We start from the raw sequence: 46,400 nt of genomic DNA, 5'->3' as shown, positions 1-46,400 counted from the left end.
GGTTTCTCCGGTGTTACTTTTGGTGCTTCCGGTTCAGACTTTGGTTTTTCTGGCGTTACTTTTGGCGCTTCCGGCTCGGACTTCGGTTTCTCCGGTGTTACTTTTGGTGCTTCCGGTTCAGACTTTGGTTTTTCTGGCGTTACTTTTGGCGCTTCCGGCTCGGACTTCGGTTTCTCCGGTGTTGGTACTGGTGGAGTTGGCTCTGTTTCAGCTAATTCCACAACAGGAGATAGGATGATTGATTGTTTGATAACAGTATCTTCACTAACTGGATTGTTTTGCTCATCAACCCAGCCCGTTACTTTGTAGCCTTTTTGAAGAACGAGGTCCCCTTGTTGCGGTTTCAAACCGGGAAGAGCAGTCTTTATGGTAGGGAGAATATTTTTTAGAGGAGTTCCAGGATTAATCATTTTTATAATCTGTCCACCATAAATATAATGAGTAAAGGTGCCTGGATTAGTTCCTCCGCCCTTTCCTTCTATAAAAGTTACTTGGATTTGCTCAGTTGGATTTTCCTTTGGAACTTGGGGTTTCAAAGGGGATATCGTTATGCCACCAGTTTTGGGAGGAGTTGGTGTTTCTGGCGCTGGTTTTGGAAACAACGGTTTGAGAATGATTTTGGGATCCACTTCAAAAGTTGTTGCAGCAAGGGCAGTAGATTCAGTAGGCGCAATATATTTATAGCGTTTCATGACGGCCACAAATGGGAAGGATTGGACTGCATCATCTGGCAATGTGGCTGTTATAGTGAAAGTGACAGGACCCTTGTCTGTTCTCTCATTAAGAACAAAGACTTTGGAGAAGAGTCCTTGGTTTTTCCATTCGTCCAATCTCGGGTCTCGGTAGTAAATGTTTCCGACTGACCAACCCCATTGTTTGGTAAGGCCCTCATCTGGGTCTGTCTCATCGTAAGCTTTATAAAGGCCTTTTGTTGAGAAATGTTGGATGAGTTCCTGATTCTTTTCATGGTCTACGATACTAGTAATCTTGGCATTTTTTGGCGTGAAGAAGTAGAATGCTCCGACACTGCTAGGAGAGAGTCCCCAGTTTGTTGGGTCAAAGGTTACGGTCCATTTAACGGTGTTTGAACTTGTTTGTTCTCTGGTAATAGAAACAGAATTTTCCCCAACATTTGAATGTTGGATTTCTTCTGTTTTAGTGTCGGTTACTGGACTTATTTCTTGAGCTGATGTCGCTGGTGTCTCTGTTTGAGGGGGAGTTGTTGTAGGTATCTCTGTTTGTTGTGTTGCAGTAGTAGGTTTCACTGATTCAGTCGTTGTGATTGTTGTTTCTGCCGTACTTGTCTGTTCTAGAGTAACTGGCGGAGTATCCTCGGTTAATGAACTTCCTGCTTCGTCTGCTATAGGCGTCTCTGTTTTGTTCTCTTCAATTTCTGAGGAAGAAGATACCTCTGCTGCAAGCGGCGAAGGTGTAGCAGTGGTCACTTGGTTTTCAGGAGGTAGATCCTGATTTACTGGTTTTTCTGCACCTAGTACTTGCTCAGAAAGTGTTTCGTCAGTAGTTTTTACGACTTCGGTATTGGAAACAATAGATGGATTGATTTCTAGGGAAGAAGGGTTTGCTTCAGAGATTGTATCTGCCTGGACGGTTGGGAGCTGATAGATCAGCATAGTGCCCAAGACGGCTGTGCTGACGAGTAGGTGGTTAAGAATATTTTGCTTTCTCATAGGTTCCTCCTTTAATGAGTTGGTGTAAATGATTAATATCCGACTGTCTATAGAAATTAGATTCTACCATTGGGAATGATGATTTCTTGCAACAATTTATTTTCTTCCCGAATACGTCTGTAAAGTAAAAAGAGATATGGCGGGAAAAGTAAACTGAAGCTAACGGGTGCATGACATAAGAGTGCTAGTCCGATTAATTCTGGAAGGATATTCAAAAAATAATTGGGATGTTTTATTGTCTGAAATAGCCAGTGGTCAACAAAGTGATGGTTTTTGACCAGCATGAGTTTTACTGTCCAAATAGGACCTAACAGCTGGATAACCCAGTAGAGCATGGCCATTGCGAAAACTAACAGGGCTAATCCAATGGCACTGACTGCATCGAATGATACTTTTTTTACAATAGCTTCTGTCAAACAAGCTGTATAAAATAGGATGTGGCACACAGTCAATAGTTTAGTGTTTGCTACACCATACTCTTTGCCACCATCCGCCAAAATTCGCTTCTCATTTTTGATTGAGATTTTTAAAAAGGAGAGTCTCAATAAAAATAAGGTGATCATCAACGTAACAATCAAAAGTAACCTCCAAATTCGTTTTAAGCTTTCCTTCTACAGAAAGGTCTCTAGACTATTAGAGTGCCACTCAATAAGATGAGGAATAGCTAGTATTTTTATTTGACATCCTCATTATAATAGAGAGTTCTACAGTAGTTCTGTCCTTCTTCTGTTATTTCTCTGTTTTTTCTTATTCTTATGAAAAAAGCTTATGACCGTTTGAGATGGACATAGGCTCCTACTGGAATTATCTGTTTTGCAATGATATACTTGTAAAACAAAAAAAGAAAACAGATTGGAAGACAATCTGTTTTAGTCGAGTTACCGCACTGGCTGCATGGCATTGCGAATGTTGTATTTCTTTTTTAAGAGGTATCGAATACCAAAAGCTACCCCAGCAATCAAAATGTTGGCAATAGGAGATAGCCCAGGGTTGATACTGGCTGGAATCAAGCTGGCTAGGAAGAAGATAGCCGACCAAGCCACGGTTGCAAGTAAAAGGGCCAAGATAGCTTTCCAGATTTTAGGGCGTTTTTTCCCTTCTCCCATGTGGCGATAGACAAAATGGTACATGAAGTAGATGCCAGCTCCAACACCGAAACCAACAACGATGAAGGTTATTAGGCCATATTGGGAGCCTTGTCCGAATAGGTTCATAGCCCCGTTAACAAATCCTAGGAGGGCCAGCATCAAGAGACTGGAATCCAGCCACATGAGCCAAGGATTGTCGTTTTCAGGGAGACTGCCCTTGTCTTCTGAGGTTTGTGTTTTGCTAGTAGCCCATTCAGTTGGGGCACCGTAGAGGCTACGGGCTGTAATGCCTTTTTTCTGGGCATCATGGATGCTGGGAAGAATCTCTTCCAGAAGGCTTTTAATCTCTTCATCGCTTTTTCCGTCTTTGATGAGTTGGTTTGTAGCGATGTGGATAAATTCTTGGTTTTTCTTTGTAAGGTTTTTGAGTTGCATGGGGAATAATCTCCTAGGATAGTCAGTTGAAAATGAAATTTAGAACCATTTTTTCCGGATGAAATAAATGGTCAAAAAGAGGCTGATAGCGAAGGCGACGAGGATGATAATTTCAAAGGCATGTGGGAGATCATTGAAGGGGATATTATTTCCTTTAAAGTTCATTCCATAAGCTGAGAATATCATAGTTGGAATAGACAGGACGATGGTAGCCAGAGCCAGAGTCTTCATGATGGTATTCTGGTTATTGGAAATGATGGAAGCATAGGCCTGGGTCATGGAGTTCAAGATATTGCCATAGATATCGGCCATTTCGATGGCCTGTTGGTTTTCAATCAGAGTATCCTCTAGTAAATCCTCGTCTTCTTCATACTTGCGAAGAAGACTAGAAGAGCCGGCCAGTTTCTTGACAATCCGCTCATTCATTTTGAGGGAGGCCTTGAAATAGACAATAGTTTTTTCCAGCTCCATGAGGTCAATCAATTCTTCATTCCGTGTCGCCTCATGCAATCTTTTTTCAATATCTTCACTCTTGCGGTCAATAATCCGCAAGGCGCTCAAGTAAAGCTGGGCATTGCGATAGAGAATTTGAAAGACGAAGCGAGACCGCATGAAGGTGTAGAAGTTGCGCAGGCGGTTATTGCGAAAGAGTTCAAAGAGAGATAATTCTTCTAAGCAGGTAGTGATAATGGTGTTTTCTGTCAAGATAATGCCGAGCGGGATGGTAACATAATAGGCCTGGTTGTTTCGATCTTCCAGGATTGGGACGTCCACAATGATGAGCTTATAGTCGTCTTCCACCACAATACGGGAAGATTCTTCCGCATCGAGCGGGGCCCGCAAGTCTGTAATATCGATATTAAAATATTCCGCCACTTCCATGGATTCGCTCTGGGAAGGGTTGACCAAGTTTATCCAGCTTCCTGGTTCAAATGTGTGGATTTCTTCCAAGTCAGTCAGTGTAGAAAGAAAAATCTGTTTCATACCAACCCCTCCTTCGTTTGATTTTTATGCTTTTAGGCGTACCTCTTATTATACCAAAAAGGGCCCTAAAGGAAAAGTTTTTTTTGAAGTATGGTATAATGGAGGATATGAAAAGAGTTGGGATAAATATGGTTTTGAAGCGCAAAAAGGTTTCAAATAATCGCACTCGGAAAGGATTTGAACTCGGCCTAAAGGCTGTGTCAAAAAGATAGGGATTTCCTTATTTCTACCCATTGTGAGTATCAACGTCGTAGCCGTCTGAACTTTCTTCGGCTTGCCTGTGAAAGTTCTAGTCAGCCTGACGGGGGTGCGTCTGCAAAATCGTAGATTTTGGGCTGACCGCCTATTTTGACTGTGCCTTTTACGGCCTTAGTATCAATGAAAGGAACTGAACACGAGCTAAGAACGGGGCAAAAAAGACTCATTTCTTGGTGCGCAAGCCCACTGCAGAAATGATCTGTTTTTGCTTTGTTCTTTACGCTCTTTGTATCTTAAAATTATGCAAGATAAGATTATCATTCATGGGGCTAGGGCCCATAATTTAAAAAATATTGATGTGACCATCCCAAGGGATAAGCTGGTGGTGGTGACGGGTTTGTCAGGGTCAGGAAAGTCTTCCTTGGCCTTTGATACCCTCTATGCTGAAGGCCAACGCCGTTATGTGGAGAGTTTGTCAGCCTATGCAAGGCAGTTTTTAGGCAATATGGAAAAACCGGATGTCGACTCCATTGAGGGCTTGAGTCCGGCTATTTCCATTGACCAAAAAACCACTTCCAAAAACCCCCGCTCGACGGTTGGTACGGTGACAGAAATCAATGACTACCTTCGTCTCTTATATGCCCGTGTCGGCACGCCCTACTGTATCAATGGTCATGGGGCCATTATGGCCTCATCCGTAGAACAGATTGTCAATCAGGTTTTGGAATTGCCTGAGCGGACGCGGATGCAGGTTTTGGCTCCCATTATCCGTCGGAAAAAAGGCCAGCACAAGACCATTTTTGAAAAGGTGCAAAAGGATGGTTATGTCCGAGTTCGGGTCGATGGGGACATCTACGAAGTCTCAGAAGTTCCAGAACTGGAAAAGAATAAGATGCACAACATCGAGATTGTAGTCGACCGTCTCATCAATAAAGAAGGGATTCGGTCCCGTCTCTTTGATTCGGTGGAGGCGGCCCTGCGCCTGGCAGATGGCTATGTGGTCATCGATACCATGGATGGCAATGAACTGCTCTTCTCCGAACACTATTCCTGCCCAGTCTGTGGTTTTACCGTTCCTGAGTTAGAACCTCGTCTCTTTTCTTTCAATGCTCCCTTTGGATCTTGCAGTGACTGTGATGGTTTGGGAATGAAATTGGAGGTTGACCTGGACTTGGTGGTGCCGGATGCCAGCAAGAGCCTGAGTGAAGGGGCCCTGACACCTTGGAATCCCATTTCTTCCAATTATTATCCCCAGATGCTGGAGCAGGCCATGACCCAGTTTGGGATTGATATGGACAAGCCTTTTGAAGATTTTTCAGAAGAAGAAAAAGACCTGGTCCTCTATGGCTCCAAGGGGGAAGAGTTTCACTTCCACTATGAGAATGAATTTGGTGGTGTGCGGGACATTGATATTCCCTTTGAGGGTATTGTCAACAATATCCATCGCCGTTATAAGGAAACTGCCAGCGACTATACCCGCAATGTTATGCAGGCATACATGAATGAGTTGACCTGCCAAAGCTGCCATGGCTACCGTCTCAATGACCAGGCCCTGTCTGTCCGAGTGGGTGGTGAGAAGGGGCTACATATCGGCCAGGTTTCGGATTTGTCCATAGCGGACCATCTGGAACTCTTGGGTCAGCTGACCCTATCGGCCAATGAAAACATCATTGCCAAGCCCATTCTCAAGGAAATCGGAGACCGCCTCTCCTTCCTTAACAATGTAGGCCTTAACTACCTAACCCTTTCGCGGGCATCAGGTACCCTATCAGGGGGAGAAAGCCAGCGGATCCGTCTGGCAACCCAGATTGGCTCCAACTTGTCAGGGGTTCTCTACATTCTGGATGAGCCTTCAATCGGACTTCACCAGCGGGACAATGATCGCCTGATTGCCAGTCTCAAGAAGATGCGGGATTTGGGCAATACTCTGATTGTGGTGGAACACGATGAGGACACCATGCGGGAGGCGGATTATCTGATTGATATGGGGCCTGGTGCGGGGCATTTTGGTGGTCAAGTGGTGGCTGCTGGGACTCCAAGTCAGGTTGCCAAAAATAAAAAATCCATCACGGGTCAGTATCTCTCTGGTAAGCGGGAGATTCCGGTTCCGCTGGAACGGCGTCTGGGGACAGGTCGATTTATCGAGGTGGTTGGAGCTAAGGAGCACAATCTTCAGGATTTGACCGTTCGTTTTCCTTTGGGCAAATTCATCGCCGTGACCGGTGTTTCAGGCTCTGGTAAGTCCACCCTAGTCAATGCTATTTTGAAAAAAGCCATTGCTCAAAAGCTCAACCGCAATTCGGAAAAACCTGGGAAATTCAAGGAAATACGCGGCATCGAGCATCTGGACCGCTTGATTGATATCGACCAAAGCCCAATCGGGCGGACACCCCGTTCTAATCCAGCTACCTATACAGGGGTCTTCGATGATATCCGCGACCTCTTTTCCAAGACCAATGAAGCCAAGATTCGGGGCTATAAGAAGGGGCGTTTCTCCTTTAATGTCAAGGGCGGCCGCTGTGAGGCATGTAGCGGTGATGGCATCATCAAGATCGAGATGCACTTCCTGCCGGATGTCTATGTTCCCTGCGAGATTTGCCATGGCACCCGCTATAACAGTGAAACCCTGGAAGTCCACTACAAGGAGAAAAATATTGCTCAAGTCCTGGACATGACGGTCAATGATGCGGTAGAATTTTTCAAACACATTCCCAAAATTGAGCGCAAACTTCAAACCATCAAGGATGTGGGTCTGGGCTATGTGACCTTGGGGCAGCCAGCCACCACGCTTTCTGGCGGGGAGGCCCAGCGGATGAAATTGGCCTCTGAGCTCCACAAACGCTCGACAGGCAAGTCCCTCTACATCTTAGATGAGCCAACAACCGGCCTCCATACGGAGGATATTGCCCAGCTCCTCAAGGTCCTGGCCCGCTTTGCCGATGATGGCAATACGGTTCTGGTCATTGAGCACAACTTAGATGTCATCAAGACGGCAGACCATATTATTGACCTGGGACCTGAAGGCGGTGTCGGTGGCGGTACCATCGTAGCCACTGGCACGCCCGAGGAAGTAGCGACCAATCCAGCCAGCTATACAGGCCAGTATTTGAAGAAGAAGTTGTCATAAACACAGAGGAAGTCTGATTTCATCAGGCTTTTTCTGACCTGATAAGGCAAAAGAAAACCTAGCAATTCTCCTGGAATCATGCTACAATGTTTCTAGTGAATGAAGGAGAAAATTATGACAAACTATTTGCAAGAACGCTTAGTAAAATTTGAAGCAGCCCTCGATGAGGCAGGTGTGGATGGGATTTTGGTCACCAACCTGACCAATGTCTATTATTTGACTGGTTTTTCAGGAACCAGCGCCACCCTTTTTATCAGCAAAAAACGCCGTATTTTCGTGACGGATGCTCGTTATACCTTGATTGCCAAGAGTGTGGTCAAGGGCTTTGATATCTTGGACAACAGAGATGCTTTAGGTGAGATTGCCAAGGTCATTGCAGACGACAAACTGACCAGCATTGGTTTTGACAGCCAAGTGACCTATGGTTTTTATCAGCAATTAAGCCAGGTCTTTGAAGGTTACGAACTCAAGTCTCTGACCGATTTCGTGGAAAAAATCCGCATGATTAAGGATGCCCAGGAAGTGGCGACTATCCGCCAGGCTTGTTCGATTTCTGATAGGGCCTTTGTGGATGTCTTGGACTTTATCAAACCGGGCCAAACAACAGAGTTACAGGTGGCCAACTTCCTTGATTTTCGCATGAGAGAATATGGGGCATCCGGTGTCTCCTTTGAAAGCATCGTTGCCTCCGGTTACCGTTCGGCCATGCCGCACGGAGTGGCCAGCGACAAGGTCATCGAGACGGGCGAAAGCCTAACCCTGGACTTCGGTTGTTACTACAACCACTATGTGTCTGACATGACTCGGACTATCCATATCGGCCAGGTGAGTGACCAGGAACGGGAAATTTATGATGTGGTCCTGCGGGCCAACCAAGCCCTGATTGACCAAGCTAAGGCAGGCCTTTCCTTTGCAGACTTTGATGGCATTCCTCGGGCGGTCATTGCAGAGGCCGGCTACGGGGCCAACTTTACTCACAGCATTGGCCATGGTATCGGCTTGGACATTCATGAAATTCCTTACTTTGGTGCCGCCAGCAAGGGCCAATTGGCACCAGGAATGGTAGTGACTGACGAGCCAGGCATCTACTTAGACGGCCAGTATGGTCTGCGCATCGAGGATGATCTCTTGATTACAGAAAATGGCTGTGAAGTTTTGACCCTAGCGCCCAAAGAATTGATTGTCATCTCCTAAGCGATGATTTGAGAATTTTAGGCATTTGTGGTAAAATAAAACGAATAAATTTTATACGAGGTAGTTAAAAAAATGATTGAAGCAAGTAAACTGAGAGCTGGTATGACCTTTGAAGCCGATGGCAAATTGATCAAGGTTTTGGATGCCAGCCACCACAAACCAGGTAAGGGAAATACCATCATGCGAATGAAATTGCGAGATGTTCGTACAGGTTCTACCTTTGATACAACCTACCGTCCAGATGAAAAATTTGAGCAAGCCATCATCGAGACGGTTCCAGCTCAATATCTATACCAAATGGATGACACAGCCTATTTCATGAACACGGAGACCTACGACCAGTATGAGATTCCAGTGGCAACCATCCAGGAAGAATTGCTCTATATCTTGGAAAACTCCGATGTGAAAATCCAGTTCTACGGTTCAGAGGTGATCGGTGTCACAGTTCCAACCACTGTTGAATTGACTGTCACAGAAACTCAGCCATCCATCAAGGGGGCTACTGTTACAGGTTCAGGCAAACCAGCAACTCTGGAAACTGGTTTGGTCGTGAACGTGCCAGACTTTATCGAAGCCGGCCAAAAACTGGTCATCAATACAGCAGAAGGCACTTACGTATCCCGTGCGTAAGTCATCCTAGAAAGGACAAGTTATGTCAGTAGAAAATCTTGGCGAAATCGTCATTGCTCCCCATGTGCTAGAAGTTATCACAGGGATTGCCTCAGCAAAGGTGGAGGGTGTTCACTCTCTTCACAACAAACGCTTTTCGGATGGATTGTCAAAAACCTCACTCAATCGTGGTGTTTATTTGGAATCTGATGAAGAAGGCAACCTGACTGCAGACATCTATGTTTATTTGGAATACGGTGTGTCTGTACCAGCTGTTTCCATGGATATCCAACGGGCTGTTAAAACAGCCGTCTTCAACTATGCAGATGTGACTGTATCGGCTGTCAACATCCATGTTGTGGGTATTGTACCAGTGGAAACACCAAAACCAGACTTACAGGACCTGTTTGGTGAGGACTTCCTCGATGAAGAATAAGCTTCCAGACTCAAGAAAACACTTGCGCCAACGGGCTCTTCAGGCTATCGTCTCCATCGAATTTGGTCAGGATCCCCTGCAGGCGGCACAGTTTTCCTATCTCTATGACCAGGAAGAAGTGCAGGAGGTGGAAATTCCCCTCTTTCTTCTCCAGTTGGTGACGGGCGTGGCCCAGCATCGAGATGACTTGGATAAGGAGTTGGAACCTTATCTCAAATCTGGCTGGAGCCTGGATCGGTTGACTACCATTGATAAGAGCATTTTGCGCTTGGGTCTCTTTGAAATTCGTTATTGCGATGAAACGCCAGACCGAGTGGCAGTCAATGAAGCTATCGAGTTGGCCAAAGAGTTCTCAGATCAGGCCTCTGTCAAATTTATCAACGGTGTCCTGACACACTTTGTAAAAGAATAAATCATCTCCCGAAAGGGGGATTTTTATTTTCAGAAAATTCAATTTCAAACTTGCAATCTGAAAGCGGTTTCGCTATAATAAAAAGAAAACTATCATATTAGATGAAATCAGGAGGTTTGATGTGAAAGAATGGACAACGGAGGAGCGCTACCGTGTGCTAAAGGATGCCAGTGAGATTAGGGACTTGTATGACAGGATTCAAGCTTCTGACTATCGGCAGACCTATCATATTCAGCCTATCACAGGGCTATCCAGCGATCCAAATGGCTTCATTTACCATAAGGGAATCTGGCATCTTTATTACCAGTGGTGCCCTTGGGGGGCTGTGCATGGGCTCAAGTACTGGTATCATACAACTTCTAAGGACCTGCTCCATTGGCAAAATGAAGGAGTAGGTATCCATCCAGATACCATTTATGACAACAAGGGTGTCCATTCTGGATCCGGTTTTTCAACGGATGAAGAACTCTATCTCTTTTATACGGGCAATCACCGGGATGAAAATTGGGTTCGGACCCCCTATACCTGTCTGGCCCAGTTGACAGAGGATGGGCAATTGATTAAACAGCCTGAGCCTCTCTTTGGTCCTCATCCAGATTATACCGAGCACCAACGGGATCCTAAGGTGGTTTACCATGAGGCTAATCAAACCTACTATATCCTCCTAGGGGCCCAGTCCAAGGACTTAAAGGGCAAGGTCTTGATTTACTCCTCTAAGGAACTCTTGCAAGGCTGGACCTTTGCAGGAGAGCTAAAAGTGCCTGGTTACGAAGACCTTGGTGGGATGTGGGAATGCCCGTCTATCGCTCGCATTGGTGATAAGGATATCCTAGTCTTTTCGCCTCAATACACAAAATTGCCCCGTCGCGGGAACTCGACCAATCACAATATCTACCTGATTGGGAATATGGATTATGAAAACCTGACCTTCCACGCGGACGGAGAATATCGTCACCTGGATTATGGCTTTGACTTTTATGCGGCGCAATTTGCGGCCAACGTCAAAGAGGAGGACAAGGCTATCTTGACTGCCTGGATGGGATTGCCGGACAACCACTATCCAACGGAAGAAGAAGATTGGGAAGGCAGTCTAGTTTTGCCAAGAGAGTTGAGAATCGTCAATGACAAACTCTATCAACTTCCAGTTCAGCAAATTCGTGAACTCCGCAAGGAGAAAGTGGAGCCAACTGGCCGCCTGCCACGGGTAGCTGAGGTGCAGGTCAAACATACTGGTGGGAATGCTCAACTCACTCTTTTTAGTAAGTCTGATGGAACAGGAGGCTTGCAGTTGAGCTATGATGCAGCCAGAAAGACTGTGACAATTGATCGCAGTCAGATGGAACTGCGTTTTAATGAGGCCATCGGTGAAGTGTTGGAAGTGCCTCTGGAAGAGGATTTAACAGATATCGCTCTTTATCTGGACCGTAGTTCGGTTGAAATCTTCTTTAACAAAGGCGAAGCGACCTTTACCACTCATCTCTATCCAACTGAGCAAGAAAGCTCTTATCAGGCCAGTCCAAACCTAGACCTTGAAATCTGGACGTTAAGGTCGTCAGTGACAGATGACTTTGTTGTATAAAAAAAACTAGCACGCAAATGTGTGCTAGTTTTTAAATGCTCTTACCTGGCAGAAGTGAGATGGGTAAGGTGTATTCCAAAGATGTTGCAGGATTTCCCTGAATTTCTTGTAGAAGAAGTTCTACCATAAGTTTGGCAATATCAGATATTGGTTGCTTGATACTAGCCAAATTGGGAACATAATGCTCTACAAAATGGGTTCCATCATAGCCGATAATCTTCAGTTGCTCTGGGATATGTAGTCCCAGTTCCTCAGCAATTTTCATGATGAGCAGGGCAGTCATATCATCCGAAGCAAAAATACCGTCAGGTTTTAACGTTTCAATCAAAGATTTGATTTCCATTTTTTTTCTTGTCGGTGAAAAATCACTAGAAATGTTAACGCAAGTAGCCTGAGGAAGGACGGAGCTGAAGCCTGTCCGCCGCCGAATGGTAGGGGAGTCACTGTCATCATTACCAGTAATCATGATAATCTGTTGGCAGCCGCTTTTCAGCAAGGTCTGAGCTGCAAGTACACCACCAGAAAAATTATCAGAAGAAACTACGGGAATCTTCGGAGATAGGTTTCGGTCAAAAGAAATGATTGGGGCCGTTACTCGATCATAGTCTGAAATTCCCAAATTGTGACTACTAGAGATGATACCATCTACCTGATTCGCTTCTAACATTTCCAAATATTCTTTTTCCTTGGCCGAATCCTGTTCGCTATTGCAGATAATGGTCTTGTAACCCTGCTTAAATAGTTCTTTTTCCAGACACTCGATCAATTCTGCATAGAAAACATTACTGATATTGGGGAAAATCAAACCGATTAACTTGGCCGATTTTCCTTGGAGGCCCCGAGCTAGATTATTGGGGCGGTAACCCAACTCCCGCATAGCCTGATTAACCTTGTCGATAGTTTTTTGAGAAAGATAACCCTTTTGGTTGATGACCCGAGATACCGTTGTGGGGCTGACTCCGGCTAGGGCAGCGACATCAGTTAGTTTTGCGACCATAGTCTAATTCATAGTAGGTTCCGGAAATATCTCCCTGTTTAATCATAATACCATGTTGATTTTCATGCGGGAAGACACGGCCAGAAAATACTTTTTCTCCCTTGTTGATAAAGATTTCAAATACAGAGCGGTCAATAAAGATGTTGGCTGTCAGCACACCTGGTTTAATTTCACAGGAACGTGTTTGACCAAATTCAAGAGCGTATTGCTCGCCAGCTTCACTGCGGTCGATGGTAATCTGTCCTTTTTCTGTATCCATCAGGATTTTGAAACCACGACCATTCTCATCTGCAAAGAGGACAAACTCAGCCTGGGTATCTGCAGCAATGGTCAATTCTAATTCGTAAACATTGTTGGTCTTTGTCTGGTTTGCAAAAGGTGCCCCTTGGTCTTTTCTCAGGCTGGTAATAGCTTCCACAGGGTATTGGTAGAGCTTACCATCTTTGATCTTCAGTTCCTTGACCAAAGAAAGAACTCCCTGGTAATCAAATTTATCGGTTGGATAAGCCACTTCCGGCAAGCCCAGCCAGCTAACACTCAGAGCACGGCCGTCAGGGGCATTAAAGGCTTGAGTGGCATAGGCTTCAAAACCATAATCCAAGTTTTGAATGTCGGACGGATTGATGAGGACGGCATTTTCTGTGTCAAAGCGGTCCGCAATCTTATACATGTTTGGATAGATGTTGTCATATGGCAAGACATTCTTGGCCATTCCCTGAGGGCAGTAAAGCAGTACAGGCTGCTTGTCCACAAAGACCAAGTTTGGGCACTCGATCATGTAGGATGTTTTATCATTTTGGAAGTCCAAATCCCCAACAAAGGTCCAGTTGTGATAGTCACTGTTTTGAGCCTTGTAGAGTTTTACAATCCCTTTTTTCTGAATATCTTGAGCACCGATGATGGTGTAGTATTCCCCTTCATGGAAGAAGATTTGCGGGTCACGAAAATGAGCAGTCACATCTTCTGGTTGGGTAATGAGGGTTTGCGGGACTTTTTCCCAATTGCCATCACTGTCAAGTAGGACACCATTTTGATAGGTTTGGCGCATCCAATTTTCATCACGAACATTTCCTGTGTAAAAAATGAACAGCTTATCTCCAAATTGCATGGCAGAACCAGAATACATCCCGTGGCTATCCAAAGGGGTATTAGGTGTTAAGATTGTACCGGTTTCTTCGAAATGCACCAGGTCTGTAGACTCTGTTTGTACCCAGGATTTGAGACCATGGGCTGCACCAAATGGGAAATATTGGTAAAAGAGCTGCCATTTCCCCTTGAAAAAAGAGAATCCATTAGGATCATTCAATAGTCCGTAGGGTGGCTCAATGTGAAAATTGGTATGCCAAGGAGAGCTGGCAGCATTTTCCTTGATTTTTCTAATCTCCTCTTCAGTCCATTCCGCATAGGGTTTATAGCGTTGTTCCGTCGTAAGGGACATTTTTTCCTCCAAAATAAGTAATATCTTCACTCTATATACTAAACGTTTTCAGTTGAAAAATCAAATGAAACCAGTCAAAAAATGAAAGTCATCAAAAATTCTGCAAAACGTTTGACAGAACGAAAAAAAATGATATAATTAAAGCATAGAAAGTTTTGAAAACACTTTCAAAGAAAAAATATTTAAGGAGATTTTTGCAAATGACAAATACAGAAATTGCAAAAAAAGTCATCGAAGCCTTGGGCGGAGTTGAGAATGTCAACAGTGTAGCTCACTGTGCGACTCGCCTTCGCGTCATGGTCAAAGATGAGTCAATCATCGACAAAGATGCTGTCGAAGATATTGAAAAAGTACAGGGTGCCTTCTTTAACTCTGGCCAATACCAAATCATCTTTGGTACAGGTACTGTTAACAAAATTTACGACGAAGTCGTAGCACTCGGTTTGCCAACATCAACCAAAGCTGAAATGAAGGCTGAAGCTGCGAAGCAAGGTAACTTCTTCCAACGTTCTATTCGTACCTTTGGTGACGTATTCGTTCCAATCATCCCAGCTATCGTAGCGACCGGTCTCTTCATGGGTCTTCGCGGTCTCTTGGGAGCGTTGGGCATTACTCTTCCTGAAGATTTGAATGTTTACTCGCAAATCTTGACAGATACAGCCTTCATTGCTCTTCCGGCATTGGTTGTTTGGTCAACTTTCCGCGTATTTGGTGGAAATCCAGTTATCGGTATTGTTCTTGGATTTATGTTGATCTCGGGCTCGCTCCCTAACGCATGGGCAGTTGCCTCAGGTGGTGATGTCAAACCTGAAATTTTCTTCGGTTTCATTCCAGTGGTAGGTTTGCAAGGTTCAGTATTGCCAGCCTTCATCATCGGTATTATCGGTGCCCAGTTTGAAAAAGCAGTCCGCAAGGTGGTTCCAGAAGTTCTTGACCTCTTGGTAACCCCATTCATTACCCTTTTCGTAATGTCTATTCTTGGACTCTTCGTTATTGGTCCAGTCTTCCACGTTGTTGAACAGTACATCCTAGTAGCAGCTGAAACACTCCTTGCCTTGCCATTTGGCCTGCCAGGTTTGATTATTGGTGGTGTTCACCAAATCATCGTCGTATCAGGTGTTCACCATATCTTCAACTTGTTGGAGTCACAATTGGTAGCTAACACTGGTGCAAACCCATTCAACGCTATCATTACAGCTGCTATGACCGCTCAAGGTGCGGCAACTGTAGCGGTTGGTGTGAAAACAAAAAATGCGAAACTGAAAGCCCTCGCTTTCCCAGCTGCTCTCTCAGCCTTCCTCGGTATTACTGAGCCCGCTATCTTCGGTGTCAACTTACGTTTCCGTAAACCATTCTTCCTATCATTGATTGCTGGTGCTATCGGTGGTGCAGTTGCTTCCTTACTTGGTCTTGCAGGTACTGGTTTTGGTATTACTATTATCCCAGGTTCATTGCTCTACCTCAACGGTCAATTGCCGCAGTACATTCTCATGGTAACTGTATCCTTCGTAGCAGGTTTTGCTTTGACATACATGTTCGGTTATGAAGATGAGGTAACTGAAGGAGAAGCTTCTGCAAAAAAGCCTGAAGAAGTAGCAACTGACGAATTGCTCGCAGAAGCTACTACATCTCTGTTGCCAGAAGAAACTCTCGTATCCCCACTTTCAGGTGAAGTAGTGGAATTAGCGAGTGTTAATGATCCAGTCTTCTCATCTGGTGCGATGGGTAAAGGCTTGGCGGTTAAACCATCTGAAGGTGTTGTTTATGCTCCAGCAGATGCAGAAGTAACTATCGCCTTTGAAACAGGCCACGCTTATGGTTTGAAAACAGCAAGTGGCGCAGAACTCTTGATTCACATCGGTATTGACACAGTTTCAATGAACGGTGAAGGTTTTGAGAAGTTGGTTGCTGCAGGTGATAAGGTTAAGGTCGGTGCTCCTCTTGCTAAGTTCGATTCTAGCAAGATTGCTGCAGCTGGTCTGGATGACACAACTATGGTTATCGTTACAAACACAGCGGACTTTGAAGTGGTTGAAGGACTTGCTCAAGGCACTGTCGCTCATGGTGCAGACTTCCTCAAAGTTGCTAAATAATAAAATAATATAGAAAAAGGCGAAAGCCTTTTTCTTATCACTAAAAAATATGGTATAATAAAGATAATTTTTTTTAAAGGGAGAAGATTGATGACAAAATTGTATGGTAGCTTAGAAGCTGGTGGTACCAAGTTTGTCTGTGCAGTGGGAGATGAGCATTTTCAAGTAGTTGAAAAGACCCAGTTTCCAACAACGACACCTTACGAAACTATTGAGCGCACGGTTGAGTTTTTCAAGCGCTATGAGGATCGCCTGGCTGGTATTGCCATTGGATCCTTTGGTCCGATTGACATTGACCAAAATTCTCAAACCTATGGCTTTATTACCTCAACACCAAAGCCAAACTGGGCTAATGTGGATCTACTTGGTCTGATTGCCAAGGAATTTAATATTCCCTTTTACTTTACGACCGATGTTAACTCATCTGCTTTTGGGGAGGCCTTGGTTCGTAAAGGTGTCAAGAGCCTGGTCTACTACACAATCGGTACAGGTATCGGAGCAGGGGCTATTCAAAATGGCGAATTTATTGGCGGTCTCGGCCATACTGAGGCTGGTCATACCTATGTGGCCCTCCATCCCTATGATGTTAAACATGAATTTAATGGTGTTTGTCCTTTCCACAATGGCTGCTTGGAAGGTCTGGCAGCTGGTCCATCATTGGAAGGTCGTACTGGTGTCCGCGGTGAGTTGATTGAACTCAACTCAGATGTTTGGGATGTTCAAGCCTACTATATTGCACAAGCTGCTGTGCAGGCGACTCTTCTTTATCGTCCGCAAGTGATTGTTTTTGGTGGCGGAGTGATGGCTCAAGAACACATGCTCAACCGGGTTCGTGAGAAATTTACTGGTCTTATGAATGATTATCTACCTGTACCAGATGTTAAGGAATACATCGTAACCCCAGCTGTGGCTGAAAACGGCTCTGCAACATTGGGGAACTTTGCTTTAGCTAAGCAGGTTTCGGAATAAAATATAGACCCAGCTTGACTGGGTTTTTTTCTTCTAGCAAACAATTGAAAAATTTGATATGATAGCCTTAACAAGTGAGATTGGAGTTGAGATATGGCAGAACCTTTATTTTTACAATCCGTCATGCAGGAAAAAATCTGGGGCGGACAACGCCTGAAGACAGAGTTTGGCTATGAGATTCCTAGTCCGACAACGGGAGAGTACTGGGCTATTTCCGCCCATCCTAATGGGGTTTCAATCGTGGCAAACGGCCCCCACAAGGGAAAAGCCTTGGACCAGCTGTATGCGGAGCGCAGGGATCTTTTTGGCAATAGCCAAAGTCCGGTGTTTCCCCTCCTGACCAAGATTTTAGATGCGGATGATTGGCTCAGTGTGCAGGTTCATCCGGGCGATGCCTATGGTTTGGAGCATGAGGGAGAGTTGGGAAAGACCGAGTGTTGGTATGTGATTGCTGCTGAAGAAGGTGCAGAAATCATCTATGGCCACGCCGCTCAGAGCCGAGAAGAGTTGGCTCAGATGATTGAGAAGGGAGAATGGGATGCCCTTTTGACCCATGTTCCGGTCAAGGCGGGTGATTTCTTCTTTGTTCCTAGTGGCACCATGCATGCCATCGGCAAGGGGATCATGATTTTGGAAACCCAGCAGTCCAGCGACACCACCTATCGGGTCTATGACTTTGACCGCAAGGATGACACAGGCAACCTACGGGAGCTTCATATCCAGCAGTCTATTGATGTCATGACCATCGGCGAGCCTGCCAATAGCCATCCTGATACCGTCGAATTGGTAGATGCCAGCCTAACTACCTATGTCAGCAATGAGTTTTTCACAGTTTACAAATGGGCTATTCATGGGGAGTTATCCATGAAGAAGCAAGCGGATTATTACTTACTTTCTGTCTTGGATGGTCAGGGGGAATTGGAATTAGATGGTCAAACCTATCCCTTGAAAAAAGGAGATCATTTTATCCTACCTAGTGACTGCCAAGACTGGACTTTCCGAGGACATTTGGAAATGATTGTCAGTCATCCATAGGAATCAGAAAAACAAGCAAATGGGCTTGTTTTTCGCTGTGTAAGGAAAAAGAGAGTGTCTTTTTTGTAAAAAGATAAGACTTATCCCCCAGAGAGGGGTGAACCTTGATAAAACACGGTTGGTGTGGTAAAATGTATTATTGAACTGAAATAAAAATAGGAAGTATGAAATGGCAACAAATATTCTTCGTTCTCTCATTGAAAATGATAAGGGAGAGCTGAAAAAATTAGAAAAAATGGCGGATAAGGTTATCGCCTATGCAGACCAAATGGCTGCTCTGTCTGACGAGGACTTGCAGGCTAAAACGGAAGAGTTTAAGGATCGTTACCAAAAAGGAGAGAGCTTGGATGACCTCCTTTATGAAGCCTTTGCCGTGGTTCGTGAAGCATCCAGACGTGTACTAGGTCTCTACCCATATCCTGTGCAAATCATGGGTGGTATCGTATTGCACAACGGGGATATCCCAGAGATGCGTACCGGTGAGGGTAAAACCCTGACTGCGACCATGCCAGTTTACCTCAATGCCCTGGCTGGCAAAGGGGTTCACGTTGTTACGGTCAATGAATACTTGGCTACACGTGATGGTGAGGAGATGGGACAGCTCTACTCATGGCTGGGCCTTTCTGTTGGGATTAACTTGGCAGCCAAATCTTCTTTTGAAAAACGTGAAGCCTATCAGTGTGATATTACATATTCAACCAATGCAGAGATTGGCTTTGACTACCTTCGTGACAACATGGTCGTTCGTGCTGAGGACATGGTACAACGCCCTCTCAACTTTGCTTTGGTTGATGAGGTAGACTCTGTTTTGATTGACGAAGCTAGGACACCATTGATTGTATCAGGTGCAACCAGCTCTGATACGAATCAGCTCTACTTCATGGCGGACAATTTTGTCAAATCCTTAGAGAAGGATGATTACATCATCGATGTCTCTTCTAAGACCATTGGTTTGTCTGATTCTGGTATTGATAAGGCGGAGTCCTTCTTCCGCTTAAACAACCTCTATGATATTGAAAATGTGGCATTGACTCACTTTATTGACAATGCTCTCCGTGCCAACTACATCATGATCAATGAGATTGATTACCTGGTCAACGAAGAGCAAGAGGTCATGATTATCGATCCATTTACAGGTCGGACCATGGAAGGCCGCCGTTATTCAGATGGTTTGCACCAAGCTATTGAAGCTAAGGAAGCTGTGCCTATCCAAAGTGAATCTAAGACCAGCGCTTCTATCACCTACCAAAACATGTTCCGTATGTACCAGAAGTTAGCAGGTATGACCGGTACGGCTAAGACCGAGGAAGAGGAATTCCGCGAAGTTTACAATATGCGCGTTATTCCAATTCCGACCAATAAACCTGTTATCCGTGAGGACCATGAAGATTTACTCTATCCAAATCTGGACTTCAAATTCAATGCCGTCGTAGCCGATGTTAAAAATCGTTATGAAAAAGGACAGCCCGTCTTGGTTGGTACAGTTGCCGTTGAAACCTCTGATTATTTGTCTAAACGCTTGGTAGCTGCAGGTGTTCCTCATGAGGTTCTTAATGCCAAGAACCACTACCGTGAAGCCCAAATTATCATGAATGCCGGTCAACGCGGGGCAGTTACCATTGCTACCAATATGGCCGGTCGTGGTACCGACATCAAGTTGGGCCCAGGCGTGCGTGAACTGGGCGGGCTCTGTGTCATTGGTACCGAACGCCATGAAAGTCGCCGTATTGATAACCAGTTGCGTGGACGTTCAGGCCGTCAAGGAGATCCAGGTGAATCGCAATTCTACCTTTCTTTGGAAGATGATTTGATGAAACGCTTCGGTTCTGAACGCATCAAAGCATTCATGGAACGAATGAATCTGACCGAAGAAGAATCGGTTATCAAGTCTGGTATGCTTACACGTCAGGTTGAGGGAGCTCAAAAACGGGTTGAGGGGAATAACTACGATTCACGGAAGCAAATTCTTCAGTATGATGATGTGATGCGTGAACAGCGTGAAATCATCTACAGCCAGCGTCAGGATGTCATCACCGCAGACCGCGACTTAGCCCCTGAAATTAAAGGAATGATTAAGCGGACTATTGATCGTCAAATTGCCAATCACAAGGGTATCAAGCGCGAGGAAGCTCTTGAAGCCATCTTGCGTTTTGCGCAAACCTCTCTAGTTGCGGAAGAATCGATCTCTCTGGCAGATTTCGAAGGGAAAAATGACGAGCAAATCAAGGATGAACTCTTCCAGCGAGCCCTCGCTGTCTATGACAAGCAGATCGAAAAATTACGAGATGAAGAACGGATTCGAGAGTTCCAAAAAGTCTTGATTCTCCGTGTAGTAGACAACAAGTGGACTGACCATATCGATGCTTTAGATCAGTTGCGTAATGCGGTTAGTTTGCGTGGATACGCACAGAATAACCCAGTTGTTGAGTACCAATCAGAAGCCTTTACCATGTTTAATGACATGATCGGTGCTATTGAATTTGATGTGACCCGTCTGATGATGAAAGCTCAAATTCATGATAACATTGAGCGGGAGCGTGTGGTTCGTGAGGCCCATACAACAGCTGTTAAGAACATTGTTCCGGAGCAGAAAAAACCTCAAAACTTTGATGGTGTAGACCGCAATGATCCATGCCCATGTGGTTCTGGTAAAAAGTTTAAAAATTGTCATGGTCGTCACTAAGTCGACGAAGGCAGCACTATAAGGAATAAGGTCTAGGAATATTTCCAGACCTTTTTTGGAAAAAAGAGATGATAATAGGACACGGAATTGATTTACAGGATATGCAAGCCATTGAGAAAGCTCTGATCAGGCGGACAAGTTTTGCTAAAAAAGTCCTGACAGAGAAAGAATATGCAATCTTTTCGAGCTTTCAAGGCAGGCGTCAGCTCCAATATTTGGCAGGCAGATGGTCAGCCAAGGAGGCCTTTACCAAGGCATTGGGAACAGGTGTGGGTCGGATTGGCTTTCAGGATATTGAGATTTTAAACGATGAAAAAGGGGCTCCCTACATCAGCAAGTCTCCCCTCTCAGCTAAAGCCTGGGTCAGTATCAGTCATTCTGGTCACTTTGTTCAGGCCAGTGTCATTTTGGAGGAAGAAGATGAAAGCTAGTATTCACAGACCAACCTATATTGAAGTAGATTTATCAGCCATCTCCTACAATTTAGGGCAGGTGGTTGCCCAACTTCCAGCCCAAACTCAGGTCTTTGCGGTAGTCAAGGCCAATGCCTATGGGCACGGGGTCTTGCCAGTGGCACAAACCCTCTTGGCCCAAGTGGATGGCTTTTGCGTTTCCAATATTGATGAGGCACTGGAATTGCGCCAGGCTGGTATCCAAAAAGATATCCTGGTCTTGGGAGTTGTCCCTGTCCAAGCCCTGCCTTTGGCTCTGGATGAAAATATTATCCTTACCATTGCTAGCCGAGAGTGGATAGAGATGGTGGACAAGGATTTACTGAACAATCTGCGTTTTCATATCAAGGTGGATACCGGTATGGGACGAATTGGTTTCCTTGAGAGTAAAACTATCAAGGAAGCTTTAGCTGTTTTAAGACAGCATGGGGCCAAGGCTGAGGGTATTTTTACCCACTTTGCGACTGCGGATCAGGCTGATCAAGCCTATTTTCAGAAACAGCTGGCCACTTTTAAGCAGATTCTCTCGGAAATAGAAGAGCTTCCAGAGTTGGTCCATGCCAGCAATTCAGCCACCAGTATCTGGCATGCAGACACGGTCTTCAATATGGTCCGCTTAGGAGATATCCTCTACGGCCTCAATCCCAGCGGCCGGGAACTAGCCCTGCCCTTTCCTATCAAACCAGCCCTCAAACTGGTATCAGAATTGGTTCAAGTCAAGGTACTAGAGGGGGGCAGTAGCATTGGCTATGGAGCCACCTATACCAGTTCGGAAGAGGAGATTATTGCAACAGTTCCTATCGGTTATGCCGATGGCTTGATTCGACGAATGCAAAATTTCCAGGTCCTAGTGGAAGGGTATCTCTGCCCAATTGTAGGACGGGTGTCTATGGATCAAATCACTATTCGTCTGCCCCAATCTTATCCACTGGGCACGAAGGTAACCCTGATTGGTCAGGAAGATTCCGCAATTATCTCTGTCCAAGATTGGGCAGACTATCTAGGGACCATCAACTATGAGGTGGTCTGTCTCTTGTCTGACCGAATTCCCCGCCTTTATAAGTGATTAAAAACTGGTTTCGACCAGTTTTTGACTTTATCCTAAAGTCCACAAAAGAACTTGACATTCTGGACAAAGGGGATTACAATAGGAGTATAAATGGTTATAACCAGTTGAAAATAATAATATATTGACATTTGAAAGGAGAGCCATGTCAGTCTACCTATTTGCAAAATCAATTATTTTAGAGGACAGAGAAGTGTCCCAAGCCTATCTGGAAATAAAAGATGATGGAACCTTTGGGGCCATCTTCGATCAAAAACCAGAGGGCACCATCATTGATTATTCTGCCTATCATCTGGCACCAGGACTTGTGGACACCCATATCCATGGTTATGCCTCCCACGATGTCATGGACAATGACTTTGAAGGGATCAAGGTCATTTCGGAAGGCCTTCTTTCTTGCGGTGTTACTTCTTGGTTACCGACTACCTTGACAGATTCCGTTGAAAATCTGGATGCGGTCTGTGAAACCATCGGTCAGCATGCTGGACAGGAAACAGGGGCTAAAATCCAGGGGATTTTTCTGGAAGGTCCTTTCTTTACAGAGAAGTACAAAGGGGCCCAAAATCCCAAATACATGAGTGATCCATCTATTGAAAAATTGGATAAGTGGCATCGTTTGTCTCAGGGCTTGGTCAACAAGATTGCTATTGCACCTGAACGCCAAGGGGTCAAAGAATTTATCGAATTTGCCAACAGCAAAGATATTCGTACAGCCTTAGCCCATAGTGATGCGACCTATCAACAGGCTAAAGAAGCCGTTGATGCAGGAGCCAATATCTTTGTCCATGTCTACAATGGCATGAGCGGGCTCCATCATCGGGAACCTGGCATGGTGGGAGCAGCCCTTAATTTGAAGAAGGTCTACGCGGAAATGATCTGCGATGGCCACCATGTCCATCCAGCAGCAGCGGAAGTGGTGATTAAGGCCAGGGGACCTGAAGAAACAGTCCTCATTACAGACTGCATGCGGGCTGGAGGCATGGGAGAAGGCCTGTCACGGCTGGGTGAATTTGAAGTGGTGGTCAAAGATGGGACGGCCCGCCTGAAAGATTCGGGTAGTCTGGCTGGTTCCATCCTTGAGTTGATTGAGGCGGTCCAAAATGTCCTTGCCTGGGGCCTGGTTACCCTACCAGATGCCCTTCGGATGGCTTCCTTGGCCCCTGCAAAATCAGTCGGCATTGACCATGTCTGTGGCTTGATTGCGGAAGGACGCCCAGCTGACTTAATCGTGGTTGATGATGCAGGCCAGCTCATTGCCACCTACTTGGATGGCCAAAAACGTTTTGGATAAAGATTTCCTAGGAGGAAAAAAATGGAAAAACTCTTGATGTCACAGGAAAAATTCGACCATATGCTTCGCTTGTCGGATGATCAGCAAGTGATTGCGGCCCTGGCCATTGACCAGCGCGGTGCCCTCAAACGGCTTCTCGCTGAGGCGGCAGGTGGTGGGGATTTCGGTGATGACATTCTCATCGACTTTAAAAAGGTTATTTCTAGCGATTTGACCCCCTATGCTAGCTCCATTTTGTTGGATGCCGAATATGGAGTGCCAGCATCTGAATTGCGGGCACCATCCTGTGGATTGATTGCAGGTTATGAAAAAACGGGCTACGATGCCTCAACGCCCGGCCGTCTCCCTGACCTTTTAGACAACTGGTCTGTTAAGCGTCTCAAGGACCTAGGAGCTGATGCAGTGAAAATCTTGCTCTATTATGATGTGGATGATAGACCAGAAATCAACGATATCAAGCATGCCTGGATTGAGCGGATTGGTAGTGAATGTCAGGCCGAGAATATTCCTTACTTTGTTGAAATTCTGACCTATGATGCCAGTGAAATGGATGTGACTTCTCGTGAATATGCGACTCTAAAACCTCACAAGGTCAACGGAGCTATGCAAGAGTTTAGTAAGCCATGTTACAAGGCAGATGTCCTGAAAGTCGAAGTGCCGGTCAATATGAACTTTGTGGCTGGTTACTCAGAAGATGAACCCGTTTATAGTTTGGAGGAGGCCAAGGCCTACTTCAAGGAACAGGCTGATGCGACCCATCTACCTTTTATCTTCCTCAGTGCGGGTGTTTCTGCTAGTCTCTTCCAAGAAACCCTGTTAGTGGCCAAGGAAGCAGGTTCGACCTTCAACGGCGTACTCTGTGGCCGGGCAACCTGGAAAGATGCGGTTGCTATCTTTGCTTCGCAAGGAGAAGAAGCTGCCAAGGCTTGGTTAGCTGACCAGGGACGAAAAAACATGGAAGACCTAAATGCTGTTCTGGTTTCAACAGCCAGCCCATGGACTGACAAGGTCCAAATCCAATAACCAACTGATACCTCCTTCATGAACCAGTAAAACCCAATTATCTTAAGGATAATCGGGTTTTACGATACTATTGGACTACCTGTGATGATTGTTCGTCACGAAAGAATGCGTCATAAAGAGCTCGCAAAGCTTTGTTTCGCTGTTCGGTTTTAACAACAAACATGACAGATACTTCAGATGCACCTTGGGAAATCATAGCAAGGTTAATGTTACGCTGAGATAGAGCGGTGGTGGCAGTAGCAGCTACACCGACATGGCTTTTCATGTTTTCACCAACAATCATGATAATGGAAAGGTCGTGCTCAATTTCGGCCTTATCTACTTCCAAATTATGGTTGAGTTGGCGGAGGATTTCTTCTTCTTTGATTGGTGTCAATTCGCGACCACGAAGGACAACAGATACATCATCAATACCGGTCGGCATATGTTCCCAGCGGATATTTAATTCCTCCAGGATTTGCAATAATTTCCGACCGAAACCTACCTCACGGTTCATGAGATACTTGGAAATATTGATGCTGACAAAATCGTCATCAGCTGCAATCCCAACAACAGGCATGGTTTCTCCAGAATGTTTAAGGACAATCCGTGTGCCAGGATGACTTGGGTTATTGGTATTCTTGATGACCAATGGAATGCGGCCACGGTAGGCTGGCAAGAGGGCTTCGTCGTGCAGGACAGAAAAGCCTGCATAGGCTAATTCACGCATTTCCCGATATGTCAACTCAGAGATGGAGTGAGGCTTATGGATGATGCCAGGGTGGGCAGCGAAAATGCCGTCTACATCGGTAAAGTTCTCATACAAATCTGCCTTCACTCCAGCTGCGATGATGGAGCCAGTAATGTCAGAGCCGCCACGGGAGAAGGTGCAGATTTGATTGTCCTCTGTTACGCCGAAGAAGCCAGGAATGACCAGAACTTCATCAAAATTGCGCAGTTCCTCAATGCGATCGTAGCTAGACGGTAGAATACGGGCGTTGCCAGGTTCAGAAGAAACTAGAAGACCAGCCTTCTTAGGATGAACATAACGGGCAGGGAGTCCTTTGTAGCTGAAATACTCTGCAATAAGCTTGGCATTGTTATCCTCACCAGCCGCTAAAAAGGTATCGTAAAGAAAGTCGTTGTCTTCAATCGGTAGATTGGCCAAATCTCGAATACTTTTGGCAATCTTGGTCAGGCTTTTTGCCTCAAAACCAAGTTCATCTGCCATGGCCTGATAGCGATTGATAATCCATTCCTGGCTAGCAGTAACATCCTTGCCACTAATATATTCCTTATAATATTTAATCAACGCATCCGTTACCTTGGTATCCTGACCATCTCGTTTGCCTGGGGCAGAAACAACCACAAAATGGCGTTCAGGATCCGATTGGACAATATTCAATACTTTTTCTAGTTGAGTAGCAGAAGCCAGAGAACTACCGCCAAATTTTGTTACTTTCATAAAAACTCCTTAGATTTTTCATTATTATAGCATAATGCAGCAGGGATGTCAGTAAGATTTAGAAAATTCTGCCAATGGTTCGTTTTTTCAGGACGAGATGGCCGATTCATGCTACAATAGACATAGCTTAGGCAGGGAATTGATCAATAGGAGGTTGTAGAGTGTTTCAGGCAATTATTTTTGATATGGATGGAGTGCTTTTTGAAACAGAGGATTTTTACTACCAAAGACGATCTGACTTTCTCCAAAGCAAGGGAATCAGCTTGGCTCACCTAGACCCCCTAGTGTTTGTTGGAGCAAGAGCTAGTCAAATCTGGCCTCTGATTTTAGGTGATGATATTGAAAATTGGAATATTGACCAGTTAGAAAAGGAATATGCTGATTATAAACTAGCACACCCAACTCCCTATGGTCAATGTGTTTTTCCAGAAACCAAGAAGGTTCTTTCTGTCCTGAAAGAACGGGGCTTGTCCTTGGCAGTGGCTTCCAATACGGATTTGAGTGAGGTCAACCGAGCTCTGACGGAAGCAGGAATCCTATCCTATTTTGATGTCATTTTTTCAGCGATGGACTGCATAGCCTGTAAACCTCATCCAGCTGTTTATGAAAAAGCCTGGACTGCCTTGGGAACTGGCAAATCAGAAACTCTAGTCATTGAAGACAGCCAATTGGGTATTGCAGCAGGAATTGCAGCAGGTTTGGAAGTCTGGGCTATTGAAGATAAAAAATGGGGAGTGGATCAAAGTCAGGCTCAACGGAAAATCCAAAGTTTGGCAGATTTGCTAGAAAATCTGAACAATAGACAAGTTTAACACCCAAATCGGCAAGGTTTGGGTGTTTTATTAAACATGTTGGTCGGATGTCACAAACTGATGCAGTTTTTTACAGAAATTTCTGACTACTTATGATAGAATGAAGATAGACTATTTATTTAATTTGATAATTAAAACAAAAAGAGGTGCCCTATGCAGTTTTCAACAATCAGCTATGAAGTAGATGGCCAAATTGCCCGTCTGACTTTGCAAAGACCAGAAGTGTCAAATGGCTTCAATATTCCTATGTGTGAGGAAATTTTAGCAGCAATCGATTTAACCCAGAAGAATGATGATGTACTGATTCTTCAAATCCAGGCAGCTGGTTCAGTGTTCTCAGTCGGCGGAGACTTGGTTGAAATGAAACGAGCGGTTGATGAAGACGACATTCCATCCTTGGTTCGGATTGCAGAGTTGGTGAATACCATTTCTTTTGCCTTGAAGAAACTTCCGAAGGTTGTTCTTATGGTGACAGATGGAGCGGTAGCTGGTGCTGCAGCCAATATGGCAGTAGCCTCTGACTTCGTGATTTCATCCGATAAAACCAAGTTTATCCAGGCCTTTGTTGGAGTTGGCTTAGCCCCTGATGCGGGTGGAATTTTTCTTCTTTCCCGATCAATCGGTGTCAATCGGGCGACACAGTTGGCCATGACTGGCGAGGCACTTTCTTCTGAAAAAGCTCTTGAATATGGTATTGTCTACAAGGTGGTTGAATCTGAAAAACTGGAAAAAACAGTAGCTCAGGTTTGCAAACGACTCTTGCGCGGCTCCATTAATTCTTATCGGGCTATCAAAGAAATGGTTTGGAAAAGTGAGTTTGAAAACTGGGAAGACTATGCCAACTTAGAATTGAAGCTACAAAGAGAATTGGCCTTCAAGGAGGACTTCAAAGAAGGGGTTATTGCCCATTCAGAACGGAGACGGCCAGCTTTTAAAGGGAAATAATACTTTTGTGAAGAAAATATTTGACACACAAACTAATATAGGTTATACTTTGAGAGTCAAATAAGATGGAGGTGATGAAATTGGATGATGCAAAAATCAATGAGTATCTAACGGCAATCTTTAATAATGTCTTAATTATTGAAGAATCTAGTCTTCGAAGCAGTCGCTTTAGCGATGTTTCTATTAAAGAAATGCATACCATTGACGTAGTTGGGGAGAAAAAAGATGCTACTCCAACAGATGTTGCCAGGACCTTAATGGTAACCTTGGGAACCGTGACAACCAGCTTGAATAATCTTGAACGAAAAGGTTATATTGAACGGGTTCGCTCGACTAAGGATCGCCGAGTTGTTCATCTCTATTTGACGAAGAAAGGACGTTTGGTCTATCGTCTGCACCAGCGTTTCCACCGAGCAATGGTCCGTCAGATTACGGAAGGAATGGATGAGACAGAGTATAAGGTTATGAAAAAAGGTCTCTTGAATCTCTATAACTTCTTGGAGGATTTGAAATGACAGCCCATGCTAAAATTAGCCAGGTTGCTCATTATGTTCCTGACCAAGTCATCCATAATGATGATTTGGCCAGAATCATGGATACCAGTGATGAATGGATTTCTTCTCGGACGGGTATTCGTAAGCGTCATATTGCGAGAGACCAGCAGACAAGTGACTTAGCTACCAAAGTAGCCGCCAGTCTCCTCGAAAAAAGCCAAATTCCTGCTGAAGCCATTGATTTTATTATTGTGGCTACCATCACGCCGGACTCCAATATGCCTTCGACAGCCACAAAGGTTCAAGCAGCAGTCGGTGCGCATCAGGCTTTTGCTTATGATTTGTCAGCGGCTTGTTCCGGCTTTGTTTTCGCCCTATCAACGGCTGAGAAGATGATTGCCTCTGGTCGCTACCAAAAAGGGATTGTCATTGGTGCAGAAATTCTTTCCAAAACGGTTGACTGGTCTGATCGGACGACAGCTGTTCTCTTTGGAGATGGGGCTGGCGGTGTCTTGTTGGAAGCTAGCTCAGAACCTCATTTTTTAGCTGAGAGCTTGCATTCAGATGGTGGTCGTGGTCAAAGTTTGGTTTCTGGGATCCAGGGCTTACACTCACCCTTTTCGGATAAGCAGGAAGATGATTCCTATTTGAAAATGGATGGTCGAGCAATCTTTGAATTTGCCATTCGAGATGTGACCAAGAGCATTGGAAAATTGATTGAAGATTGTCAGTTGACAGCTGATGATATTGATATTTTTTTGATGCATCAGGCCAATTTCCGTATCCTGGAAAAGATGGCCCAAAAACTTGGCGTATCAATTGATAAATTTCCAGCCAATATGATGGAGTATGGCAATACAAGTGCAGCCTCTATTCCTATTCTGCTTTCAGAATGTGTAGCAAATGGCAACATCAAATTGGATGGCAGTCAGACTACTTTGATGAGCGGCTTTGGAGGGGGACTTACTTGGGGAACCCTCGTCATAAAACTTTAGTTAATTAGCTACGGTAACGTGGTGATTAAAAAAATAACCTAAATTTAAAGGAGAACACACATGGCAGTATTTGAAAAAGTACAAGCAATCATCGTTGAAGAACTCGGTAAGGACGCTGAAGAAGTACAACTTACCACCACTTTTGAAGATTTGGATGCAGATTCATTGGACCTTTTCCAAGTAATCTCTGAAATCGAAGATGAATTCGATATCCAAATTGATTCCGAAGAAGGCATGACAACCGTTGCTGACTTGGTTGCCTATGTTGAAAAGGAAGTCAACTAAGATAAGAATGCTAGGAATCTAGCATTTTTCTTGGTTAAATACTTTGAGAACCTAAACATTGACACATCAAAGTATTTAGATCAGTGCACGGAGGAGCGTGGAGAATTGAAAAAGTAACTATTCTTACGCTCCTTCTTGTTTAGGTAATTATTTGAATTTCGAGTAATTACTTAAGCAATAAAAATAAAGAAGGTTATTATGAAAACATCTATTACAGAACTTTTGAACATTAAATATCCCATCTTTCAAGGTGGTATGGCCTGGGTGGCTGATGGAGATCTGGCTGGTGCTGTCTCCAATGCTGGTGGTCTAGGAATCATCGGTGGGGGAAATGCCCCTAAGGAAGTCGTAAAGGCCAACATTGATAAGGTTAAGGCCATTACAGATAAACCCTTTGGAGTCAATATCATGCTCTTGTCTCCATTTGCAGATGATATCGTAGATTTGGTCATCGAAGAAGGTGTCAAGGTTGTAACGACTGGTGCTGGGAATCCAGGTAAATATATGGAGCGCCTCCATGCTGCTGGTATTATCGTTATCCCAGTTGTGCCATCTGTTGCTTTAGCCAAACGGATGGAAAAATTGGGTGTCGATGCGGTCATCGCTGAAGGGATGGAAGCAGGTGGCCATATTGGTAAGTTGACCACCATGACACTGGTTCGACAAGTGGTAGATGCGGTCAATATTCCTGTTATTGGTGCAGGTGGTATCGCGGATGGACGTGGAGCTGCGGCAGTCTTCATGCTTGGTGCAGTGGCTGTTCAAGTCGGTACCCGTTTTGTAGTGGCCACTGAGTCCAATGCCCACCCAGCCTTCAAGGAAAAAGTGCTCAAGGCCAAGGATATTGACACGGTTGTGTCAGCCTCTGTTGTCGGCCATCCTGTACGGGCCATCAAGAATAAGTTATCAACAGCCTACAGCCAGGCAGAAAAAGATTTCTTGGCTGGTAAGAAGACAGCAGAAGAAATTGAAGAATTGGGAGCAGGTGCCCTCAGAAACGCAGTGGTAGATGGTGATGTTGTCAATGGTTCAGTCATGGCTGGACAAATTGCAGGTCTGGTCAGCAAGGAAGAAACCTGTGAAGAAATTTTGAAAGATATCTACTATGGAGCAGCCAAGGTCATTCGTGAGGAAGCCAAACGCTGGGCAGATGTAACAGAATAAACATAGTCTAAATTTCAATCGGAGGAGAGTTTGTGATGACAAAGACGGCATTTTTGTTTGCAGGCCAAGGGGCCCAAAAACTGGGTATGGCGCGTGATCTTTATGATCAGTATCCTACTGTCAAGGAAACCTTTGATCAGGCTAGCCAAGTTCTGGGATACGATTTAAGGGACTTGATTGATCATGATGAGGAAAAGCTCAATCAAACCCGCTATACCCAACCGGCCATCTTGACGACCTCAGTTGCTATTTATCGACTCCTGGTTGAAAAAGGCCTGCAGCCAGACATTGTGGCTGGTTTATCCTTGGGCGAATATTCAGCCCTAGTAGCTGCTGGAAGTCTGGATTTTGAAGATGCAGTGGCCCTCATTGCCAAACGTGGTCAGTTTATGGAGACTGCGGCCCCTGCTGGAACCGGTAAGATGGTGGCCGTTATGAACACGGATGTGGTTTTAATTGAGGAGGCCTGCGAAAAGGCTTCTGATAAGGGCTATGTCAAACCCGCCAACTACAATACTCCAGCTCAAATCGTCATCGGTGGTGATGTGGCAGCTGTGGATGCAGCAGTCGACTATCTCAAGGAAGCTGGTGCCAAACGGCTCATTCCTCTCAATGTGTCTGGTCCCTTCCATACGGCCCTTCTCAAACCTGCCAGCGAAAAATTGGCCTTGGAGTTGGAAAAGGTTGATTTTCAGGACTTCCAAGTTCCTTTGGTTGGCAACACAGAAGCCAAGGTCATGGAAAAAAATCAGATTAAGAGCCTCTTGGCCCGTCAGGTCATGGAGCCCGTCCGTTTTTACGGGTCCATTGATACCATGAAGGAGCTAGGTTTGACTAAAGTCATCGAAATTGGACCAGGTAAGGTTTTGAGTGGCTTCCTGAAAAAAATTGATAAGAATATTGAGGCCCTGGCTGTCGAAGATGAAGCTAGCCTACAAGCCCTTTTAACCCCATAATCAACAAAGTACTTTTACAACTAGGAGGTAACATGGAACTTTCAAACAAAAATGTCTTCGTTACAGGTTCGACTCGCGGTATCGGTCTGGCTATTGCCCACAAATTTGCTAGTCTCGGTGCCAATGTCGTCTTGAATGGCCGTTCAGCTATCTCAGAGGAACTATTGGCCCAGTTCGCAGACTATGGCGTGAAGGTGGTCGCTATTTCCGGTGATGTGTCTGACAATGCGGATGCCAAGCGGATGGTCGATGAGGCGGTTGAGGCCCTCGGTTCAGTGGATATCTTGGTCAACAATGCGGGAATTACCAAGGATGGTATGGCTCTTCGGATGACTGAAGAAGATTTCGATGCTGTCCTGAAAATCAATCTGACAGGGACCTTCAATATGACCCAGGCAGTATTGAAGCCCATGACCAAGGCTCGTGAAGGAGCTATCATCAATCTCTCTAGTGTGGTCGGTTTGACAGGAAATGCTGGTCAGGCTAACTATGCAGCTTCTAAGGCTGGTGTCATTGGTTTTAGTAAGTCTATTGCTCGTGAAGTGGCGGCCCGCAATGTCCGCGTCAATGTTATTGCACCTGGATTTATCGAGTCTGATATGACAGCTGTTTTATCGGATAAAATCAAGGATGCTATGATGGGCCAAATCCCAATGAAGCGGTTTGGACAAGCAGAAGAAGTGGCCGAAGTGGCTGTCTTCTTAGCCAAACAAGAATACCTGACAGGTCAAGTTCTATCTATTGATGGTGGCCTGGCTATGTAGTCATTGGATGGAATAATAACCATCTCACCCATAAAGTAAAGGATATATTTTATGACTCTTAATCGTGTTGTTGTCACGGGTTACGGTGTAACCTCTCCTATTGGAAATACTCCTGAAGAATTTTGGAATAGTCTTAAATCTGGCAAGATTGGTATCGGTCCTCTGACTAAGTTTGATACCAGTGAATACAATGTTCACATTGCTGCGGAAATCAAGGATTTTCCTTTTGATAAATACTTTGTTAAAAAGGATAACAATCGCTATGACCCATACTCCCTCTATGCTCTTTATGCAGCCCATGAAGCAGTAGCCAATGCTGGTTTAGACACTGAGAATTTGGATAGCGACCGCTTCGGTGTGATTTTGTCCACTGGTATCGGTGGTATCAAGGAAATTGAAGAACAGGTCGAGCGCATGAATGAGAAGGGACCAAAACGGATTCGTCCAATGGCTCTTCCAAAAGCCTTGCCAAATATGGCGGCAGGAAACATTGCCATGGCAGTGGGGGCGAATGGTGTTTGTAAGTGTGTGATTACAGCCTGTGCCTCATCAAATGATGCTCTTGGTGATGCCTACCGTGAGATCAAGTTTGGATACCAAGATGTGATGTTGGCCGGTGGTGCTGAGGCTGCCATTACACCTTTTGCGATTGGTGGCTTCCAGGCGCTAACGGCTCTTTCTACAACCGAAGACCCGGCTCGTGCCTCTATTCCTTTTGATAAAGACCGCAATGGTTTTGTTATGGGAGAGGGTGCTGGTATTCTTGTATTGGAAAGTTTGGAGCATGCTCAAAAACGTGGTGCGACTATACTGGCTGAAATCGTTGGTTATGGCAATACCTGTGATGCTTACCACATGACTTCTCCACATCCAGAAGGATTGGGAGCCATCAAGGCTATGAAATTGGCCATTTCAGAGGCAGGTTTGGAGCCAGCTGACATTGACTACATCAATGCTCATGGAACGTCTACCCCGGCTAATGAAAAGGGTGAGAGCCAAGCCATTGTATCAGTCTTTGGCAAGGACACTCCAGTTTCTTCTACCAAGTCCTTTACCGGTCACTTGTTAGGGGCTGCGGGAGCTGTTGAAGCCATCGCCGTTATCGAAGCCATGAGACATTCCCATGCACCGATGACAGCAGGAACCAAGGAATTATCCGACTACATCGAAGCAGATGTCATTTATGGTCAAGGTCGTGATTTGGAGATTAAGCATGCTATTTCCAATACATTTGGCTTTGGTGGCCACAACTCAGTAGTAGCCTTTAAACGTTGGGAGGACTAATGGAATTAACAGCAATTAAGGACTTGATGGCTCAATTTGATGCCTCAAGCCTCCGTGAATTTTCTTATAAAAATGGAACGGACGAACTGGTCTTTAGTAAAAATGAGTCCTCTGCCCTTCCAAAGGTAGAAGCTGCTTCGGCACCTGCTCCAGTGGCTGCCCCTGCGGTTGCTGAGGCTCCAGTGGTGGAAACTCCTTCTCCAGCGACAGTCTCAGCAGCTCCAGCAGCTGTTCAGGCTGAGGGGGAAGAAGTGGCCAGCCCATTGGTTGGTGTAGCCTACCTGTCACCAGCTCCTGACAAACCAGCCTTTGTATCAGTTGGAGACAGTGTGAAAAAGGGTCAGACCCTCATGATTATTGAAGCTATGAAGGTCATGAACGAAATCCCTGCTCCTCATGATGGCATTGTGACAGAAGTTCTAGTTGCCAATGAGGATGTGGTTGAATTTGGACAAGGATTGGTGCGATTGAAATGATAGATATTCAAGGCATTCGTGAAGCTCTTCCACACCGTTATCCCATGCTCTTGGTTGACCGGGTTCTGGAAGTATCCGAAGACGAAATTACAGCTATTAAAAATGTGACCATCAATGAACCATTTTTCAATGGCCATTTCCCAGCCTATCCTGTCATGCCAGGTGTCCTCATCATGGAAGCCTTGGCCCAAACGGCAGGTGTCTTGGAATTGTCCAAGCCAGAAAACAAGGGGAAATTGGTTTTCTATGCGGGAATGGACAAAGTCAAATTTAAGAAACAAGTTGTTCCCGGAGACCAGCTGGTGATGACAGCTAAGTTTGTCAAGCGCCGTGGCACGATTGCTGTGGTAGAAGCCAAGGCAGAAGTGGATGGTAAATTGGCAGCTAGCGGAACTCTAACCTTTGCTATTGGGAGCTAACCAAGACCTAAAGGAGTGAAATCTCAGTGTTTGAAAAAATTTTGATTGCCAATCGTGGTGAAATTGCTGTGCGGATTATCCGAGCGGCGCGTGAATTGGGGATTGCGACTGTAGCGGTTTATTCAGAAGCAGATCAAGATGCTCTCCATACCATGTTGGCAGATGAGGCGGTTTGTATCGGACCGGCGCGTTCGACCGAATCCTACCTCAACATGAACAACATTATTTCTGCGGCCATCGTAACAGGGGCCCAGGCTATTCACCCAGGTTTTGGCTTTTTGAGTGAAAACTCCAAGTTTGCCACCCTCTGTGAGGAAGTAGGTATCAAGTTTATCGGCCCATCTGCCAAAGTCATGGATACCATGGGTGATAAGATCAATGCTCGGGCAGAAATGATTCGGGCCCAGGTTCCAGTTATTCCAGGTTCAGACGGTGAAGTCTATACCTCAGAGGAAGCCCAGGCCATCGCTGAAAAGATTGGCTATCCTGTTATGCTCAAAGCTTCAGCTGGCGGCGGTGGAAAAGGGATTCGGAAGGTGGAGCGGGCAGAGGATTTGGTAACAGCCTTTGAAAATGCCTCTTCAGAAGCCCAGGCCGCTTTTGGCAATGGCGCCATGTACATGGAGCGGGTCATTTACCCAGCCCGTCATATCGAGGTCCAAATTTTGGCCGATCAGCATGGACATGTTATCCATCTGGGTGAGCGGGATTGTTCGCTACAGCGCAATAACCAAAAAGTATTAGAAGAAGCCCCTTCTATCGCAATCGGTCATACCTTGCGCAATAAAATTGGAGAAGCAGCTGTTCGTGCAGCAGCATCTGTTGGCTATGAAAATGCAGGAACTATTGAATTTTTGCTGGATGAAGCCAAGGGCGAATTTTACTTCATGGAAATGAATACCCGTGTTCAGGTGGAACATCCTGTCACAGAATTTGTCACCGGAGTGGATATCGTCAAGGAGCAGATTCGGATTGCAGCAGGCCAAGTGCTTGAGAAGAGCCAGGAAGAAGTTCAAATCAAGGGCCATGCCATCGAGTGTCGGATCAATGCCGAAAATCCAGCTTTTAACTTCGCACCGAGTCCAGGCAAGATTAAGAGTCTTTACTTACCAAGCGGTGGTGTCGGTGTGCGGGTGGACTCAGCCATGTATCCTGGCTATACCATTCCGCCATATTATGATTCCATGATTGCCAAGGTCATTGTCCACGGTGAGAACCGTTTTGAGGCTCTGATGAAGATGCAGCGGGCCCTCTATGAATTGGAGATTGAAGGTGTCAGCACCAATATCGATTTCCAATGGGACCTGATTTCCGACCCTCGAGTAGTGGCAGGAGATTATGACACGGCCTATTTGATGGAAGAATTTTTACCGAAATTTCAAGATAATAACTAGGAGAAAAGTGTATGGCTTTGTTTTCGAGAAAGGATAAGTATATCCGCATCAATCCAAATCGGTCAACGGTTCAAGCGACGCCTCAAACAAAGCCTGAGGTACCAGATGAGCTTTTTGATAAGTGCCCTGGATGCAAGAAGACCATTTACCAGAAGGACTTAGGTCTTGAGAAAATCTGTCCCCATTGTTCCTATAATTTTCGGATTTCTGCCAAGGAGCGCTTGGCGCTTCTGGTGGATGAGGGTTCTTTTGTGGAGCATTTTACAGGAATCGAAACCAACAATCCCCTCCATTTCCCAGGTTATCTGGAGAAATTAGCTGAGACTAGGGAGAAAACAGGATTGGATGAAGCCGTCTTAACAGGTTTGGCAAAGATTGCTGGTCAAAGGGTGGCTTTGGGAATCATGGACCCTAATTTTATCATGGCTTCCATGGGGACCGTTGTGGGTGAAAAGATTACTCGCCTCTTTGAGTTAGCTACCGAGCAGTCACTGCCAGTTGTCCTTTTTACAGCATCGGGTGGTGCTCGTATGCAGGAAGGAATCATGAGCCTTATGCAAATGGCTAAGATTTCTGCAGCTATTCAACGCCATTCCAAGGCAGGACTCTTTTACTTAACAGTTTTAACCGACCCGACAACAGGTGGTGTTACGGCCTCCTTTGCTATGGAGGGAGATATTATTCTGGCAGAACCCCAGAGCTTGGTCGGTTTTGCAGGTCGTCGTGTTATTGAAAGTACAGTCCGTGAAACCTTGCCGGCTGATTTTCAAAAGGCAGAATTTCTCTTGGAGCATGGATTTGTGGATAAGATTGTCAAACGGCAAGATTTACCTGAGATGATTGGGAAATTGGTGAGCTTACATGGAGGTGGCCTATGAGTGAGATTGGAAGAATCATCAAGCAGGCCCGCGATCAGGCTCGCTTGACGGCCCTTGATTTTGCCAAGGGAATCTTTGAGGATTTTGTTGAATTGCACGGGGATCGGAATTTTCGTGATGATGGTGCCGTGATTGGTGGAGTAGGCCGTCTGGGCAAACAGCCGGTGACAGTCATCGGTATTCAAAAAGGAAAGAATCTGCAGGACAACCTCAAACGGAATTTCGGTCAGCCCCATCCAGAGGGTTATCGGAAAGCTTTGCGGCTCATGAAGCAGGCTGAAAAGTTTGGTCGTCCTGTCGTGACCTTTATCAATACAGCTGGTGCCTATCCTGGTCTAGGAGCTGAGGAGCGTGGACAGGGAGAAGCAATTGCCCGCAATTTGCTGGAGATGAGCGACCTGAAAGTACCCATCATTGCTATTATCATCGGCGAGGGTGGATCAGGAGGTGCCCTAGCTCTGGCAGTGGCTGATAGGGTCTGGATGCTGGAAAATTCTATGTATGCTGTCCTCAGTCCAGAAGGTTTTGCTTCTATCCTTTGGAAGGATGGAAGTCGGGCCATGGAAGCAGCTGAACTGATGAAAATCACTTCCTTTGAGCTTTTGAAAATGGGCGTAGTAGATCAGGTCATTTCTGAGCGTGGCTACTTTGCGGCAGAGCTGATGGAACAGGTCAAATCGGAGTTGATTCGAGAATTGAACCACCTCAGTCAGCTGCCCTTGGAAGATTTGTTAGAACAGCGTTATCAACGCTTTAGAAAATACTAGGGGAACCTAGTATTTTTTATTGACAAGATGATGCATTGTTTGTATAATTGTATTATATAAATAATACATACGGAGATAAACATGTTAACAGAAAGATTGAAACAAGTTTGGGATAAGTTGTGGATTGTATTACGGGCGATTGGCTTGCTAGTTGTCGCCTATTTGCCAAGCCTTCTATTGGACAGTCGTAGAAGTCTGGTCTTGCCCAACTTCAAAGCTTGGGCTTTCCTGCTTACTGCGGTGATGACGGTTCTGGTCTTTTGGTTTTTTTGGTGGCGTGCTGAGAAGAATGACTTGAACATTTGGGACCCTAAAATTCTCAGCTGGAAAGGTTTAGGGGTTGTTCTGCTTGGATATGCCGCCATGTTTTGCTGCGATTCTTTAGCCCAATACCTGATGGAGATGCGGGGTATTGATACCACTGCCAATCAGGACGCTATCGTTCAACTGCTGGCTGGTGTATCTTTCTGGCTGGCCCTGCTTATCACGGCTCCTCTTCCAGCTCTTGCAGAAGAAATCATCTTTCGCGGCTATCTCTATAAGAAGTTGTTTGGTGGCCTAAGCATAGGTGGGCTTGTTTTGTCCAGTCTTATCTTTGGTCTCATGCATGGCCCGACTGATTGGTTTTCTTGGTTTATTTATTGCAGCAGTGGCTTGATTTTGGGATACAGCTACTACAAGACAGGTTATCTTATTTATCCTATAGTCATTCACTTGCTACAAAATGGCCTTACGACAATTCTGTATTACTTTTTTACCTGAAATAGATTTATTCTGATAGGAAATAAAACTTGGAATCGTTGTTTTCCAAGTTTTTTGTGAACATTATTACAAGAATTCCTCCAATTCCTTGACGAAATACGGATATCGGTATATACTGGAAAATGAATAATTATTAAAGGAGAATATGATGAAAAAACAAGACTGGTTAGATTATTTTGAAGCTGTTAATGGCCGCAGCCCAGAACCACAGGAGATTGAAGCTGCCCTGCTGGCAGGTGAGTTTACTGCTGAGGAGACAAGTGTAGAAATGCCTGTTAATCCGGAGGTCTCTCAAGCTGCAACTCAGCCGGAGGAAGACACAACTCAAAATCCGATTCAGCAAGAGCAAGCGGCTTCTCAAGAGCCTCTTCAACAGGAACAAGCTGCTCAACAGGAACAAGTCAACCAAGAGGCGACCTCAATTCAAAACCCTGCCAATCAACATGTCCAAGAGAATGTTGGCCAGCAACAAACAAATGGTCAGCAGGCGGGTCCTCAACAACAGTCCTTCCAATTTCAACAAGGGCAACCAGTTCAACCTATGCAGGTTGCTGCACCGTCTCCATTTGTGGTGTTCTTGAAGCAATTCTGGGCCTGGTTCCTTGCGGCATTGAAAGCACCAACCAAGGATTCGGTTTCTCATAAATATAATGGATTGACTGCCTTTGGCTTACTGGTCTTTTTCACTACTTTGACAATCAGCATTCCTTTTATGAAGTTTGAAGCGATGACCTTTTCTGGTTTTATTAATATTTTTATTGCATTAGCTTTTATCTTCTTTGCCTTTGTTTTAGGTGGTTTTGTTGTCAAAAGAGTGGTTTATAAAGAGGCGACGTTTACACTCGGTTATAGTTTTGAGTGGTTTGGACGTCTTTTGGCTCCAAATATTGGTCTGATGGCCATGGCGGCATTCTGTGCCTTACTCAACTTGAATAGCTTAGCCATTATTGCCACTTTTGCTAGCTACTTTATCTTTGCTGCAGCCGCAGCATACAGCCTCTACCATGCTGAGAATCACTCAAACTTGGATTTGTTTTATAAGTATATTCTAGCTAGCCTTTTGTTTGGTCTCATTGTAACCCTCTTTATCCTGTTGGGTTTAACCATCGCAGGTGAAATCTTGTTTAATGGCCTACTTGGTGGTTTTAATAGCTACAATATTTTTAACATACCATTTGGATACTAATTCTGGAAGGGTCATCTATGAATCAACAAGAAAAATGGGTTGAATTATTTAAGCAGGTAATTGGCCGGGTACCTTCGCCTCAGGAATTCATGGCAGGGAAGGAAACAGGATTTGATTTTAAACAAATCAAGGCTATTGCGGGGCAGTCGGTTGAAGAAAAATCGTCGGTTGAACCTGTGGTGCCTTCAACAAGTTCGCAAAATACATCTCTAAATAGCGGTGTAGTGGTCAATGTTGGTCAGGTCGGCTCTGCACCAACTCAGGGTTCGATTCCAGCAACGTTCGTGCAGCCAAAAGTGCCTTGGTCTAAGAAGAAAAAGAGAGCCTTTGTGTTTGGTGTGGCTGGAGCAGCCCTCTTATTAGCCTTGGCCGGTGGTTTCTACTACATGGACCAAAAGACGGGGTCTGATGTGGCAGCCCTCGAATTGTTGGATACAATCAACAAGGAAGATTATTCTGGTCTGGCCGCTAACTTTAGCAGTAACCAAGACAAGTGGAAGCAGGCAGACGCTAAGAAGTTTCTGGCTTATCTGGATAGTCAGACTAATGTCGCAGCAGAACTTGAAAAAATGGCCGAAGATCCAAACTATGTCTATAGTGATGATCGCGGCAATAAGTTGCTTGGCATGAAAAAAACAGGTGATTTCCTTGGTCTTTTCCCAAGTTATCAAGTAATATCCTATCCCTATGAAGTGTTCGCTAAAACCAATGTGGACAGCCTAATTTTGGATAAGGAAAAATTACCAAAAAACAAAGAAATTTCATTAGGGTCCTATCCATTTATCTCAAAGGAGTTTCATTTAACTGGAAAAACAGAATTTGGTGAAGTGGATACAGTACTCGTTCCAAATATGGCAGATGCAGAAAACAATCAGGTTCATATTTCTTTAAATACAACTGAAAAAACGATCAAAGCGACCTTGCCAGAAGAACTTCCGACTATCAATGAAAAGAAACTTTTCATCAATGGAAAAGAAGCAACGACTTCTCTTGAGAAGAAAGTTACAGTTTTGGAAAACCAACTTTTGTCGATCCATGCTCAGTTTAACTATGAGGGGGCAACTTATACGACAGATGAGGTTGCTCTAACGGTCAGCCCTGATAAGGATACGTTAGTGGCTGAGTTGGCTGTTTCAGATGAAATCATTGAAAAGATTGTGGATGCTCAGGCTGATAAAGAAGCTGCTGCTAAGAAAGAAAAGGAAAGAGAAGCAAAAATCCCAGGCTTTATGAAAGACTACATTCAGTCTATGTCTGATTCGATTGCTGCTCGTCGTGTTATGTTTGGTCAATATTTTGATACTTCGAGCTCAATCTATCGAATCTATGCTAACTATATTGAAAATGATGTGGCTCAACAAAGGATTGCTTACCGAGATTACACGGACTACACTGTAACAGATATTAAGAAAGAGGGAAATGACTACCTCGTCACTGTTCGGAATCATTTCACAACAACATTTACAGATGGGGAAAAGGCTTCTAAAGAAAAGATTCAAGTCTTTAAGCTCCGTGTAAATGGGGACTCATTCCTTATCTATGACTTGATTGGTGATGCCTGAGGTGGGAAATATGAAAAAGAAAATTTTATGTATTGTATTTCTATCTTGTTTCCTACTCATTGCTTGCGGGCAAAAAAAGGAAAAGGCTAACTCTACTGAAAAGAAGGATTCGGCCAGTACGACTAGCCTGACAACTGGTACGACAGTCCAAACTCCTCCAACGACAGTATCCTCTGTATCCAGTACAGAAGAGACGACAGGAACTGCTCAGGCAAAGGATGCGCAGTTTAACGGTAGCTACTACAGTGTTCAGGGCAAATATGGCGAGGTTGTGATTGTCAATAAAAAACATCCTCTTTCAGCCTCTTATGCTCCTGGTGAAGATCCGACTGCCCAAGCAGCTTTTTTGAAGCTACATGCAGCCATGCAGGCAAATGGCTTTGCTCTCAGCAATCAGTACAGTGGATTCAGAAGTTATGAGACTCAGGCAGGTCTTTACGAAAGCTATGTTGCAAGGGATGGGCAGGCTAGTGCGGATCGCTATTCTGCAAGGCCAGGTTATAGTGAGCATCAGACGGGGCTGGCCTTTGATTTGATGGATTCGTCAGGCAATCTTTTGCAGGATCCCAGCGCGGTGAATTGGCTGGCTCAACATGCCCATGAATATGGCTTTATTGTCCGTTATATGGAGGGTAAGGAGGCTATTACGGGTTATATGACAGAGACCTGGCATGTTCGCTATATTGGCCAAGAAGCAACAGATATCTACAAATCTGGACTCAGTCTGGAAGAATATTTTGGTGTTTCTGGCGGTGCTTATGAATAAAAAAGAAGAGTTTGGAACAAGGGTAGTTCCAAACTCTTCTTTTTTGTTTTGGGTGCTAATGGTGCAGTGTTTGAGCTCAATAACTTAAACGGAAGACTTGTTGACGAAATCGAATTTCTTCGAAATAGCCGATGTCAGGTTGCGTCATTTTTTTGCTTAGTTGACCTCTGACTTGTCAGGTAAGAGAATGGCCAGAATGATATAGGCAGTTAGAAAAGGTATATTGGTCAAACTGGCCAAGATGACGACAGCCCATCGAACGTTTTCTAACTTCCAACCGTAATTTTCGTAGAGGTTAAAGTAATCATAGAGACCAGCGATAACACCTGCAATCGCCTTACGATTGCTATCTTTATAGAGTTTCTTTTTCATTAACCCTTCCTCCTATGGCTTAATAACTTCTACTCCACCCATATAAGGCCGAAGAACTTCTGGGATGGTCACAGAGCCATCTTCATTTTGATAGTTTTCAAGAATGGCTGCGACAGTGCGGCCCACGGCCAGACCGGAACCATTGAGGGTGTGGAGGAGTTTGACCTTGCCATCTGCTTCGTCACGGTAGCGGATTTGGGCCCGTCTAGCCTGGAAGTCTTCAGTATTGGAACAGCTAGAAATTTCACGATAGGCATTCTGCGCTGGGATCCAGACTTCTAAGTCATAGGTTTTAGCGGCTGAGAAGCCCATGTCACCTGTACAGAGGGCCAAAACGCGGTATGGCAGGCCCAGTTTTTGCAGGATGTTCTCTGCGTTAGCGGTCATTTTTTCAAGTTCTTCGTAGGACTGCTCTGGTTTGGCAAACTTGACCATCTCTACCTTGTGGAATTGGTGAAGGCGGATAAGACCACGGGTATCACGGCCAGCAGAACCAGCTTCAGAACGGAAGGATGGACTCATGGCTGTGAAGTTGATGGGCAGGTCTTTGCCATCCAAGATTTCATCGCGGTAGTAGTTGGTTAGAGGCACTTCAGCTGTTGGGATGAGGACGAAGTTGGTATCTGCCAGCTCAAAAGTATCTTCCTTGAATTTTGGATATTGGCCGGTGCCAAACATGGAATCATGGTTGACGATATAGGGTGGAATGACCTCTTGGTAGCCTTCCGCCAGGTGCTCATCCAGCATAAAGTTGTAGAGGGCACGTTCTAAACGAGCACCCAAGCCCTTGTAGAAGAGGAAGCGGGAACCTGTGACTTTTGCTCCACGCTCCCAGTCCAAGATGTCTAGATTTTCACCTAGATCCCAGTGGGCTTTGGGCTCAAAATCAAAGATCCGTGGTGTACCCCAACGGCGAACTTCAACATTATCCTCTTCATCTACTCCGATTGGGACAGAATCGTGGGGAGTATTTGGCAGGATGGTGATGATTGCGGTAACTTGTTCGTCAATAGCAATCAATTCTGCATCCAGGGCCTTGATTTCAGTTGATAGGTTCTGCATGGCAGCAATCTTGTCATCTGCATTTTCTTTGTTGCGCTTGGCTTGGGCGATTTCAGCAGAAACAGTGTTGCGCTTGGCCTTAAGTTCTTCTGCTTGGACCAGCAGCTCGCGTCGTTTGGAGTCCAGGTCTTTGAGTTCAGTAAGGGTTGAGGCCGCAACACCGCGGTTAGTTAGTTTTTCAGTGACGGTGTCAAAATCTGTGCGAATGCGTTTTAAATCGAGCATAGGGTCTTCCTTTCTTGATAAAAAAACACACATGGGAACTGCTGGAGCGATATTTACCGCGGTTCCATCCAGCTTCACATGTGTGCACTTATTACTTATTAAATTGTATTCACGGTAGAATTTCAAAAATGGCCTCTATCTGCTCGCAGCGACCGCAGACTTTCTGGAAGAAGCGCAATTTCTACTTATCCGTTACACTTATTATACATAAAAATGACAAGAATGTAAAATGAATATTAAGAGTTTTTTACCAGAGCTTTTTATGTAACAGCCTATGGTACAATAGTTGCATGTTAGAAAATAAAGAAAAGACCTATTTTCATAATTTGGATTTGTTGAGAATTGTGTCAATGTTTATGATCGTTCTGACCCATATTTTGGGAAAGGGCGGTTTACGTGATGCCGTGGATGGTAGAGAGGATGCTTATTTTTTCATTGTTTGGTTTATGCAAATATTTGCCTATGTGGCCGTAAATTGTTACGGCTTGATTAGTGGTTATATTGGGCTTGGTTCGGAGTCGAAACTATCCAAAATCGCCCTACTTTGGCTACAGGTCCTCTTTTATACGCTTGTCATCACAGTTTGTTTCAACCTCTTTGGTTATCAGCTGGATGGGAATGATTGGCTGGGCGCCTTCTTTCCGGTTGTCACGAGTCAATATTGGTATGTGACAGCCTATTTTGGACTCCTGGTATTCAAACCCTTGCTGGACAAGGGGCTTCGTTTCATTTCTGACAAACAGCTAGGCCAGCTTGTTGTGGGCATCTTTCTAGTTTTCTCTTTAGTACCCGCCCTGTTTAATAATAAGGTTTTGGAATATTCCTTGTCCAAGGGATTTGGGATGACCTGGCTCATTATTCTGTATATTTTAGGTGCTTATCTAAGACGCCTTGATTTAGAAAAAATAAAGACAGGTTTCCTTTTAGCTCTTTATCTTTTCTCCTCCTTGATTACTTTTCTAGGGATGAACGGGATTGGCGAAATCTGGTTTTGGTATCCCTCGCCTAGTTTGGTATTGGCTTCTTTAGCCATCTTCATCCTCTTTGCCAAATGGAAGATATCTGGTCAAGGGAGGTTGGGTGCACTAATTGCCTTTCTAGCACCAGCCAGCTTTGGGGTTTATCTCATTCACTTACATCCCTTGATTGAAAAGCATTTGCTCGTCGATCAGTTTATCTCCCTACTTCACCTGGAAGAATGGCTCCTTCCCTTGGCTCTTTTTTGTCTATCTTTTGTTATTTATCTCGTATCCAGTCTGATAGAGCGGGTACGCTTATGGCTATTCAGGCGGCTCAGACTTCGTGAAAAACTATCCTTTCTGGATCAATATCTATGATATCAAAAAGCAGCCACATATAGGATTGTGGCTGCTTTTGTTTATTTTTTTTGTTTAAATTTTCCTAAGATGGTTTGAACTAAGGTTGGGAGGCGAACGACCTTTTCATTGCCGATATAAGTTCGTGCGATTTTTAATATCTTGCCTGTATCCTTGGAGGCAAAAAGGAATTTGCCCTGGTCCGTGAAAATTTCAAAATGTCGGCTGACCTTCTTGCGACTAACATTTGCTCCAATTGATTGGATGGAAGTCCAAGGGATTTGAATAAAAAGTTCCACATTGACATCAGGATAAAATTCAATGGCCCTATCTCCAACTAAAAATTTTCCTACCTTGCCACCGATTCCCATATAAGAAACACCGGTCGTTTGAAAGTCGATTGATTTGTTTAATGATTGTGCCATGTGAACTCACTTTTCTATTTAATCTTCTTTTATTATATCATATCAAAAGAGTTCCCCGAAGGAAACTCTTTGTGATTACATGATACCAAGCAAGCGAGCAACGATACCTAATGCAAACAATCCGATGATAATGGTGATTGGAGAAACTTTTTTCTTGAGCAACCACATGCAAAGGAAGGTAAGGAGAAGTCCCATCAAACCTGGAATCAATGAATTCAACTGACCTTGGAGAGTTTGGGCTTGTACTTGATCCAAGCTCATGCCACTAAGAGCATCTCCTAAGATACCTTTTAGTTCTGGTCCGGTTACGGCTCCTTCAGGGAAGACAACATAGGCACCCTCTGATAATTGTTTACCTGGAAGATCAATGGTAAAATTGATAGATACCCAACGTTGAACTAAGACAGCCAAGATGAACATACCCAAAATGGAAGCACCTTTGGTGATGTCTTTCAAGATACCGCCTGACATGTCTTTGGTGATTTCAGAACCAGCCTTGTAACCAAATTCTTGTGTGTACCACAAGAAGGCCATACGAATGATGTTCCAACCAAAGAAGAAGATGAGTGGGCCTACAATGTTTCCAGATGAGGCAAGTGAAGCACCGAGGGCACCGAGGATTGGACGAACAGTAAACCAGAAGACTGGGTCACCGATACCAGCAAGAGGTCCCATCATACCGATTTTCACACCTTGGATAGCTGTGTCATCGATTTCAGCACCGTTTGCACGTTCTTCTTCAAGGGCAAGGGTTACACCAAGGATTGGAGAAGCAACGTATGGGTGTGTGTTAAAGAATTCCAAGTGGCGCTCAAGGGCTGCAGCTTGATCTTCTTTTTTCGTGTAGAGT

General features: G+C 44.8%; 43 protein-coding genes and 1 pseudogene. 33 read left to right on the top strand and 11 right to left on the bottom strand.

Features of this window, described 5'->3' with window-relative positions; genetic code table 11:
* The 4 genes and pseudogenes from ACEYCN_RS06325 to ACEYCN_RS06310 all read right to left on the bottom strand — a co-directional run.
* A pseudogene (locus ACEYCN_RS06325) lies at positions 1-1,688 on the bottom strand (hypothetical protein); the annotation flags it as partial.
* A gap of 56 nt (positions 1,689-1,744) precedes the next feature.
* Positions 1,745-2,251 (bottom strand): isoprenylcysteine carboxyl methyltransferase family protein, encoded by a 507-nt coding sequence (locus tag ACEYCN_RS06320; protein ID WP_373713453.1) that lies wholly within the window; start codon positions 2,249-2,251, stop codon positions 1,745-1,747.
* Between the two features lie 315 nt (positions 2,252-2,566).
* Entirely contained in the window at positions 2,567-3,211 is a 645-nt protein-coding gene (locus ACEYCN_RS06315; protein WP_373713451.1) for a DUF1129 domain-containing protein, read from the bottom strand.
* Between the two features lie 39 nt (positions 3,212-3,250).
* Positions 3,251-4,195: a magnesium transporter CorA family protein gene (locus tag ACEYCN_RS06310; protein WP_373713450.1), complete on the bottom strand. Its 945-nt coding sequence runs from the start codon at positions 4,193-4,195 to the stop codon at positions 3,251-3,253.
* Between the two features lie 499 nt (positions 4,196-4,694).
* Between ACEYCN_RS06310 and uvrA the strand changes: the two genes are divergently transcribed.
* The 6 genes from uvrA to ACEYCN_RS06280 all read left to right on the top strand — a co-directional run bounded on the left by uvrA (position 4,695) and on the right by ACEYCN_RS06280 (position 11,750).
* The gene (gene uvrA / locus ACEYCN_RS06305) at positions 4,695-7,520 is read left to right on the top strand and encodes an excinuclease ABC subunit UvrA (protein WP_373713449.1); all 2,826 of its coding nucleotides are present in this window, start codon (positions 4,695-4,697) and stop codon (positions 7,518-7,520) included.
* 114 nt (positions 7,521-7,634) lie between these two features.
* Positions 7,635-8,714 carry a M24 family metallopeptidase gene (locus tag ACEYCN_RS06300; protein ID WP_373713448.1) on the top strand — a complete coding sequence of 360 codons (1,080 nt, stop codon included), beginning with the start codon at positions 7,635-7,637 and terminating at the stop codon, positions 8,712-8,714.
* A 72-nt stretch (positions 8,715-8,786) separates the two neighbouring features.
* Positions 8,787-9,344 carry an elongation factor P gene (efp, locus tag ACEYCN_RS06295; RefSeq protein ID WP_373713447.1) on the top strand — a complete coding sequence of 186 codons (558 nt, stop codon included), beginning with the start codon at positions 8,787-8,789 and terminating at the stop codon, positions 9,342-9,344.
* Positions 9,345-9,366: 22 nt separating this feature from the next.
* Complete coding sequence (locus ACEYCN_RS06290; protein ID WP_373713446.1) at positions 9,367-9,759, top strand: Asp23/Gls24 family envelope stress response protein; 393 nt, start codon at positions 9,367-9,369, stop codon at positions 9,757-9,759.
* Positions 9,749-10,171, top strand: coding sequence for a transcription antitermination factor NusB (nusB, locus tag ACEYCN_RS06285; RefSeq protein WP_373713445.1), 423 nt, complete (start codon positions 9,749-9,751; stop codon positions 10,169-10,171). Before ACEYCN_RS06290 ends, nusB begins: the two co-directional genes overlap by 11 nt.
* A 121-nt stretch (positions 10,172-10,292) precedes the next feature.
* Entirely contained in the window at positions 10,293-11,750 is a 1,458-nt protein-coding gene (locus ACEYCN_RS06280) for a sucrose-6-phosphate hydrolase (RefSeq protein WP_373713444.1), read from the top strand.
* A 31-nt stretch (positions 11,751-11,781) separates the two neighbouring features.
* Here ACEYCN_RS06280 and ACEYCN_RS06275 read toward each other — a convergent pair whose 3' ends face one another.
* Together ACEYCN_RS06275 and ACEYCN_RS06270 are read right to left on the bottom strand one after the other, a co-directional pair.
* Positions 11,782-12,747, bottom strand: coding sequence for a LacI family DNA-binding transcriptional regulator (locus ACEYCN_RS06275; protein ID WP_373713443.1), 966 nt, complete (start codon positions 12,745-12,747; stop codon positions 11,782-11,784).
* Complete coding sequence (locus tag ACEYCN_RS06270; protein ID WP_373713442.1) at positions 12,728-14,185, bottom strand: sucrose-6-phosphate hydrolase; 1,458 nt, start codon at positions 14,183-14,185, stop codon at positions 12,728-12,730. The genes ACEYCN_RS06275 and ACEYCN_RS06270 overlap by 20 nt, the downstream gene beginning before the upstream one ends.
* 200 nt (positions 14,186-14,385) lie before the next feature.
* Between ACEYCN_RS06270 and ACEYCN_RS06265 the strand changes: the two genes are divergently transcribed.
* The 8 genes from ACEYCN_RS06265 (at position 14,386) to ACEYCN_RS06230 (ending at position 24,797) form a co-directional block, all read left to right on the top strand.
* Entirely contained in the window at positions 14,386-16,278 is a 1,893-nt protein-coding gene (locus ACEYCN_RS06265; protein WP_373713441.1) for a glucose PTS transporter subunit IIA, read from the top strand.
* A gap of 90 nt (positions 16,279-16,368) precedes the next feature.
* On the top strand, positions 16,369-17,247 hold the full coding sequence (scrK, locus tag ACEYCN_RS06260) for a fructokinase ScrK (RefSeq protein ID WP_373713440.1): 879 nt from the start codon (positions 16,369-16,371) through the stop codon (positions 17,245-17,247).
* A 93-nt stretch (positions 17,248-17,340) separates the two neighbouring features.
* The gene (gene manA / locus ACEYCN_RS06255) at positions 17,341-18,282 is read left to right on the top strand and encodes a mannose-6-phosphate isomerase, class I (protein WP_373713439.1); all 942 of its coding nucleotides are present in this window, start codon (positions 17,341-17,343) and stop codon (positions 18,280-18,282) included.
* A 169-nt stretch (positions 18,283-18,451) separates the two neighbouring features.
* Positions 18,452-20,965: a preprotein translocase subunit SecA gene (gene secA, locus ACEYCN_RS06250; protein ID WP_373713438.1), complete on the top strand. Its 2,514-nt coding sequence runs from the start codon at positions 18,452-18,454 to the stop codon at positions 20,963-20,965.
* A gap of 68 nt (positions 20,966-21,033) precedes the next feature.
* Complete coding sequence (gene acpS / locus ACEYCN_RS06245) at positions 21,034-21,396, top strand: holo-ACP synthase (protein WP_373713437.1); 363 nt, start codon at positions 21,034-21,036, stop codon at positions 21,394-21,396.
* Positions 21,386-22,483: an alanine racemase gene (alr, locus tag ACEYCN_RS06240; protein WP_373713436.1), complete on the top strand. Its 1,098-nt coding sequence runs from the start codon at positions 21,386-21,388 to the stop codon at positions 22,481-22,483. Before acpS ends, alr begins: the two co-directional genes overlap by 11 nt.
* A 145-nt stretch (positions 22,484-22,628) precedes the next feature.
* A complete protein-coding gene (gene nagA, locus ACEYCN_RS06235) occupies positions 22,629-23,774 on the top strand; it encodes an N-acetylglucosamine-6-phosphate deacetylase (RefSeq protein WP_373713435.1) in 1,146 nt (381 codons plus the stop codon).
* A gap of 21 nt (positions 23,775-23,795) precedes the next feature.
* The gene (locus ACEYCN_RS06230) at positions 23,796-24,797 is read left to right on the top strand and encodes a tagatose 1,6-diphosphate aldolase (RefSeq protein WP_373713434.1); all 1,002 of its coding nucleotides are present in this window, start codon (positions 23,796-23,798) and stop codon (positions 24,795-24,797) included.
* 67 nt (positions 24,798-24,864) lie between these two features.
* Here ACEYCN_RS06230 and ACEYCN_RS06225 read toward each other — a convergent pair whose 3' ends face one another.
* Positions 24,865-26,241, bottom strand: coding sequence for an aspartate kinase (locus ACEYCN_RS06225; RefSeq protein WP_373713433.1), 1,377 nt, complete (start codon positions 26,239-26,241; stop codon positions 24,865-24,867).
* A 161-nt stretch (positions 26,242-26,402) separates the two neighbouring features.
* Between ACEYCN_RS06225 and ACEYCN_RS06220 the strand changes: the two genes are divergently transcribed.
* The 18 genes from ACEYCN_RS06220 (at position 26,403) to ldcB (ending at position 42,150) form a co-directional block, all read left to right on the top strand.
* Positions 26,403-27,053 (top strand): HAD family hydrolase, encoded by a 651-nt coding sequence (locus ACEYCN_RS06220; protein ID WP_373713432.1) that lies wholly within the window; start codon positions 26,403-26,405, stop codon positions 27,051-27,053.
* Between the two features lie 153 nt (positions 27,054-27,206).
* The gene (locus ACEYCN_RS06215) at positions 27,207-27,998 is read left to right on the top strand and encodes an enoyl-CoA hydratase (RefSeq protein WP_373713431.1); all 792 of its coding nucleotides are present in this window, start codon (positions 27,207-27,209) and stop codon (positions 27,996-27,998) included.
* A 74-nt stretch (positions 27,999-28,072) separates the two neighbouring features.
* On the top strand, positions 28,073-28,513 hold the full coding sequence (locus tag ACEYCN_RS06210; RefSeq protein WP_373713430.1) for a MarR family winged helix-turn-helix transcriptional regulator: 441 nt from the start codon (positions 28,073-28,075) through the stop codon (positions 28,511-28,513).
* Positions 28,510-29,487 (top strand): beta-ketoacyl-ACP synthase III, encoded by a 978-nt coding sequence (locus ACEYCN_RS06205; RefSeq protein WP_373713429.1) that lies wholly within the window; start codon positions 28,510-28,512, stop codon positions 29,485-29,487. The genes ACEYCN_RS06210 and ACEYCN_RS06205 overlap by 4 nt, the downstream gene beginning before the upstream one ends.
* Positions 29,488-29,547: 60 nt before the next feature.
* Complete coding sequence (locus ACEYCN_RS06200) at positions 29,548-29,772, top strand: acyl carrier protein (RefSeq protein WP_373713428.1); 225 nt, start codon at positions 29,548-29,550, stop codon at positions 29,770-29,772.
* A gap of 195 nt (positions 29,773-29,967) precedes the next feature.
* Positions 29,968-30,936, top strand: a complete 969-nt coding sequence (gene fabK, locus ACEYCN_RS06195) for an enoyl-[acyl-carrier-protein] reductase FabK (protein ID WP_373713452.1) — start codon at positions 29,968-29,970, stop codon at positions 30,934-30,936.
* Between the two features lie 35 nt (positions 30,937-30,971).
* Positions 30,972-31,892 carry an ACP S-malonyltransferase gene (gene fabD, locus ACEYCN_RS06190; RefSeq protein WP_373713427.1) on the top strand — a complete coding sequence of 307 codons (921 nt, stop codon included), beginning with the start codon at positions 30,972-30,974 and terminating at the stop codon, positions 31,890-31,892.
* Between the two features lie 32 nt (positions 31,893-31,924).
* Entirely contained in the window at positions 31,925-32,656 is a 732-nt protein-coding gene (fabG, locus tag ACEYCN_RS06185; RefSeq protein WP_373713426.1) for a 3-oxoacyl-[acyl-carrier-protein] reductase, read from the top strand.
* A gap of 51 nt (positions 32,657-32,707) precedes the next feature.
* Entirely contained in the window at positions 32,708-33,940 is a 1,233-nt protein-coding gene (fabF, locus tag ACEYCN_RS06180; protein ID WP_373713425.1) for a beta-ketoacyl-ACP synthase II, read from the top strand.
* Positions 33,940-34,416 (top strand): acetyl-CoA carboxylase biotin carboxyl carrier protein, encoded by a 477-nt coding sequence (gene accB / locus ACEYCN_RS06175; RefSeq protein ID WP_373713424.1) that lies wholly within the window; start codon positions 33,940-33,942, stop codon positions 34,414-34,416. The genes fabF and accB overlap by 1 nt, the downstream gene beginning before the upstream one ends.
* Positions 34,413-34,835, top strand: a complete 423-nt coding sequence (fabZ, locus tag ACEYCN_RS06170; protein ID WP_373713423.1) for a 3-hydroxyacyl-ACP dehydratase FabZ — start codon at positions 34,413-34,415, stop codon at positions 34,833-34,835. The genes accB and fabZ overlap by 4 nt, the downstream gene beginning before the upstream one ends.
* Positions 34,836-34,861: 26 nt before the next feature.
* Positions 34,862-36,229, top strand: coding sequence for an acetyl-CoA carboxylase biotin carboxylase subunit (locus ACEYCN_RS06165; RefSeq protein WP_373713422.1), 1,368 nt, complete (start codon positions 34,862-34,864; stop codon positions 36,227-36,229).
* A gap of 11 nt (positions 36,230-36,240) precedes the next feature.
* Positions 36,241-37,107 carry an acetyl-CoA carboxylase, carboxyltransferase subunit beta gene (accD, locus tag ACEYCN_RS06160; protein WP_373713421.1) on the top strand — a complete coding sequence of 289 codons (867 nt, stop codon included), beginning with the start codon at positions 36,241-36,243 and terminating at the stop codon, positions 37,105-37,107.
* On the top strand, positions 37,104-37,874 hold the full coding sequence (locus tag ACEYCN_RS06155) for an acetyl-CoA carboxylase carboxyl transferase subunit alpha (protein WP_373713420.1): 771 nt from the start codon (positions 37,104-37,106) through the stop codon (positions 37,872-37,874). Before accD ends, ACEYCN_RS06155 begins: the two co-directional genes overlap by 4 nt.
* A gap of 81 nt (positions 37,875-37,955) precedes the next feature.
* A complete protein-coding gene (locus ACEYCN_RS06150; protein WP_373713419.1) occupies positions 37,956-38,636 on the top strand; it encodes a lysostaphin resistance A-like protein in 681 nt (226 codons plus the stop codon).
* Positions 38,637-38,784: 148 nt separating this feature from the next.
* Positions 38,785-39,822, top strand: coding sequence for a DUF6574 domain-containing protein (locus ACEYCN_RS06145; RefSeq protein WP_373713418.1), 1,038 nt, complete (start codon positions 38,785-38,787; stop codon positions 39,820-39,822).
* A 17-nt stretch (positions 39,823-39,839) separates the two neighbouring features.
* Complete coding sequence (locus ACEYCN_RS06140) at positions 39,840-41,384, top strand: hypothetical protein (RefSeq protein ID WP_373713417.1); 1,545 nt, start codon at positions 39,840-39,842, stop codon at positions 41,382-41,384.
* Between the two features lie 10 nt (positions 41,385-41,394).
* Positions 41,395-42,150, top strand: coding sequence for an LD-carboxypeptidase LdcB/DacB (ldcB, locus tag ACEYCN_RS06135; protein WP_373713416.1), 756 nt, complete (start codon positions 41,395-41,397; stop codon positions 42,148-42,150).
* A 156-nt stretch (positions 42,151-42,306) separates the two neighbouring features.
* Here ldcB and ACEYCN_RS06130 read toward each other — a convergent pair whose 3' ends face one another.
* Positions 42,307-42,522, bottom strand: coding sequence for a PspC domain-containing protein (locus tag ACEYCN_RS06130; protein WP_373713415.1), 216 nt, complete (start codon positions 42,520-42,522; stop codon positions 42,307-42,309).
* A gap of 12 nt (positions 42,523-42,534) precedes the next feature.
* A complete protein-coding gene (serS, locus tag ACEYCN_RS06125; protein ID WP_373713414.1) occupies positions 42,535-43,809 on the bottom strand; it encodes a serine--tRNA ligase in 1,275 nt (424 codons plus the stop codon).
* Positions 43,810-44,099: 290 nt separating this feature from the next.
* Between serS and ACEYCN_RS06120 the strand changes: the two genes are divergently transcribed.
* Positions 44,100-45,146 (top strand): acyltransferase, encoded by a 1,047-nt coding sequence (locus tag ACEYCN_RS06120; protein WP_373713413.1) that lies wholly within the window; start codon positions 44,100-44,102, stop codon positions 45,144-45,146.
* A 41-nt stretch (positions 45,147-45,187) separates the two neighbouring features.
* Here the strand turns inward: ACEYCN_RS06120 and ACEYCN_RS06115 are convergent, their stop codons facing one another.
* Both ACEYCN_RS06115 and ACEYCN_RS06110 read right to left on the bottom strand, forming a co-directional pair.
* Positions 45,188-45,550, bottom strand: a complete 363-nt coding sequence (locus tag ACEYCN_RS06115; RefSeq protein ID WP_373713412.1) for a DUF956 family protein — start codon at positions 45,548-45,550, stop codon at positions 45,188-45,190.
* A 75-nt stretch (positions 45,551-45,625) separates the two neighbouring features.
* The coding region (locus ACEYCN_RS06110) for a PTS system mannose/fructose/sorbose family transporter subunit IID (RefSeq protein WP_373713411.1) at positions 45,626-46,400 on the bottom strand (775 nt) is incomplete at its 5' end.

Origin of the sequence: Streptococcus sp. (assembly GCF_041802885.1) — a bacterium.
Taxonomy (GTDB): Bacteria; Bacillota; Bacilli; order Lactobacillales; family Streptococcaceae; genus Streptococcus.
Note: the sequence above shows the minus strand (reverse complement) of the source record. Positions and strands in the feature narration are given on the sequence as shown.

Excerpts from the sequence above, each read along its gene's own strand:
- accD (WP_373713421.1), top strand. The coding sequence starts at position 36,241 with ATGGCTTTGTTTTCGAGAAAGGATAAGTATATCCGCATCAATCCAAAT.
- efp (WP_373713447.1), top strand. The coding sequence starts at position 8,787 with ATGATTGAAGCAAGTAAACTGAGAGCTGGTATGACCTTTGAAGCCGAT.
- ACEYCN_RS06310 (WP_373713450.1), bottom strand. The coding sequence starts at position 4,195 with ATGAAACAGATTTTTCTTTCTACACTGACTGACTTGGAAGAAATCCAC.
- ACEYCN_RS06315 (WP_373713451.1), bottom strand. The coding sequence starts at position 3,211 with ATGCAACTCAAAAACCTTACAAAGAAAAACCAAGAATTTATCCACATC.
- ACEYCN_RS06210 (WP_373713430.1), top strand. The coding sequence starts at position 28,073 with ATGAAATTGGATGATGCAAAAATCAATGAGTATCTAACGGCAATCTTT.
- ACEYCN_RS06225 (WP_373713433.1), bottom strand. The coding sequence starts at position 26,241 with ATGAAAGTAACAAAATTTGGCGGTAGTTCTCTGGCTTCTGCTACTCAA.
- scrK (WP_373713440.1), top strand. The coding sequence starts at position 16,369 with ATGACAAAATTGTATGGTAGCTTAGAAGCTGGTGGTACCAAGTTTGTC.
- ldcB (WP_373713416.1), top strand. The coding sequence starts at position 41,395 with ATGAAAAAGAAAATTTTATGTATTGTATTTCTATCTTGTTTCCTACTC.
- ACEYCN_RS06120 (WP_373713413.1), top strand. The coding sequence starts at position 44,100 with ATGTTAGAAAATAAAGAAAAGACCTATTTTCATAATTTGGATTTGTTG.
- ACEYCN_RS06140 (WP_373713417.1), top strand. The coding sequence starts at position 39,840 with ATGAATCAACAAGAAAAATGGGTTGAATTATTTAAGCAGGTAATTGGC.
- secA (WP_373713438.1), top strand. The coding sequence starts at position 18,452 with ATGGCAACAAATATTCTTCGTTCTCTCATTGAAAATGATAAGGGAGAG.
- ACEYCN_RS06155 (WP_373713420.1), top strand. The coding sequence starts at position 37,104 with ATGAGTGAGATTGGAAGAATCATCAAGCAGGCCCGCGATCAGGCTCGC.
- fabF (WP_373713425.1), top strand. The coding sequence starts at position 32,708 with ATGACTCTTAATCGTGTTGTTGTCACGGGTTACGGTGTAACCTCTCCT.
- ACEYCN_RS06200 (WP_373713428.1), top strand. The coding sequence starts at position 29,548 with ATGGCAGTATTTGAAAAAGTACAAGCAATCATCGTTGAAGAACTCGGT.
- uvrA (WP_373713449.1), top strand. The coding sequence starts at position 4,695 with ATGCAAGATAAGATTATCATTCATGGGGCTAGGGCCCATAATTTAAAA.
- ACEYCN_RS06205 (WP_373713429.1), top strand. The coding sequence starts at position 28,510 with ATGACAGCCCATGCTAAAATTAGCCAGGTTGCTCATTATGTTCCTGAC.
- acpS (WP_373713437.1), top strand. The coding sequence starts at position 21,034 with ATGATAATAGGACACGGAATTGATTTACAGGATATGCAAGCCATTGAG.
- fabG (WP_373713426.1), top strand. The coding sequence starts at position 31,925 with ATGGAACTTTCAAACAAAAATGTCTTCGTTACAGGTTCGACTCGCGGT.
- ACEYCN_RS06115 (WP_373713412.1), bottom strand. The coding sequence starts at position 45,550 with ATGGCACAATCATTAAACAAATCAATCGACTTTCAAACGACCGGTGTT.
- fabZ (WP_373713423.1), top strand. The coding sequence starts at position 34,413 with ATGATAGATATTCAAGGCATTCGTGAAGCTCTTCCACACCGTTATCCC.
- alr (WP_373713436.1), top strand. The coding sequence starts at position 21,386 with ATGAAAGCTAGTATTCACAGACCAACCTATATTGAAGTAGATTTATCA.
- accB (WP_373713424.1), top strand. The coding sequence starts at position 33,940 with ATGGAATTAACAGCAATTAAGGACTTGATGGCTCAATTTGATGCCTCA.
- nagA (WP_373713435.1), top strand. The coding sequence starts at position 22,629 with ATGTCAGTCTACCTATTTGCAAAATCAATTATTTTAGAGGACAGAGAA.
- serS (WP_373713414.1), bottom strand. The coding sequence starts at position 43,809 with ATGCTCGATTTAAAACGCATTCGCACAGATTTTGACACCGTCACTGAA.
- ACEYCN_RS06145 (WP_373713418.1), top strand. The coding sequence starts at position 38,785 with ATGAAAAAACAAGACTGGTTAGATTATTTTGAAGCTGTTAATGGCCGC.
- ACEYCN_RS06290 (WP_373713446.1), top strand. The coding sequence starts at position 9,367 with ATGTCAGTAGAAAATCTTGGCGAAATCGTCATTGCTCCCCATGTGCTA.
- ACEYCN_RS06130 (WP_373713415.1), bottom strand. The coding sequence starts at position 42,522 with ATGAAAAAGAAACTCTATAAAGATAGCAATCGTAAGGCGATTGCAGGT.
- nusB (WP_373713445.1), top strand. The coding sequence starts at position 9,749 with ATGAAGAATAAGCTTCCAGACTCAAGAAAACACTTGCGCCAACGGGCT.
- ACEYCN_RS06150 (WP_373713419.1), top strand. The coding sequence starts at position 37,956 with ATGTTAACAGAAAGATTGAAACAAGTTTGGGATAAGTTGTGGATTGTA.
- fabD (WP_373713427.1), top strand. The coding sequence starts at position 30,972 with ATGACAAAGACGGCATTTTTGTTTGCAGGCCAAGGGGCCCAAAAACTG.
- ACEYCN_RS06230 (WP_373713434.1), top strand. The coding sequence starts at position 23,796 with ATGGAAAAACTCTTGATGTCACAGGAAAAATTCGACCATATGCTTCGC.
- ACEYCN_RS06270 (WP_373713442.1), bottom strand. The coding sequence starts at position 14,185 with ATGTCCCTTACGACGGAACAACGCTATAAACCCTATGCGGAATGGACT.
- ACEYCN_RS06300 (WP_373713448.1), top strand. The coding sequence starts at position 7,635 with ATGACAAACTATTTGCAAGAACGCTTAGTAAAATTTGAAGCAGCCCTC.
- ACEYCN_RS06320 (WP_373713453.1), bottom strand. The coding sequence starts at position 2,251 with ATGATCACCTTATTTTTATTGAGACTCTCCTTTTTAAAAATCTCAATC.
- ACEYCN_RS06265 (WP_373713441.1), top strand. The coding sequence starts at position 14,386 with ATGACAAATACAGAAATTGCAAAAAAAGTCATCGAAGCCTTGGGCGGA.
- manA (WP_373713439.1), top strand. The coding sequence starts at position 17,341 with ATGGCAGAACCTTTATTTTTACAATCCGTCATGCAGGAAAAAATCTGG.
- ACEYCN_RS06275 (WP_373713443.1), bottom strand. The coding sequence starts at position 12,747 with ATGGTCGCAAAACTAACTGATGTCGCTGCCCTAGCCGGAGTCAGCCCC.
- ACEYCN_RS06215 (WP_373713431.1), top strand. The coding sequence starts at position 27,207 with ATGCAGTTTTCAACAATCAGCTATGAAGTAGATGGCCAAATTGCCCGT.